The following is a 57,671-nucleotide window of genomic DNA, read 5'->3' as shown; positions in this document are numbered from 1 at the left end:
ATTGATTATCAGTAGTTTTTAGATTCGAAAAATTGATTTTTTTGTATTTCCAGATATAATGTAGAAAATCTTCATTCATAAATAAATCATTCATTTAAAAAATTATCACAGTTGATATAAACATTATCATTTGTTCATATACTGTAGATGTGTCTTAAAAAGATGAAATGTTACCCCGCTACGAATAACTTATAAAGAATATTACATAATTTTACTCTTTTATTGTAAGTGAATTAACGCTACTAAGACTACTCACAAAACAATCACATGAACAGTATATTAAAATCTATTTTCATTACGCTCCTACCCTTATCGGGTCTTTACTTTACCATACTCGGTGCAATACATATTATTAAACATGGGCTATCTGCTCCTCAATTCTTTGGACAAATAATAATAGCATCAACTATTACACTGTTTTTTGTTTTACTTTTTCTAAAACCAGTAGCCAGAACCGACAAGAATTTAAAAACCCATACTACGTTAATTATTTTTGGTCTTTTGATAAATCTTGGGTTTAGTATTCTTAGAGAAATAAATCTAGGTGAAATATTACCCAGTCTAGCTATGTTTTTAAGCTGGATTTTATATTTAAAATGGTATTCGATTTTTAATAACCGTTCCGAAAATGCCATATTAAAGAAAGGCGCACAATTTCCGAAACTTGATTTTTTAGATATTAATAAAAACAAAATCACTACAAGTACATTTTCGGGAAACCCTACAATATATCTGTTTTATCGTGGTAACTGGTGTCCTCTTTGCATGATGCAAATCAAGGAAATTGCATTACAATATAAAGAACTGGAAAAAAGGAATGTACATGTTGTTTTAATAAGTCCGCAACCCCATACACTTTCTAAATCTTTAGCAGAAAAGTATGAACTAAACTTTCATTTCTTACAAGATTATAAAAGTGAAGCATCCAAAAAACTAAATATTTTAGCAAAAAATGGATTACCAATGGGCCTTCAGGTATTGGGGTATGATAATGATACAGTTTTACCAACAGTTATTATTACAGACTCTAATCAAAAAATCATCTTCGCAGATTTAACCGATAATTATAGAGTAAGGCCAGAACCGGATACTTTTATAAATATTATTGACAATATTAACTAGATAGCACACTAAAAAATAACAAAGTGCATAACACTAATAGACGAAATTGTCTCTTGAAAATTTCTTGAAATCACCTAAACACTCTTAAGTACTGACTAAAAACCTATTACGGGATATTTCAAACTAAAAAGTTAAAGAAATCTCAAAAAAATCACACTATTCACCTACCAATAGTACGGTTTTACCTTTGTTTTTCTTAAAAAAATCACAAAAATTACAAAAATGTACTATTGGTAAGATTTTATGTATTAATGGAAATTATTACAACCTTATCATTTCTTTTCTTTGTTAACGAAATAGGGAAGATAATTTCAAAAAAAATATATAAAGATTTCAAAATCCTAAGCTTAGTTGAGTTTGTGTTAGGTTATAGATGGTTGTCATTTTTTGACGACCATCTTTATTTTATATACTTTTTTTTCAAAAAAACTTATCGAATTTGTATATCTGGATAAACATCAAATTTATTGAAAAACGCCTTTTTAAATTTTGATGAATTCGAATAATTAAGATTATCCATAACTTCTTTAATAGACAACCCTTCTGTAAATATCATATTATAAGAACTTTCTAATTTTTTATTATTAAAAAACTCCAAAGGTGTTTGATCATGAATCTCTTTAAACATATTAAAGAAATTTGTACGACTCATATGAGCCATCGAAGCCAAATAATCTACCCCTACAAAAGGTTCATGAAGACTATGTTCTAAATAATTACTTACCTTATAAATATTTCCAACCTGAGCACTATTTATATTAAAAGGATTACTTTCTGTCTCCCACATTAGGACATCTTTCCAGAATGTTTCTAGTAAGCGAATTCCTCTTGCAATAAAAAACAAGTAATTTTCAACTTTCTTTATATCCGGGGATACTATCTGGTCAAATAAAAGAGATTGTTTATACGAAAGGTAAAACTTATTAATATGCTGATGGGAGTATCTAATATATTGATCTACTTTATCAGCCATATTACTATTCTTGAGAAAATAAGGTTTTGTATACTTACTTTTCAATACTATCATAATTGATTTCACCTCTGCTCCCTTGGTTATGTAGACTCTCTCTCCCTGTTGCGCATCCATACATCTCATATTTCCGGGAGTATATCCATCAGAATATGAGCTTATTATTTCATTTTGTTCAATCTGATGATCTAATGAATATTTCCTAAAATGTAAGATAATATCTTTTTCTCCGATAGGTTCTCTTACATATTCTATATCTACGTGTGCTTTATAATTATTGATGAAAAGAAAAACCTCTGGAGATATTTTATAATAGCTAAGATATCCTTCTCCAATTTCTGAAGGAAAATAAATTCTATCGGTAGTACCATCAGGATCCAATTGGGATCTAAAATAGCTCCTTAATACATCTATATCAGAAAAGTCAAATGAATATTTTTGCATACACCCTCGATTTTATACGAATCTTTTCTTTATAGATTGTTTTTTTTGCATAAAGTTGCGCACAAAAATAAAGAAGTTCAGATTTTGGTATAAAAACAACCCCTAAATCAGTTTAAATACTAATAAAGGGGATACCTTATATGATATAAATATAAATAATTTATTTTATATGACTTATAACATCATATTTTGTAATGATATGATGCTTTCCATTCTCCAGTGCAACTAGAACAGCAGGATTACCATTTTTGATTAAACTTGATATCTCATCTAGTGATGTATTTGCTTCTACAATTGGGAAAGGGTCATTCATAATTTCTCTGATTGGAGTATCCGCAGTGTTTTTATCATCCAAAAACGCAGAAAATAAAGCACTTTCATCTACCGACCCTACAAAACCTTCGCTATCTAAAACTGGTATCTGCGAAATTTGAAATTTACGCATACGTTCTATTGCATGAGAAACCAACTCTTCAGTTTTTACTGTAACTAAAGGTTTCTCTTCATGATTTTTTACCAAATCCACTGCTGTCGACACTTCTTCTTCTAGAAAACCACGTTCTCTCATCCAATCATCATTAAACATCTTACCAACATATCTACTGCCGTGATCATGAAATAGTACAACTACTACATCATCCTTTTTAAAATGATCTTTTAATTGTAATAATCCTTTAATAGCTGCTCCAGCACTATTTCCAAGGAACATTCCCTCTTCTTTTGCAAGTCGTTGTGTATAAACTGCAGCATCTTTATCAGTTACTTTCGTAAAACCATCGATAATAGAAAAATTCACATTTTCTGGTAAAATGTCTTCTCCAATACCCTCTGTAATGTACGAGTACACCTCATTTTCATCAAATATTCCGGTTTCATGATATTTCTTAAATACCGAACCGTATGTATCAATACCCCAAATTTTGACATCTGGGTTTTTCTCTTTTAAATATTTACCAACACCAGAAATTGTTCCTCCTGTTCCAACTCCAACAATAAAATGTGTTACTTTACCTTCTGTCTGTTCCCATATTTCTGGACCCGTACTTTCGTAATGAGCCTTTGCGTTAGACGGATTATCATATTGATTAACATACCAAGAATTAGGTGTTTCTTCTGCCAACCTTTTAGAAACAGAATAGTAAGATCTAGGATCATCTGGTTCTACATTAGTTGGACACACCATTACTTTAGCTCCTACAGCTCTAAGGATATCCATTTTTTCTTTGGACTGTTTATCCGCCATAACGCAGATCAACTTATACCCTTTTACAATTGCAACAAGAGCAAGTCCCATCCCGGTATTCCCAGAGGTTCCCTCTATAATTGTTCCTCCAGGTTTTAATCTTCCATCAGCTTCAGCATCCTCGATCATTTTTAAAGCCATTCGGTCTTTTACAGAATTCCCAGGATTAAATGTCTCGTATTTAGCTAACACTAAAGCATCAACATCTTTTACCAGAGCATTCATTTTTACCATAGGTGTATCCCCAATGGTTTCCAAAATATTATTTGCGTACTTCACAAGCTTACTAATTTATTAGAGTCTCTTTAATTGTTTTTTATGCGGTGCAAAGATACAAATACAAAGCCATTAAGTTAGAGGAAGATGTACTAATTCATGCTACTGGAATCGAATAGCCTTAGAAGGCGATATTTTAGCAATCACATATGATGGAATAAGAAGCATGATAAGACATAAAACCATGGTCCCCAAATTAAGTAAAATTATATAACCAATATCTATATAAATAGGAGCTGTACTCACATAATATGTTGCAGGATTCAATCCAATTATACCATAATATTTCTGTAGAAACAACAATCCTACACCTATGAGATTACCCCAAAGCAATCCTATCAATATTAAATATCCCGCGTTATACAAAAATACTTTTCGAATACTCCAGTCATTTGTTCCTAACGATTTTAAGATACCAATCATAGGCGTTCTTTCTAAAATAAGAACCAGTAATGCCGTAATCATATTAATTCCAGCAACTAATATAATTATACTAATTATACCGATGATATTAAGATCAAAGAGTTTTAACCATTCGAAAATACTACCATATTTTAAAGTAATCGTTACGGCTTCTAGGTCCGAAGGAATATTTTCATAAATCTGTCTCCCTTTTTTGTCAATATCATCAAAGTCATCAATAAACACCTCAAAACCTCCGACTTGATTCTCTTTCCATTTATTCATTTTCTGAATATGCCGGATATCTGCAAAAATAAATTTCTCATCAAACTCTAGAAAACCAGAATCATAAATACCAACAATCTTAAAAGCTCTAATATTGGCCGGGATGTTAGAACTAGAGTTTTTCTTCAAAAAAACAGTATTTGCATTATCCCCAATCCCCAATCCTAACCTAGAGGCAGTATATGCGGATATTAATATTTGATTATTTCTAGGATCTGTAAAATCCGGTAAAGTACCCTCTATCAAATATTCTTCAAAATATGACCAATTATAATCTTCTCCAACTCCCTTAACTACAATTCCTTCAAAGTCATTCTCTGTTCTAATAAGTCCGCCCTTAGTAGCAAATCCTTGAACATGTTTAATTCCAGAAACGTCTGTAAAATTAGGATAGAAATGCTGATCTTTTTTAATAGGGATCATAGATTCTAAGCTGTTATTATTATCATAACTGGTAATAATAACATGACCATTAAATGCAGCAACTTTTTCTCTAATTTTACGTTGTAACCCTATACCAGTAGCTACAGTTATCAACATCATAACCATACCAATGGCTATAGCTAAAATGGCAATTTTTATGATTGCTGATGATATGCTACTTTTATGTTCCTTACCTTTGATAAGGCGTTTGGCAATAAAATATTCGAAATTCAAAGTTACTTATGGTTTTTATAAGAAATGCATTCAAAAATACGTTTTTATTCTTTTTTACACTGCTTATTTCTTGCGGAAGCGGAACAAAAACATCATCACAGACCACTTCTGATCAAGAAAAGTCTGAAATAAATAAGAAAAGTGTTATTTCAGAAAACCAACAACAAGACTCGCTAAATGTTTTAGAACCTGTTATAGTTGGAGCAAATCAAACTGAATTATACTTACCATTATTGCAAAATAAAAAAATTGCAATCGTAGGGAATCAAACTTCTGTAATTTTCAAATTTCCTAATATTAGTCCATTATTACAAACTGAAAAAGTTGCTGCAAACACTTTAGGTCAATATACACATCTTGTAGATTCTTTATTATCCAAAAACATTGACATAAAAAAGGTATTTGCTCCTGAACATGGTTTTAGAGGAAAAGCAGATGCCGGAGAGCTCGTTGCTGACGAAAAAGATATAAAAACGGGATTACCGATCGTATCATTACATGGTAAAAGCAAAAAACCTTCTGCTGCCTCGCTTTCTGATATTGATGTGGTTGTTTTTGACATTCAGGATGTAGGTGCTAGATTTTACACCTATATTTCTACACTTCATTATGTAATGCAAGCCTGTGCAGAAAATAATATTCCTTTATTAATTTTGGATAGACCGAATCCCAATGGGCATTATATAGATGGACCAACTTTAGAAATAGAACATAGCAGTTTTGTTGGGGTGCATCCAATTCCATTAGTTCATGGGATGACAATCGGAGAATACGCAAAAATGGTAAATGGAGAAGGTTGGTTAGGAAATGACCTAAAATGCGAAATCCAGATTATCCCTGTTAAAAATTACACACATCAAACTTATTATAGTTTAGCAATACGACCCTCACCTAATCTACCAAATGATAGATCGATAAACCTATATCCCAGTTTAGGTTTTTTCGAAGGTACTACTATTAATGCTGGTCGAGGTACGGAAATGCAATTTCAGATTTTTGGATCCCCAGATTTCCCAATTGATCAATACGATTTTGCTTACACTCCACAACCTAATTTCGGTGCTAAATACCCTAAACACAAAGGAGAAGTCTGTTATGGAAAAGATCTTAGAAAAATCAAAAGACTTGGCAGTATTAATATACAATGGCTCCTTAACGCATATAATAATTCTAAAAACAAAGAAGGTTTTTTCAACAATAAATCATTCACTATACATGCAGGAACAAAAAAGCTACAACAACAAATAGAACAAGGATATACTGCTCGGGAAATAAAAAAGACGTGGATAAAAGATCTAGAAAAATTTAAAAAAATAAGATCTCAATATCTTCTGTATAAATAACCCTAAAATAGAGATCTAAAGTTCCCTGTTTTCAGGGATATTGATGATTTTTGAAATTAATATCTTTGACTATAATAAATTATAAAACATTGTAAAATAGATATTTCAATATAATTTTAACTTTAAAAGTTATTTATCATAACGAAATAGAAAAATATTCTCCCCAGAATAATTAAAGCAAAAATGAAGTTCGTCAATTACAATATATTATCTTATCTAAAAAACAGTATTGCCATAGTCACGCTACTGTTTTCTTTAAATATTCAAGGGCAAATTGACGTTAAAAAAACATTTCCTTATCCTTATAAAGGTGAAAGGGAAATTATAAATGAACTAAAAACTATATCTAATATACCAGATAGAAGAAAAGAAAGTTATCTTATTGCTAAAGAACAACTACATAAAAAAGCTGTTAAGAGTGATCGATTTAAAGCTGACTTGAGCTTAATTATAAGTTCTTATTTTAGAAGTATATCCCAGATTGATTCGGTAAAATACTATGGACAAAAAATACTTGAACTAAATAATTTCAAAAATGACACTCTTAAAAATAATATTTATGGTCTTGCATATTTCACTCTAGGCCAAGCTAATAGTTTTATTGGCCTGAACGAAAAATCCAAAAAATGGTATTTTAAAGGAATTAATATTTCACAACAACATAATGATGAACGTATTTATTATGTAAATTCTTTTGGTTTAGCTAATGTCTATATCGCCACGAGTGAGTATGATCTCGCTCTAGAGATCTTAGAAAAATGCCAAGAGTATAAGAAAAATCCAGAAATGGTATTTGGTTCCATTGTAAATATTGCCAACATATATGGCTATAAAGAAGAATTTGACAACTCTATTGAATATTTCGAAAAAGCCAGAGAAATTTGTATAAAAGCTAATAGAACAAGCTGTATCGGGACAATTTCTATAAATATGGGTATTACCTATAAAAAAATTGGAGCTTTAGATAAATCATTGGTTTCTTTCGATAAGGCCTTAGAAATTGCTAAAGCCAATAATTTTGAACGAATGCAGATTATTGGTAGTGTAGAAAAAGGGCGACTTTTAAATGAATTAAAAAGATACCAAGAAGCAGAAGACATTACGCTTTCTGCGTTAGATATCGCAACAAAAATAGGTTTCTTAAATGAACAAGAAAAAATCTATTTCCGCTTAAAAGAAATTGCAGTTTCTAAAAATGATTATAAAAAAGCATTAAGCTATTACGAACATTATGATCAAATCTCTGATTCTGCCCGAACACTTGATAAAGATAAAGAGATTAACGAACTAGAAGTAAAATATAAAACATTACAAAAAGAAAAAGAAATAAGGTTTTTGCAAATTGAAAACACCAATAAACAACTGGAATTAGCGAATCAACAAGAAGCTATAAGTAACCTTAAACTTGTACAAGAGATAGAAAATAAAGAATATGAAATTCTTAGAAAAGAAAATGAAAACAAACTGTTAACTTTTCAAAACACTACCGAAAAAGCATTAAAGGATAATATTATTCTAAAGAAAAACCAAGAACTTAAGGATGCGCAATTAAAAATCCAACAAGACGAAACTGCAAAACAAAAAGTTTTTAAAAATATCATACTATATTCTTTTTTAATATTACTCGTACCAGTAATTGGGTTATTAGTGACTTACTATCAAAAAATTAAAGTACAAAGTGAGCTTAATCAAAAACAAAAAGAAATAAACGAAACAAAGATTTCATCCTTATTAAAGGATCAAGAATTAAAAGTAATCAAAGCTTCCGTAGAAGGGCAAGACAAAGAAAGAAAACGTATCGCTCAAGAATTACATGATAGTATCGGTGGAAATCTTGCTGCTATTAAACTTCAATTGAACAACTCTGATCAAAAAAACCAAAACACATTAAAAGCTGTCAATACTCAAATTGATGACACGTATGAATTAGTCCGTGATCTTTCTCATAACTTAATTCCTAAAAAGTTTAGTAAAAACAATTTTTCTGATGTACTAGAAGAATATTTTAGTAATATTGGAGGGGCAAGTAAGCTAAAAACTGGATTTAGTGTGTACCCAAGAAGAAGAGTTGATCTCCTAGAAGAAACGTTACAAGTCGAAACTTTTAAGATCATACAAGAATTAGTCACTAATAGTATTAAGCACGCAAAAGCATCCTCTATTGCGCTTCAAATTAATTTATTAGATAATGAATTGAATATTCTTTTTGAAGATGATGGAGTAGGATTTGATGTAAATAAAAATACCGAGGGTATTGGATTCAGAAATATAAGGAGTAGATTAGACAAAATTGATGGAACGATAGATATCGATTCTAGAATAAAAAGAGGGACAATTATTAATATAGCAATAACCAGCTTAACAACAACCACAGATGAAGTACAACCTAATTATAGCTGATGATCATAAAATGTTTTTAGATGGATTATTAAGCATCTTAAATTCTGAAAACGATTATAATATTCTTTTAACAGCTAAAAACGGCAAGCATATTGCTAAATACCTAGAAATCAACCCTGATGAAAAAATAGATTTAATCATCACTGATATTACTATGCCAGAAATGGACGGTATTGCTCTAAACAAGATCGTAAAAGAACGAAGTTCTACTATAAAAACACTTGTCGTAAGTATGCATAACAATCCAGATATGATTGATAACCTAATCGAACATGATGTGGATGGTTATGTTCCTAAAAACGCTGAAAAAGAAGAACTTCTAAAAGCAATACAAACTATATTGAGTGGAGAAAAATATTTTTCTCGTGAGATAAAGGATATTTATATGGAAAATAAGTTTTCCAAAAAGAAAGATGAAGAAATAAAACTTACTCAAAGAGAAATAGATGTTATTACATTAATTGCTCAAGAATTCACCACTCAGGAAATCGCGGATAAATTATTCTTAAGTAAACATACTATAGAAAGTTATCGAAAGAACTTAATTGCTAAACTTAATGTAAGAAACCTAGCAGGTCTTACAAAGTATGCTATAAAAATGAATTACGTAGAGCATTAAAATTCTTAAGACAAAAAGTTAAGTTACTCTCATACCAATCTCTATTTATTTAAATATTTCTTCCCCATTATTACGCCCATCCTATTGTTGGTGACACTAGGTGTGTACCCAAAACGGCACACACTTCTCTCCTATTTTCAGACTTAAAAAAGTAATACATCCCTGTTTTCAGGGTACTCATTTTCACCAGAAACTGTGTTTCTAACAGCTTATATAAATCACATCTTTGTACTGTAGTTATTGATAAACAAAATATCAAAACGTACAGCATTAAACTAATTACTAACCCTATAAAACCATAAAGACATGATCTGGGGAATCTCATTAATTTTATTAAGTATTTTAGCAGTACCATCACTATTGCTTTCAAAAAAACCAAACGCAAAAGAACTTTTAGAAAAAATAGAGCCTTATCAAGGATGGATTGGTCTAGTATTCTGTTTCTGGGGTGTTTGGGGAATTATTTCAGCAATCTTAAATCTAGGATGGCTTACTACCTATCCTATCTGGTGGGTGACTTTATTAGCCGGTAATATCATCTCTGCAGTACTTGGATTTATGTTAGGTTTCGGACTTATCAATAAATTTTTCTTATCCAAAAATGAAGCAGCAAAGGAAAAAGCAAACGAATTGAGAGCAAAACTAGCTCCTAAACAAGGTAAACTAGGAGTATTTGGATTGATCGTTGGTGGATGGATGATCGTAGCATCATTCCTTTTCTTTACATAAAATGTTAGTTAGTTGAAGAATGGGGAGAGAACATCGTGTTTAGAGATATCATTCTCTCCTCAATTCTGAACAACCAAAATTCATAAAAATAAATATCAAACTTATACTCGTACCATGATAATCTTCGGAACAAGTTCTTCTACAATTCATCCTGCAAAGCTTGATGGAGGTTGTTGTCCTTTTTGCAAAACAGAAAATCAGATGTGGATTCAAGGATATAGAAAATACTTTCACGTATTCTGGATTCCGTTCTTTCCACTGTGGAAAAAAGTATACTCTGTGTGTAGTCACTGCAAAGGTGCTTTTGAAAAACAAGAATTCGACAACGAAAAACTAATTAATAGCTTCGAACATTTTGAAAAAAATCGAATCAAAATTCCGTGGTATCATTTTACAGGTATAATCATCTTTTTATTACTAATTACACTAATAACAGTGTTACCATTATTTACTAATTAAACAAATTTAAATTACACAAATTACTACATTATGAAAACAAAAGTTTTATTTCTATTAAGCCTTATTGTTCTTGGAACTACAACCACTTTACAAGCTCAAAAGTTAAAAAAATTCGGAAGCTCTATTGAGAAAAAAATAGGTCCAAAAACAATTAAAGTACCTTATACAGATGTTGTATCATATCTTGGATATGCTGCTCCAGGAAATGAGGATGAAGTAAAAGATGGAAAAAAGTTCTATTATATTTATGTATGGGTTCCTGCAGTTGCTCCAGAACTTGGAGTAAGAATGATGTCTCCTGTAGGTAAAGCTAAAGTAAAAAAAGCAATCAAATCCGAAGCATATACTAAAAATGCAAAATCCGGAGATTATTTTGACACATACATTACATTAGAAAGATCCGATATCATTAGCACAGCCAATATCAGTCAAGATGCTGTAGATGGTGCCAACTGGACAATTTTAGAAAGAAATGATGATAGCGGTGAAATGCCAAAGCAACCAAGTGGTAGCTCTTACAACTCCCTATTGAGATATAAAAGCGATGTTAATGATCCTTTAAAAGCATTAACTGTTGGTTTATACCGTATCGGTTTCACTACTTACAAAACTGGAGAAGTAAAAGGTACTTTCTTGGCAGAAGTTGCTGCACCAGTAAAACTACCAGGTGTAGTAATGGCCAAAACTATTAAAGATTTAAAAGCCGGATTAAGCAAATAACATATTGTTATTAGATGATATAAGGAGCAGTTATTCCTACATGGATTTATAACAACCATGTAGGGATAACATCCTGAATTTAATCGCTTACCTATATGGAAGAAGACAACAATAAAGATGAAAAAAAGAAAAAAAATATTCTAGATGACATCTTAGGGAATGCTATTTCTTCTACAAAAAAATATGAAGAAACGAATGCTGGCTTAGAAACAAAAAAATGCATAAACTGTGGTGCTGCAAGACCAAGTGACACCGATCTCAAATATTGCGATTTCTGCGGAAATCAATTCTATTAAAACCTAACAAATTCAGATAATGTCTTTTATTTCTACGCAAAACAGATGGGATACTTTTCTTTTAAAAATAAAAGATAGATTTCACGAAGTACTTAGTAAAACAGAAGAAGCATTACCATTACTATTTGAAGCTACAGATTTTGAAACTATCACATTTCAAAATGCTTGGCAAGGAATATACTCGCAGGCATCTGATTTGATATCAAAAATAGATGATACCTGGTTTGATAAAGTAGAACAAACATTTTTAGATTCAGATTTAGAATATGGTTCAACTAAATTTATCAATGAACGAAATAAAGGATTTAAGTTACAGCACGATTTAAATCAAGAGCTAAAATCATATGAAGTACGAATTTTTGAAAAAGCTTCAAAAAAACTATTGTCATCTGTAAAAGAAACATTATCAGAAGATTTTTCGTGTACTCAATGTCAGGCAAAACTTCCTGTAAAAAGTAATTTTTTCAGATCTTATTATAGCACCTGTGATTATTGTCAAACTGTAAACACCTTCGAACCAGGAACCAAAGCAAGAAACATAGAACATTTTGCTGTTGATGCATTAGGACAAGCAGCAGCGCTTAAACATCACCTAACTTACGAAGATCTTAAGTTTCAAAACTACCTAAGTGATCGAGATATAATTAGTAAGGACGAATTAATCACTCAATATCGAAAATACATCGAAACCTTTCTAAAAAAAAGAATAGAAATCATTCCTGATTATCAAGATAGGTACGAAAAAGATCTCACGTCAAAAATGTCATTTCTAATCGATTATATATAATTCAAAAACAAAAAACATGTCAAACTCTTTTAGCAATCAACTGCGCTCAGTTATTGAATGGAATAATCCAAAATCTGATATACTTTTTGAAAAGTGGACACAAAGTGGAGATGAGATTAAAAATGCTTCAAAACTTATTGTCGGACCAGGACAGGGATGTCTTTTTGTATACGAAGGTAAAGTTGAAGGCTTTTTTGAAGAAGAGGGGCTTTATGATCTTAAAACAGGTAATATCCCATTTTGGACTACCATAAAAAATCTTATGTATAAGTTTGAATCTGCACATAAAGTAGGTATCTTTTTTTATCGAAAAGCAGAAATGCAAAACATACGTTGGGGTACACCTTCTCCTATAACCTATAAAGATCCTGTTTATAATTTTCCTGTAGGTTTAGGTGCATTTGGAAATTTTTCCTTTAGAATAACCAAAGCTGTTGATTTCTTTACCAATGTAATCGCAGGTGATGACTACTATCCGGTGAGATCCATACAAAAAGTAATTTTATCAAGGATTACACAACCAATTAGTGATTTTCTTGCCAAAGCATCTTTTAGCTATATTGATATTGATAAACATCGCAACGAGATTGCAGAATTTTCCAAAACAACCAGTAAAGAAATTTTTAATGCATTAGGATTCGAACTACTTGATTTTAGAATTGAGGGAACCAGTTTTGATCAAGAAACAAAAACTAGAATCGGTAGAATTTCGGACATGAGTGCCGAAGCACAAGCAATGAAAGAACTTGGTGTAAGTTATCAAGATTATCAACAGCTAGAGGCTCTTAAAAACATGGCAAAGAACGAAGGTGGTGGAAATTTAGGTATGCAAATGGGAGCTGGACTAGGAATGGGACAAATGATGGGAAATATGATGAACAGTCAGAATCATCATCAACAATCTTCACAACAGCAACAAAATACTACTCCTGCACAACCAAATCCAAACGATCCAATGGAAAAACTTGAAAAACTAAAAAAGATGTTTGACGCTGGATTTATTGACGAACAAGAATACAAGCAAAAAAAACAGGAAATCCTGTCTCAATTTTAATAAAAACCAATCACAAAAATTTAATAAAATGAGTAACATACACAAATTCACGGATCACGATAAAACAGAACAAGGTCAAAAAGCGATCGCCTTAGGAATAAAAAACAAACAATCTTCATCAGAGATTGATTATGATTATACTTCTCAGGAAGCTGCAGATTTTAACTGGCCAGATATCAATCCTGATCTTATTGGACATATAGAACCTTGGTTATGTTATGACAAGAAAAACGATGGAACTACTGGTGGATGGGTAGATCTCAATCAGTTTGCGAATGGACAAGAAAGAAAACTTAATGCATGTCTACAAACATTAGGTTTTCCAGAGGCTTTAAATACAGATTCTGATAGCGCAAGAAATATATTAGATGAAATTAATAATAGTGAGAACTTCGAAACTGTAGCGAAGCAATATGGATTCAAAAATAATCAGCACTTTTCGTTAGAAGATCACGTAGCATCTACTCTTATAAAAATAGAAAAAGCAGAAGGAAAAGCTTTTGACGCTGCAGACGATTTTTTAAAAGAACAAAAGGTAAAACTTGATGCGCAAATGGATGCTCATATAGAGGCTGCCACAGAAGGAGGCTTACTTGATCCAATTAAAGGGATCGATATGGAAACTTGGGCCGCTGCAAATGCAAAAATCGCGGGAGGTATGAATCTAGAAGAAATGCTAAAAGTAGTAGGAACCGAAAAACCTATTTGGGATGAAGTTTCTGCAGAATGGACTGCTAGAATGTCTCAAGATACTACATTTGCCATCTCAAAAGTATATGGAGATGCTTTTTTAAATTCTGATATCGGTAAGTTCGCATCGACAGCAACAAATGAAACTACAGAAGCAAATACTTCAAATGGTGGAAGCGCTCTTGATAAAGTTACCGAAGATTTTGAGCTTTATATAAAGATAATGTGCCATCAAAATATGGGAGCGTCACAAGGAAAAGATGCAGCTTCTATACTTGGTGAATATGGGCTTAGTGTAACCGATTGGAGTTCAGTTGGAGCACAATGGAGTACAAAAATGGCTACTGATACCCGTATGGCCTTAAAAATGGGAGAATTAATGGAAAAATACAACTCCGAGTTTGCTACTGCGGGTGCAGGAGATGATATAGATTTCTAGTAGTATTGATTTATAGAGAACAATGGCCTGATAATAATCAAGAGGGTTTCTTGACATTAGATATAGTTTATACTTGATAAAATCAGGTCATTTGTTTTATGAATTAGCAGTATATTTCTAATCCTTATAATTAACATTAGGAATTTTCTAAACGATCAATACAACAAACTCAAAAAATGAAATCAGTTCTTTTATTAATTCTACTATCTATTCAAGTGACATATTCTCAAAATGCCAAACCAAATAAAGAAGTCGAGCGATTAGTTAAATTAGGAAGAGAACATATTATTGAATCTGCACTAAAAGAAATAAATGAATCAGAGGTGCCGAAAATTAAAAAAGATGATTTTCATTTTATTACGGTAAAAGCAAGTGATCAGAGAATACTTGTAGAATTTGGGTATAACGTACTATATCTGCCCAAAAACACCAGCTATTACTCGAGTATTATTGTCGAATTGCCTTCAAAAAATGTATCTAAAAGCTCTGAAAGTAATGGAAGTCAAAATACTGCATTTTATAATCCAACGGCAGAACATCTTAGAGTAATTAATCTTATACTAAATCCAAACGGAAAGAATTCTGATATTTTTCATAAAGGAACGCCATATTCTCCAACGATTATTTATGAAGAAGAAAAACATTATAAAGTAGATTTTTCTTCTAGAGATCCTTATCTAGGTGGAAGTTTTTCTTCAGAAGAAATAGATAAGGAGACTGGAGAAATACTTTCTACTATCAGCGGACATTATGAACCTGCTCCAATATTTCCTGAAGATACAATCGATCAAGAAGAGTTTACAGAAATAAAAAATTAAAATATTACTAAGTAATGAAATTGAAACTTAAAACCTATAAATTTATTTTCTTCATACTTGCTAGTATAATTATTTATGGATTTAACACCTACCCATTAGATAATACTAATACTCCTATAAAATCAACTAGTATAACAGCTGAAAAATATCAAAATAAAATTCTCTACATAGAAGGTACTGGAGAAGGTACTGGTGCAGAAATACGTCTAAATGATATTCCTATTGGATATCTTTCTCCTAAAGGAGATTCTGAAATGAAACACATCCAGGTTGAATTGAATATAGTAACTGGAAAAAACAAACTATCTGTTTATCCTTCGTCAAATAAAGGGAATATTGCAGTACGACTAGTTAGGTATACTGAAGGAGATTGGATAGACGGTGTAGGAGGAGAAACTTTGCTATTGATCAAAACCAAAAATGATGATTCTCCAGTCCATAAAGAAATAACGTTATCAGGAAAGAAACCACATTGGTCCTGGTTAAATGCTGATGTCATATCTGATCCTAAAAGTCATAAGGAAGCCATTGCTTTTGCAAAATCATTCTATAATAATCTAAAAGATTTAGAAAATTTGGATGAAATTATTACTGCATTGAATCCAATATATTATGATATGTCAGCTATTGATCCAGAAATAACACTATCAATTAGAAATAAAGAGCTAAGAAAAAGTCTTTTAGAGAATTCTAAAAAGAACATCTGGCAATTTGATGATATTGACACCTTATCATTTATGGCAATTCCAGTTGGTAATGGTAGATTATATGATCTTCGAAGAACTGATGGATCTCCATTAATTCGTACAAGTCAAAATAGTAAATGGGATCGTATAACCTACAGAAATATAATAGGACGCAAAAATGGCATTTGGCAATTTTATAGATAATTATGCACGTCTATTACTTTTATGCTCTAAAGGCATAACTTCTTTCATCTTTTCTACAATATTATACGCTGCCGGGCAAACAGTAATATTTTGCATAGTTAAATCAGAAATTTGATGAAACTTTTTTCGATCTGTATGTGGAAACTCTTTACAAGCTTTCGGTCTTACATCATAAATCAAGCAATAATTATCAGAAGCCAAAAAAGCACAAGGCACTTCCTTAAGAACAAAATCACCGTCTTCATCCTTTTTTAGATACTGTTCTTCAAAATCATATGATTTCATTTTTAAATGCTTAGCGATTCGATCTACATCAATATCTGTAAATAAAGGTCCTGTAGTTTTACAACAATTAGCGCACTCTAGACAATCGGTTTTCTGAAACTCTTTAGTATGTAAATCTTGCATAAACCTATCCAAATTCTTTGGTGGTTTCTTTTTTAGCTTTGCAAAATACTTTTTATTCTCGTTCTGTGTATCTTTGGCCAGTTTCGGTAATTGATCTATGAATTCTTGCATAGCGCAAAATTACGAATTATGAATCACGAATTTCGAATTGAGAACTATAATGATGAACAAAGATATTTTTGGAGAAGCTATTAAAGATTTTTACAATAAAAAACATCAAGAAGATATTGTAGTCCAAGCTCCAGATTTTGATGATGATATCATACCTGTTTCTTATTTATTTAGAAATTATTCTGAAATGCCTAAAATCGAACAAAAAGCATTAGAACTTGCTTTTGGAGAAGTCCTCGATGTAGGTTGTGGTGCAGGAAGTCATAGCTTATTTTTATCAGAAGAGAAAAAACTAAAAGTACACGCAATTGATATTTCTGAAGGAGCCATAGAGATTTGTAAAAAAAGAGGAATCATAAATGCTAATGTTCAGGATATTTTTGATTTGAAAAAAACACAATATGATACCCTTTTGTTTTTAATGAATGGAAGTGGAATCATAGGGAAATTAGGAAGTATTGATCGTTTTTTTTTACACATTAAAAATTTATTAAAACCAAATGGTCAAATACTTATTGATTCTTCTGATATCTCTTATTTATTTGCAGAAGATGACGGAAGTTTTTGGGTAGATGCTTCTGCAGCATATTACGGAGAAATGCAGTACAAACTAAAATATAAAAATTTAGAATCTGATTGGTTCGATTGGTTATATGTCGATTACAATACCTTACAAAATGCTGCAAATGCTAATGGATTTATTTGCGAACTTTTACTAGAAGGAGAAAATAATGATTTTTTGGCTAAATTAACTATGGCATCTGATATCCTTTAGTCTTTAATTTCTTAATAGTCTCGGTATATAAATCTCTACTCCATAACTCACTAACCTCAGCAACCATTGTTCTTAATGAATCACCTTGATTCTGAACTTTTTGACCAACTTGGGAACTAAAAAAATCCGACAATGCTACTTTTTGACTATCGCTAAGCTGTGTTCTATCTTTTACCATCTGTTGTCCTGTTTCTGATTCGTAAAAAACGATAAGCTTTTTTATATCTTCATGAGAAAAATTACTGCGATATGCAGATACTAATAATGATTTAATATTTCTTAATGGCTCTGTTTTATCACCCATTAGTTCATTCCAAATATCGTCAGGAACATTCTGGGAGCTATATTGCTGTTTTAATAATGTAAACATTTGATCAATCGCTTGATCATATTGTTGTTCTGTTCCGTTTAAAGAAAAGTATCGCATCGCATCTTCATGGTACGATCTTTGTGCAAAATTTGCAGTAACTGTTAAAAATAACGTTAAAACAAAAACTAAGTTTCTCATAAATTCGTTTATTTACTAACCAACACCTCTGGAAAATCAAATTTTATGCAAATTACAAAATTCTTAAGTATTCTTTTATTCGCTTCTTTCATTCTTGTTGGATGTTCTGATGATGATGATAATACGCTTATTCCAGACGGCGAGTCACCTAACACACAGCCTTTAGGAACATCTGCCAATGATTTATTAAGTGATGCTAATTTTAGAGGATTAACAGTAGAGATTGTTTCTGTAGAAGGGTTTGCTCCAACAACTACTGCCGTAAATACTTTTAGAACTTTTTTAGAAGAACGTCTTTTTAAGCCAGATGGGATTACAATAAACCAACGTACTGTTTCTTCTTCTGGATTATCCCCATTTAATATTGATAAAATAAAAGAAATTGAAACTAATACAAGAACCGAATTTAATGAAGGTGATGAAATTACGGTTTATATCTATTTTGCAGATGGCACTAATGATAATGATGATGGATCTAGAGTTACCTTAGGTACCGCTTATTTAAACACTTCTATTGTTATTTATGAAAGCACACTTCGTAATCTAAGCAGTAATCCTAACGCTCCTATGTTATCTACCATAGAAGCCGCTACACTAAATCACGAATTTGCACATTTACTAGGACTTGTTAATATTGGAACCCCCTTACAATCGCAACACGAAAACACCGTGTCTAGAGGACATTGTAATGTACAAAACTGCCTTATGGAAGCAGCTATCGAGTTTGAAAGCGGTATGATGGATATGATGGGTAATGGAGTACCTGAACTTGATGCACAATGCATAGCAGACCTCCAAGGAAATGGAGGTCGTTAAAAGCTACACTAATTTTATCAATTATTAATATACTTTTTCTCCTCCTACATAGGTAGCATTCACCTTAATATTAGGGATTTTGTCTTCATTGATTTCCATAATATTTTCTTCTAAGATCACAAAATCGGCAAATTTACCAGTTGTAATGCTTCCTTTTTCAGATTCTTCAAAATTACTATAAGCAGCCCAGATAGTCATTCCTTTTAGGGTTTCTTCTCTGGTTAGGGCGTCTTCTTTTTGAAAACCATCTGCAGGGTATTGTTTTAGATCTTTACGAGCTACAGCTGCATAAAATGTATAAAATGGACTTACATTCTCTACAGGGTAATCAGTCCCTAATGCTAATTTACCTGTTTTATTAAGTAATTGTTTATACGCATATGCTCCTTTAATACGTTCCTTACCTAATCGTTCATCCGCCCAATACATATCGCTCGTAGCGTGTGTTGGCTGCACACTCATTACTAAATTATCGTTTAGTATTTTAAATTCTTCTGGAGCTACTACTTGTGCATGTTCCACGCGCCATCTTCTATCAGACTTATCTTTTAATACATCATAATAGGTGTTCATCACTACGGCATTAGCAGAATCTCCAATGGCGTGTGTATTCATCTGAAAAGGAGAAGCCGCTAATTTCACTGCTAATTCCTTAAATTCTTTTGTCCCAATAACCATTGCGCCATAATGATCATGTTTATCTGAGTATGGTTTCTTCAATACTGCTCCTCGAGATCCCAATGCTCCATCTGCATATACCTTAAAAGAAGACACATTAAGCTTATCTGTTTTATGCACCCCCTGCATTAAATAATAATCTACATATGCAGGTACATTACTAACCATAGCATACATCCTTATTTTTAGTTCTTCAGCTTTTTGTAAACTGTCAATAACCTTAATAACATCTGGACTTAAACCAGCATCATCTACAGTTGTTAATCCATAACTAAAATTAATTTTTTCGGCATCTTTTAGCGCTGCTACTTGTTCTGCAACTGTAGGTTGTGGAAAAATTGCTTCTACTAATTCCATTGGATTATCAATCAACACACCTGTTAATTTTCCTTCTTTTTGGATAATTTCGCCACCAGCAATTTTTGTGTCAATAGTGATTTTTGCTAAATCTAATGCAGCTTGATTAGCAAGCATTGCGTGACCATCTACTCTGGTCACTGCTACAGGGATTTCTGGAAATAGGCTATCTAGTTTCTCTTTGGTTGGAAATTCTTTAACTTCCCAATCATTTTGATCCCAACCTCGACCAGTTATAAATGATACTTTCTTTTTATCCTGAAAATCTATAATACGTGATAATACATCATCATAGCTAGTAGTACCTACTAAGTTTACTTTTTGCTGTTGCAGTCCTAATCCATAAAAATGACAGTGAGCATCTATTAAACCAGGAACTACCGTCTTACCTTTTGCATCTATAGAATCTGTAAAGGAATATGTTTTACTTACTTCTTCTAGATTCCCAACTGCTATAAATTTATCATCTTTAATTACAAAAGCTTCTGCTTTAGGTTTTGATTCATCCACCGTATATACATTGGCATTAAAAACGAGTAAATCTGCTATTTCTTTAGGTTGTTGACAAGAAATAAAAACAAGCGCACTAAACGTACCTAAAAGTACTTTTTTCATGATGTGTTGAGTTTGAAATGTGTTATCCGATAAAAATAAAGATAAAAAAGATGATATTCCTTTTTTTTCAAATTCTTAACTTTTGTAGAGCTATGGAAGTCATTGTTTAGTTAGTAGTACTATTTATAAATTAACCACTCTTTTATAAATAATTCCTTCTGATCTATACACTATCATCAGGACATTAGTTCCTTGTCTATTATATAGCTCGGGACTACTCGTTGTTTTCCATTTTATTTTTCTTTTCTCAATTATATCATTCATCCAATCTTTATCATCTTTACTAGATAGAATCTTCTCCATTCCATCTGTCCATGTATTAACATCAGATGGATTTATCTTAATTACAAACTTATAATCCCAAGAAGATGCCCCTGGTAGTACAGTTCTACTATCTGAAAATCCATTTACATTAAATAATTCGAACTCTGCGTCTTCAAAATCGCTAAAATATTTAATTTCTTTTTTTAGAATTTCTACGCGTTCAATCTTAGAGTCATATTCATCACTATCTAATATAGTAGTATTAGGTTTTGAATTCGATGAATCAAAACAACTATTAAATATGAAAATTATTAGTAAAAGTAAAACAGTTAATTTCTTCATTACAATCAGAAGGTAAATCGCTAGATGCTATGTGTTATGACAAATCATATATACTACAAAAATATTTAATAATTAATGGTTCAAAATATCATTGCGCAGTGAACGTATTTGAATGTTGTCATCAGCAAGATTTAGGAATTGAGTTTTATTCATGATGACTAAATTAATGTCGGTTAATCCATTTGGTCCATAATTATTTTCTGTAATAAACTTTCCATTATCCAATTCTAATATTGCGCTAGAATCGCTTATTTGCTCATCATCCAAGAATTTAAAATGTATATCTTTTATCTGTTTATTTCTAAACATTAGTCTAGATGTTAGACCGTATCTTTGAGCTTTTTCAAAACTGACACGTTTATTGTTTGAATAATCTTCTATTAAATCAAGATCATCGTCTGGATGCTTAGGCAATAAAACAACTTTACCACTGGATAATCTAATCTGAGACTGAAACTCTTGCATTCCCTGTTCGTTTTCGACTGTATAATTAAATCGAATTTTTGAGATTTTTTCATCAATTAAATCAGATAGTTTCATGGCTTAGTGTAGTATTAGTTAATGATTTGTGTTTTAACGTAGTAAGCTTAAATATAATAAATTTTCGAGTCAACGCATAACTCAATGCTGCGCACCTGTATTCTTATATAGTATTCTAAAACATCAAATTAGAAATACTTCTCTAAATAATAGCAACAGACCTAGTAAATACAATCTTATTTTTATAATGCCTATAAAAAACTCTATTAGCTCTTGTAGTATTTCACAATATAAACATCCTCTATTCCAATTACGAGCTCTTTCTTTTCATTTTGAGTAAATTGAGCGTAGCTTTTCACACAAAGAATTAATAAGTTTTTAAATCATATCACGGGCTTACTCCTAAAAAATTTCAACAGAAATTTTTTAGCTAGATCTCATTAAAAATTCTTTTGGACGCTATTAATTGGTTCAATTCTTTATAAAAATCAGATTTATTAATGAAATCCCCATGATTGCTATAAATTCCTGTCATTGAATTTAATTCTTCCATTTCTTCATTATACACATCTATATTATCCACAAAATTAAGATCTCCTTTTACAATTCTTTTAGAAGCAATAGCTATATGAATTCTTTTATTACACCTACATTTATTAGCAGTGTTATAAACACCACAATTAGAATTTAAAAAACTACCAATTAGTTTCCTAGATTTTTGGAGTCGTTTCCTAAAATTTTCGGGAGAAATTTCGATTATCTCACAGGCAACATTACTTTTTATTTTAAGAATACTGCCTAGTATAAAAACTATTCTCAATTCTCTGGATAAACATTGAAGCATCGCTAAAGTGCACCCTGTTTTCATCTCCTTTTCTAACAAACCACTATCAGGCAAGTCATAACTCACAGGGTCATTAATCGAGTTTAATTCTTCTGAGAACTGACTAAACGAGATAGTTTTTTTTTCGAACGAAGTTTTCTTTTGATTAATTAAATAGTTTGTTGCAATTCTATAAACCCAAGTATTAAACTTACTTTTCCCTTGATATTTACTCAAATTAGTAATTACTTTTAATAAAATTTCCTGAGTAGCATCTTCAGCATCAGCCTTATTCCATAAAAACCGTATTGATAGATTATACACTAATTGATCAATGGACTTAATAAGTTTTTCAAGACTCTTTTTATCACCTTCTAAGCAAGATTTTATAAGTTGTTCTTCCATAATATATAATAAAAAGGCTAAGGCTTACCTTAGCCTTTTTTTGTTTTTCTTTAATCCGCTAAAATAGTCTGTAACAATAGTAGTTCTTCTTTTAACTGACCAATTTGTGCACTTAATGTACCTTCCACTTCCTCTAATGGGACTGGAGGAGCAATTAATACGAAAGAGTAAATTGCATTATTGTCTGGTCCAGCTGTCACTCTGGAATACGCAACTCCTATACTATTATCAGGCATTGTCATATACCAATCAATAGTCCCCAACTCTTTATTTATCTTTGTTTCTAAACCAATTTTAAGTTCACCATTAGGGGTTACTAATAATGCTGATTCTTGATCAGCTTCTTTAAATGCGCCAGTCCATTTAGAAAGATTTAAAGGGTTTGCTATATAATCAAACGCCTTTTCTGTTGATGTTGTTAAATTAATGCTCTGAACATCATGATTCTTTATTACCATCATTCTTATATTTTTTAATAACCAATTTATTTTGGCTACATTATATTAGACAATCAAGAATGCGCACTGTGAAAATTTTTTACGTTTTTTTTCTACAGGTAACAAACTATAGTAAGAATGACTGTATTTTTAAACTAAATCAAGATAATTCATAATCTTCTTTAAGCTGAGGTATCTATTATTTTTCAGAAAAGTAGTTCTTCGAATTTTCTTCTATTAGTTTTTTTAGATTTTCTAAATTTTCGTCTTCTTGCGTTTTCATAGAACTTGGCATAAAAGAAAGTAATGATTTTGCCCACATACTATTTCCCTTAATGTTGGATTTAGAAGTAATTATTGTCTTTCCACCTGCTTCTTTAAAAAACATTTCGTAATCTATATCCATAAAATCCATCGTAAAAGTCATTGCCATATGTTCATGAAGTTTCATGGCAGTTATGGTCTCTTCCATAACCATTTCTTCTCCACTATTATCGACATATACATTAGAAACTGCTCCAACCGTATTAGGAGTACCACTAACTAATTCTGTTCTTTTAAATCCCTTAATCCACTTAGGTAAATTAGCGACATCAGACATCACTTCCCAGGATTCACTCGCCGGTTTATTAACTGTTATCTCGTTTTCATAAGATACAGATGGCGTAAAAAAACCAATTCCAAAAAACACTAACGTTAATACAATAATTAGACATAATAAATATTTTAAATACTTCATAATCAAAATGTTTTGTGTTCACTATAAATTTATCAAATTAAATCTAAATAGTTCACACACAACATCTATAAATCAGCACTATATCTCAATTAGAATAATCACAAGCTTCTGGCACTGAAATGTATTTATTTTTAATATCCAAAACATTAATTAATTTATAGATGTATTCCTTCCCATTCCTCTTTATCGCATATTGTTCTTTTATAACACCTAAATCAAAATTATCTCTATTGATCATTTGTCTCCAAGTTAGGTACACATAATTAGTTCCAAGAAATGGATATTCTTGACTCTCATTCTGATATGTAATAAAGTGAACATCATACTCTTTTCTTTGTTTAGGAGGTGTATGTTTCTTGCTTTTTCTTTTGAATAGTATATGATTAAATACCGTATCATTGATAATAGTATCTTTCAAATTTTCGAAAATAAATTTTCTAGAATACTTAAGATCTCTTTTTTTTATTTTAACCTTTTCAACCAAATCACAATCCAGATTTATCCTATTAGCTTCTAAAAAGGCTTTCTTGTCTAAATAAAAAGTAGATTGTAAATTATTACGTTCAAGAAAATATAGTTTCAAATTGTTTTTCCCATCGTCTCGAACCAAAAGAAAGTAGTCATTATTTTTAGAATTTGTTAAAACCAATTCCTTTACTTTTGGTAAATCGAGAGACTCTTGATAACTAAACTCAAACAATTTGTCAAAAGTATACGTACGCTGAGCAGAAATTAATTGTATTGAAAAAATTGCAATTATTAATAGTAATATCTTATTCATTTTAGCTTTTCCAGTTATAAAGTCAAAACTAAGATATTTTAACTTTCTACACAGGTATTAAAATGTATACTCTTCTTTATCTTTATTCCAAGTAAATCAATTTTAAAACTAATAAGATTTAATATACCTCTTCCTCTCTTCTAATTCTAAGAATTGCTTCCCATTACCAACAAGAAATTTTGTTGGAAGTGTTTCTCTATCATTAAATCGCTGTAGAAATACTATAAAGTGAAGATGTGGTCCTGTAGACCATCCTACATTACCGCTATATCCAATATGCTGTCCTTTCTTGATAACTTCACCTGGAGTCACTTTGGATCCATTTTTTTTGATATGCGTATATTCTGCAAAAGTCCCATCAGAATGATACACTAGTATATAATTATTAAACTTAGCACAATCGGCACCTGTACACGTTTTATTATTCTCTTGTTCTACTAAAACCACTTTCCCTTCTCTAGACGCATAAATGGGTGTCCCTACAGGCATTCTAAAATCTAATGCATATTCATTATGATGAGATATCTTGCCATTATAACCTTGAGTTACCATATGCTCCGTACCTTTTTTAAATGGTAAGTGATATGGATAATCAGTATCATAAGATTCTTGTAAATGATTTCCATGATTATAGCGAACACTAAACCCTAAACGAATGGCTTTTTTTCTATCTACCACTGTTAAATCAGCAATATAAAATTTGGTTGTTTGTTCAGGGACTTCTATGATCTTAATATCCCCAATATTTGAAGTAAGATTCTCTATCTTAAAATCTATCTCTACCGAAACTGGGCAAAACTCCCCATTATCTGCATAAATTGTATATCCATTATCTGTTTCTTCGTAATAGACTTTAAAATTATCTTGACTAAAAGTAGTTATCCATAATAAATTTACGATCCAAAATACAGCGCTCCTCATATTCAATTCATTTCCAATTACTAGCAGAAAATAAGCTTTTTATTTTGGAATTACTAATGGATTATATTTTTAATAAACCTAAACAAAAGTTAGATTAATAATTAAACTTATACGTTACTCCACCTAACACCTGTACTCCTTGTACAGGAAAGTTCACCCAACGTTCATAGTTTTGACCCGCAAGATTATTACCTTTTATAAAAACAGAGAGTTTGTCATTAAATCGATATCCAAGGTTCACATTAGCATCAAAATAGCTATCCAATGTTATGGTAGCTTCTGGTGTTGGCGGAGTAAAAGCAACGGCAGTATTGATATCCTTTCGCTCACCGACATAAAAAAGTTGTGCTCCAGCGAACCATTGATCAGTAATCTGATAATCTAATAGCACAGATGCTTTTAACTCTGGTAGATTCCAAGCTTCTTGTTCATCTTCGGTATTATAGCTGAAGTATTCTCCAGAAACTCCCAATTTAAATTTCTTATTGATATTAAAATTTAACTCTCCATATCCATTCAGTGTTAGAATATCATCATATCGATATGCAAATGAATTACCAAAATCATACCCTTCTAATTGTAATATTTCTGGTCTATTATTTACAAACAAAGCCTTATCGTTTTCTGATGTATATCCTCCTCTAAAATTATAACTTATTATATCAGAGATTTTTCCTTTTAACCCTACGTATGCATCAAATTGATTATGAGTAGGCGTTAACACCAATGTTGGAGAAACATATGGATTTGCCTGTACCGCATCTCTATATGTGTTTTGTTTTAATCCTCCTTCTAATCCTCCATAAGCAATTACTGCTTCATCTAATAATCGATAGGACGCTGTAACTTTAGGATAGATAAAAAAGTCATTATCATTATTCTGGCTATCAATACTATAAAAAACTGAAGCACCCAAATTTAAAGTTAAATTATCTCTTAGCACTACAAGACTTGGTTGTATTCCTAGATTAAGAATACTAAAATCATTTGGAGTTTGTAATACCTGATCTAATGGTCGATCAAAACTTCCACCCAAATAATCAACGATGAAATCCGTAGTAATTAATTCATCTACAATTTCGAACTCAAATGTAGGTGTAAAAACTGCATGATGTTCTGTAGAGCTTAATGCATCCCCAAAATATCTATAATTTAACGAAGCTCTTTTAAAATATAAGTCATCAAACTGCAATTTGCCCCCCAACTTGGCCCCAAAATAATTTTGTTGAGGGTCAATTGCATCAATTTGTGCCTCTGTTAATGCAGGAGTTTCGGGTAAACCATACCAATTATACAATTGATGCTCTGCTCCTACTTCTATTCCATATGTAAAGTCCTTGGTTCGTGAAGTATAATTAAGATCCAAAAACGTATTATAAAATTTATCGTCTAGCGCTACATCTTCTATTCCTCCCTGAGAAGAATTATGATGTAAGTACAATCCCATATTATCTGTACGATTTATCTGAAAATTGCTATAAAACTCCGCTAATACAGATGTAAAATTACCAAAACCTAAAGTAGCATAATTATCATACAATGGTATTTTCTTTGGTTTATCAATACTAGCCGCTCTTCCTTTTGCAGGAGTAAATGTTGACGCTACCGGAACTGAAAAAATACTATATCGCAGCTGTTTTTTCTTTTGGGTAACAGAATCATTAAGAATCGGTGTAGACTTTATTTTAAATGCATCACTAATCGTAGGTGTATATGTTTTAACAATAACTACACGTTCTGTTTCTATGGTTTCCTCTTCTTCTTTTTCTTGGGCCACTATTGCGGTAACACTAAACGCAAAAACACAAGTAAAGGAAATTAATTTCTTGATATATCTCGACATAAATTGCTAAGAGTTTATAACTGATTATTATTGTTCGGTTTGGATGGATGAATTTGTTTTTGCCTCTTCAGCTTTGATTTTTTTGAGTTCGGATCGTGCTTCGTCAATTACATCTTGATAATCAGTAAAGTTTTTGATAACACTTTCTAAAATATAAGTTGCTTGATATGCATCTTCTAGTCCATAAAAGTTTTTAGCCATAAGCACTAAACCTTTAGCTCCATATAATTTATATCCTGAAAAATCTTTTGCTAATTTTTGTACAGTTTCGTTTGACTCTTTATAGTTACCTTCTTTATTTTTAAAATACGCTTCATAATATAAAGCTTCTGCGGCTAACTCACCTGTGGCAATTTTTCTAACTTCGGCATATGCTCTTTTTGCTCGAGTATCATCTGCGGTTTGTAAAGCAGCACGAGCAATAAAAATCTGAGCATCACTTTTTACATCATTTTGGATTTTTGGATTACTCAATACTTTTTCTGCGTATGCAATTGTTTCTTGATAATGTACTAGTTGATAATGCGATTTCATCAAATTAGATTGCGCAAATATAATGTTCTGAGGAAAATCGGCTGATTTTTCTAATCGTTCCAATACAGGAATTGCTTCATTATAATTACGATTCTCTAAATAGATCTGAGAAAGTCTAGCCAATGCTTGCTCCGTAAACTCCGTTCTATCTTTTTCTAACACATATTTATAATGTGGTATGGTTGCTTGCTTATCCCCTTTTTTATAAAACAACTGTGCTATATAAAAGTGACTTTTTAATGCATGTAATCCATTAGGAAACTCGCTTAAATATTTTTGAAAACCGGTAATTGCAGCATTATCATTATTTTCCAAAAACTGTTTTTCTGCTGCCTCATATGAGGTGTTATCTAGATCTGCATCTGTAACATCCACAAAACTCAATCCTTTTACCCAACTCGAATACTCATCCGTTCTACCTAAATCTACATAAATCAATCTTGCAGTATTAACGGCTTGGATTGCTTCCTCTGTTCCAGGATAATCAGCAACTACACTCTTAAACTTTGTGAGAGCCCTATTTCCCTGATCTCCATTATAATAAATCAATCCTTGTTTTAACAAAGCCTTTGGCACGTAAGAACTTCTCGGAACTTCTCTGATTAATCGATCGTATGCTTCGATACCTCTCTGTGTATTATTCTCTGCCACATATGTATTTCCTAAAGCAAACATTGCATCATCGCGATATGTGGATCGTGTATATTTTTTAATAAAAAGCTCTAGATCACTAATCTTCTTATCATTCTTTTTTACAAAACCATAACTTATTGCTTTCTGATAATGTGCATAATCAGAATCAGCACCACCATTTTTAATTGCCTTATTATAAGCTTCCATTGCTGGCCAATATTTTCGGGAAATAAAATGACTATCTCCTAACCTTAAATAAGTATCAGTTAATTGTGTTTCATCTATACCCCTTTTTTTAGAATAGGTATCAAAAAACTCTGCAGCCTGTGGGTATTGTTTTAGTTTAAAATAAGTATAGCCAATATTATAATCTATTCCTTCATATTCAATTGTTCCAGCAGCTCCTTCTTTTCCTTTAAATTGTTTAAATCCTATAAGTGCTTCTTCAAAACTATTTTGCAAATAATCACATTCTGATTTCCAATAAATTGCTTTTGCTGTAAATTTCGGATCTGTTTGTTGTGCCAACGATTTATCAAAATACAATTTCGCCTCCGCATAGTTCGCTTCATTATACAACTCTATTCCACGAAAATATGCTACTTTTTGATATACTACTTTATCACCAAAATTGCGACTTCCTTCTAACAAATCCATTGCTTCCTTGTAATTCTTAGAAGTAATATAAGAGCTAATTAACAATTCCTGAATTTCTTCTTTAAACTCAGAATTAGGATATGCTTCTGCATAAGACAATAATACTTTTGGAGTACTCTCATATGAATTACCAATCTCATAACTTAGCTTAGCATAGTTATATAAAGCATCTTCTTTTATCTTAGCTTCAAAATCCATTTCTGAAGCATTCTTAAATGCGTTTAATGCTTGTTGTTTCTGATCTGTTTTTAAATAAGATTCTGCTAAATGATAATATGCATTCTGTGCAGTTTCATTACGCCCATCTACTATTTTATTAAACTCCGAAATAGCATTAGTATAATCTCCTCCTTTATAATACGCGTACCCTAATTGATAATAATCCGTATTATTCCATTTCCCTTTTCTACCTCTATATGCCTTTAGATGCGGAATTGCTTTATCATATTGTCCTAAATTAAAATAACTTTCTCCAATGATTTTATTCAATTCCGACTTTTCTGAAGGTTTAGATCTAGAAAGTTGACCTAACCCATCATTAATTGCATCCTGAAAATTTCCAGATTTAAAATTCATATCACTCTGGAAATAGGATAAATTCTTATTGTATTTATCAAGATCTTTAACCTCATCAAACAATTTATCTGCTTCTTGATAATTATCTCCTTCATATGCTATGAAACCAAGATAGTACTTGGCCTGAGCTCCATATTTATCAGTTTCTTCTACTTTAGTTAAGAATTTTTTAGCTTCATTAAATCGTTGAATCTTAAAATATGCATATCCATTATTGAAGTTGAACTTTTCTTTTTCGGAACGGCTCATATTCCCCTCATCTACTTTGTCATACCACTTACGAGCATATGCATACTTACCATTATCAAAATAATAATTTGCTACATCCAGATATGCAGCATTACGTTTTATACTTGTTGGATACTGCACCACAAACTCTTCCATCAAATCGTCCGCACCTTTTTGATTTAACCATACAGCACAATTTGCTATATAATAAGTACATTCTGCATCGATATTTTCATCGTCTACAGCATCTCTTACTTTATCAAAAAGATTTTGAGCAGCTAGAAATTGCTTATTGTTATAAAGTTCTAATGCCTGATTGTACAGTACTAGTTCATTTGTGTAAATTGCTGATTGTTGTGCAGAAATCTTCGAAGATAGGACCGCTACAAAAAGCATCAAAGTGATGTATTTGTTCATGTAAATATTTCTTTCAAAGTTTAGACTCTGGATAATACCAAAGTTCCAGTTTAATAGAAATCTCAAGGATTGACCTTGACCAATTTTTCTTAAAGTAAATATCGTTTCCCGCGAATAAATTTTGTGTTAAAGATACCCTAATCTTCATACTAATAACGAAATATTTTGGAGATAATTACATTAACCTTCATTTTTTGGATCAGATATAATTTGATTTATGATTTTAGTATATTTTTTTGCCCCTTTATGGTTAAGATGATCAGGGTCATAAAAATCTGTATCTTCTATCCTAATATCTTCTCTTAGGTTTATATAAGTTACATTCTTATAATGACTTGCTAGATCTTTACACGAATTGGTAATTTTCTCTAATTTACTTGGGTTAAGTAGTTTTAAATACTCATTATATACTGGCATATCAACTAAATAAACATTGCATTTTATTTTTTTGCAATAGGCTATAATCGATTGAAGTCTAACTAAATTTTCTTCGAAATCCATTAAAAAATCCTCATGTCTTTTTGCCGTAGCTCTACTTCCTTCTACTAAAGGTATATTGTTTGTGCTTTTATAGTATGTACCCCAACCCCAATTATCGCACCCGACAATTGTCCCTTTATACATATAATCGTGAAGTAGAGTAATCGATTTATCAAAACGACGAGTTAGTGCTAGACTATATTTTCTCACATCTAGTGGATTAATAATGGGAACATCTAATTCCATTTGATGATGGTAAAAATATTTACGCCATCGATCTTCTTTTGTATTTTCCAATTGACTTAAACTATAATAACCGATGGTAATAACTACATTTTTTAGATTAGGAAGACTATCTACATGTTTATCAAACAACAATTGATCAAAATACAAGCTCTGACTTATATTAGATACATTAAAAGTTTTGGTATCCATAAATTCTGGATTAATACCGAAAAAAGCATGGGAATCCCCTAAAACCAATGTCTCTATGTCATTATAAGAGTTACTAATCATTTTATGCTTATAAGAATAATTAGATTCTACAGTTCTATAAAAACACTCTAGTGCTACCCAAATAAAAAGCAGTGGTAGTAGAAATAAGAATATTTTTTTTATAAAAACCTTCATAGTTTAGAATTGAAAATAAATAAAGGTTTGTAAATCACCTGCATAGTAAAACACGACGAATACCGTAACATAATAAATTAGATATCGAATGCTTTTAGATGATATATAATGAATATCCAATAAGTGTTCTCTTTTTTTCTGAAACCATTCTATGCCTAGATATACAATCAATAAAATCAAAAACAACTTATTCCCTTGTGGAATAGAAAAAAGTGTTGATGAAAAAATACGATCTAGATACCCAAAGGCTTCCGTGATTGAATCTGCTCTAAAAAAAACCCAAGCAATAGTAACTATAAAAAATGTAATACTCATTCTTAAAAAATCAACTACTATTGAATTTTGATTTTGGAGAAAAACCCCAAATTTTGTTTCATTATTTATAAAAACTGTAAATATCAATATGATTCCATGAATCAATCCCCAAAAAATAAATGTAAGATTAGCTCCATGCCATAATCCACTTAGCAGAAAAACAACAAGAATATTAAATACCAATCTAAATTTTGAAACACGATTACCTCCCAACGCAATGTATACGTAATCTCTAAACCAAGTAGAAAGCGAAATATGCCATCGTCTCCAAAACTCAATTAAGTTCTTTGATAAATAAGGGAAATTAAAATTTTTCTTTAAATCAAACCCTAACAATCTTGCAGAACCAATAGCAATATCCGAATAACCTGAAAAATCTCCATAAATCTGAAAACCAAAAAATATGGCACCACATAATAAAGTGCTTCCTGAATACTCTGTATAATCTTCGAACAGTCTATTAACTATTACCGCACAATTATCCGCAATTACCATTTTCTTGAATAAGCCTCCCAAAATTAATCGCAAGCCATCAATACTTTTACTATAATTAAAAACTCTACTTTTTTGAAACTGAGGTAACAAATTAGAAGCTCTTTCTATAGGTCCCGCAACTAACTGTGGAAAAAATGAAACAAATGCAAAAAATGAAACAATATCATTAGTAGCGCGCATTCTTTCTCTGTATACATCTATTGTGTAACTCAATGTCTGAAACGTATAAAAACTTATCCCTACGGGTAAAACGAGTTGCAATGAACCATAAGATATTGGCTTACCAAATAACAAAAATGCTTCTGTGAACGTTTCTATAAAGAAATTAAAGTATTTAAAGACGAATAAAACACCTAGATTAAAGAATAAGCTAATTCCCAAAAGTATTTTTTTTCTAACTCTAGTTGTGGTCTGTAATTGACTTGAAACCAAAAAATCAATCATTGAACTTAAAAATATAAGCGATAAAAATCTCCAGTCCCAAAAAGAATAAAACAAGTAGCTTACCGCTAGAAGAAAGATATTTTGAATCTTTTTTGAGCTGTTAAAGACGAACCAATAGAAAACAAAAACGATTGGAAAGAACAACGCAAAATCAACGGTATTAAATTGCAAAATATGAGCATATGAATTCTTTGGAAAAATACTTAAAATCTACGTGGATAAAAAAACATTTTTAATAAATACATTATTGCATAAACTTTTTACTTTTACTAAAATTAATAAAATCAGAATTTCATACTATGTCCGATATGGTTTTAAGCCTTAAAAATGCTTCAATTTATCAACGAGAAAATTTAATTCTTTCAGATGTTAATGTCGAAGTTAATAAGGGAGATTTTGTATACCTGATCGGTAAGACCGGTACAGGAAAAAGTAGTTTCATGAAAACACTTTATGGAGATATCCCTCTAATAAAAGGAGAAGGAAGTATTGTTGATTTTGATTTAAGTACTTTAAAAGAAAATCAAATTCCATTTCTTAGAAGAAAATTAGGAATCGTTTTCCAAGATTTTAAACTTCTTAATGACAGAACTGTAAAGGATAATTTATTGTTTGTACTAAAAGCGACTGGATGGACAGATCAAAAAGCGATGGATAGTAAAATTGATGATGTCCTTGATAAAGTAGGCATGAAAACAAAGGATTTTAAATTCCCATACCAATTATCTGGTGGAGAACAACAGCGAATCGCTATTGCCAGAGCATTACTTAATGATCCAGAATTAATACTTGCCGATGAACCAACTGGAAATTTGGATCCTCAAACTTCTGTAGAAGTTATGGAAGTACTGCAGGACATCAATAAAAATGGTAATACAATTTTAATGGCCACTCATGATTATGCACTGCTATTAAAATATCCATCTAAGACTTTAAAATGTGAGGGTAACAAGGTTTTTGAAGTGGTTCAACGAAAAGGATAACTCTACAAATTAATACAATAATGCGACTAGTAACCCTCGATGATTTTATAGAGACTTACACTAAGTTTAGACAAAGAGGGTTGTCTTTTATTACCTCTAAACTAAACATTAATAGTATTAAAAGAACTAAAAGCGCTTTTAATGAATTAGATATACAATCCTCTAATTGGTGGATCATTCCTAAAATTCAAGAACGATGGAATCAACTTATTACTGGGGACTCCAAAGTTGAATATGAAGACTTTGTGATGAAAAAGTTCTTATCAAATTCTAAAGATCTAAAAATGCTTTCATTAGGAAGTGGAATTTGTAGTCATGAACTCACATTTGCAAGCTATAAGAATTTTAAAGAGATCGTATGTATTGATATTAACGAAGTACTTTTTGATGCCGCAAAAAAATCAGCATCAGAGCGAAAATTAGACAATATTAGTTTTAAGATTCAAGATTTGTATTCCTATGATTTTCGAGAGAATTATTTTGACATTGTTTTTTTTCATGCTTCATTACATCATTTTAAAAACATAGAAGAGCTCGTAGGACAAAAAATAAAAAAAACCTTGAAAACGGATGGAAAGCTCATAATTAATGAGTTCGTGGGACCAAATAGATTACAATTCCCAAAACATCAAATAATGGCAACAAATAATGCTATAAAACTCATTCCTAAACCCTATAGAAAAAGATTCAAATTAAATTTATTTAAAAATAGAATTTATGGCTCAGGCATTATTAGAATGATCTTGGCTGACCCATCAGAATGTATAGAATCAGAAAAAATACTACCTGCAATTCATAAAAATTACACGACTATTTATGAAGCTTCTTATGGTGGTAATCTTTTAGCAAATGCACTTAAAGACCTATCGCATCATTTCTTAGAACTGGATTCAGAAAAGGAAGCTGTACTAAATAAACTATTTGATTTTGAAGATAATTATTTAAGAAACCACTCTAGTGACTTTGTATTTGGAATTTATCAAAACACAACTAATTGATTGATTAGACTAATCAATCATCTTTCTTATATACGTGTGGGTTTTCTCGAATTCCCTTTTTAAATATTTTTCGAACCCCCATCCGTATTGATGAATCGATTTTCAATATTTTATCTCTAAAAAACTGACCTGGCCAACCTCTAAAAGTCGTTACATGAAAAGATCTTTTTGCATCTACTGGTTCTGTCGAAAAATAATAATTAGAAATACAACATCGTACCTTATCTACTTTTACCTTACCAACAGAATGCCAAGAATCCTTATGAGTAGACATAACCACTAATCTATTATAACGAGAATTTATAGATACCGGTTCACTTTTTAGTCCTTTAGGCCATAGTTCTAAGTTCCCTCCATTTTCTGGCATCCAATCTGGTGTTACGTAATATAATAAATTAAGTACACGCCATAGTTTGACATCCTTATCGTGAGAATTATCCAGATGTGGGTTCAAATAATTTCCTTTGCCCATCATCGAAATTCCTCCTGCATATAAATCTCCATCAGGTTTTACACTGCAATATCCGCATATTTTGGAGATTAAATCAACAATCCTCTTATCCTGAAAAGCATAAATAGTCTCCTCTAATAAAGGGTGATATCTATTCATTTGGGCAGCTACATATTTATACTCTCTCAGACTCCTTTTTACCTTTATATCCTTCGTACTAGGAAACTTATCAAAAATTTCATCAGTTAAATGTTTTGGTAGTAGATCATCTAAATAAAAATACCCAATACCCTCACTGGTATGAGCAAAGTGTTTTTTTAAAACTTCTTCATTATCTTTGAGCTTTAAAAAAATGAGATCAGCAATTTTATCTCTATTAGGGTGATTCATCTATCCAATTACAATTTTGTCTTAAAAATAATTATAAACTTCTAGTAAAACATCTATAAATGTTATCAATTTTGATCCCTGTCTATAATTATAACATTATTCCGTTGATTAAAGAGGTTCATCAGCAAATTTCATTACGTAACGTCTCTTTCGAAATATTAGTGTTTGATGATCATTCGGATCATTTTATAAAAGAAAATAATGATGTTCATGAATTATCAAATTGCTCTTTTAAGAAATTGCCAAAAAACATAGGCAGAAGTGCTATTCGGAATCTACTAGCTTCCGAAGCAACATATGATTCCCTTCTCTTTATCGACGCTGGGACATTTCCAGAACGCAAAAACTTTATTAAAACATATCTAGATAATATAAACCATAAGGTTGTAACAGGAGGAATGACTTATTTAAAAAAGCCTCCCAACAAACCTTATCGCCTTCGATGGATGTATACCAAAAAAAGGGAATCTTTATCCAACAGAAATAAACGATCTATTGTTTGTTCATCAAATTTCTTAATTCAAAAAGAAATCTTTGAAACCATAAAATTTGATGAATCTTTAGAAAAATATGGATGTGAAGATGTAGTGTTTTTTGATGCTATTGCTAAAAAAAACATTCCTATTACATATATTGACAACCCTGTTGTACATGATGCTAATGATAATGCAGAGGCTTTTATTATAAAAACAGAGCAAGCCATTGAAAACCTAATTGTTTTAATTAATACTAATAAACTTTCTTATGACAGATACAAGGTTTCTAGTATGTACTACAAAATGAATAAAATAAAAACCGATAAAATCATTTCTTTTATCTTCCGAATCTCAAGAAATCTTCTTAAAAGAAATTTCAATTCCTCTTATCCTTCTATAGTATGCTATGATTTTTATCGTTTAGGTTACTTTTGTTTAATCAAAAACAAGATATAGTGCCTTTTTTCTCCATTATTATCCCACTTTACAATAAAGAAAAAAATATCGAGAAAACGATACAATCCGTATTCGCTCAAAACTACACGAACTATGAGATTATAATCATAAATGATGGTTCTAATGACAACAGTGAAAAAATCGTAAATACTTTTAGCGATGAAAGACTGCGATATTTTTTAACAGAAAACAAGGGAGTTTCTAACGCTAGAAATTTTGGGATTGACAAGGCGAATGGTGAGATCATTGCCTTTCTGGATGCAGATGATTATTGGTATCCCAATCATCTCGAAATATTATTCCAATTATACACAAAATTTCCCGATGCTGGTATATTAGCGACATCTTATGAGAAAAAATTTAGCACAAATTCTATCTTTTTAGCTGACTTTAGGAACATAAAAACAGATAGTAATTCTTTTATAATTATAGATAATTATTTTGATTCTAGTTCCATTGATGCTATTGCATGGACTTCGGCCAGCGCAGCTCCTAAAACTGTTTTAAATGCAATTAAAGGTTTTGATTCTTCTATAACACACGGTGAGGATACAGATCTTTGGATTCGTATTGCATTAAGATATAAAGTAGCTTTGGCAACATATGTTACTGCCACATATAACCTAGATGCCAAAAATCGATCAAAAGAAATAAACATAAAGAACAAAAACTTTATGAAGTTTGAAAAATTTGTAGAGGAAGAAAAGCATAACCGTTCTTTAAAAATATATCTAGATGCTAACCGGTATTCTATAGCATTAGAATATAGAATTGCTGGAGATTATTTGACTTCGAAAAAATATTGTGAAAATATTAATTGGAAAAACCTACATTGGAAAAATAGGTTTTTAATAAAACAACCTAAAATAGTATTACTCTTGTTTAAAAAAGTCCAAAGTAGTTTAATTTCTATTTTTAGGCTAAAACTATCTAGTTTTAAATAGTTTAAATTCAGTGAATTTTCTGATATAATCTTCCTCTTTATATACATCAGAAGCTAATACTAAACAAACTGATCCAGAAGAAAAATTTTCTAATTCTCTCCATATTCCAGATTTAATCAATAACCCCTTATTAGGTTTATTAAGAGTTATTTTCTTTTGATTTTCTCCGTCATACAAAATCACATCAAAACTACCACTTAAAGCGATCAAAAACTGTTGTAAATTTTTATGCGCATGACCTCCTCGACTAGCATCACTAGGGACATCATACAAATAATATACTCTTTTTGTTTCAAAAGGTATAACATCCTTCTCTACCACCGCAATATTACCCCTAGGATCTTTTATTTTAGGAATTTCAATAATTTCACAATCCTCGGCGGTTGTCATATTTTCTATTTTTTGAAAGGGAGTATTGCTCGCCATTGTGGTATTATATTTTCTATTTCAAATTTTGAAACGCTAGAGATCGTACCATTTTTACATTTTTGATAAAAAGCTTGATCTTCTATCATTTTATTTAAAGCTTCTGTAAAAGCCATTTCTTTATTTAAAGGCACTAATATACCATTCTCACCGGTAACAATCACTTCTGATGGACCTGATTTACAATCTACCGAGACCACTGGTGTCCCCATAGCTAAAGACTCTATTAACACCATGGGAAAACCCTCATAGTTACTTGTTAAGGTTGTATACAGAGCTTTTTTTACATAAGGAAATGGATTTTCCGAAAATCCTTTAAAAATCACACAATCTTCAATCTTTAATTTTTTAACCAGATTTTGAATCTTTATTTTATCAGGGCCATCACCTAATATAAGAAGTCTTACACCTTGTTTCGGCAATCTTGATGCAGCATATGATTCTACTAGAAAACTATAATTTTTGGAATCTTCAGAAATTCTACCATAAGATAAAATGTAAGGATAACTAGGTGTCTCTACATTTACCTCAGACATCGTATCCCAACGTTTTCTATCAAATGCATTATAAATACAACTTCCTTTACTTAAACCATATTTTTCTTTAAAATGACATACTGCTTCTTTAGAAACTCCAATCAATTCATATGCATCCTTATATAACAATTTTCCTAAAAATCTATTATCAGGAAAATAAATACCGATATTATAACTGTGAACAATAAAGACTGTATCTGTCTTTTGATACACAAAAGTATTAATAAACCATTGTCTAAACCACCAAGGTCTTGGAGCCGCATCTATGATATAATCAAACTTATTTTCTCTAATGAGTTTTCTACTAATTACAAATTTTCTCCAACGTTTGTGCAACCCCTTATTAGAAGAAGTGAGTAATTCTAAATTTACTAGATTTCCTTTATAATCATAAACAATATCATCAAGAATACTAACAATTGTAACATCATACCCAGAATCTTCTAACATTCTCGACAAAATAGCACTTGATCGTTCGGCTCCTCCCGCGCCTAAGGAAGAAACCATCAAACAAACTTTTATTCTTTTGTTTTGAGTCACACTAGTTAAATTTTCCTATCAGGTCCAAAAAATGATTTTCTAAACACTAAAATCAACAATAAAAAATAAACGACATAATTAAAAAAATATGCCATAGAAGCACCAATAAATCCGAATTGGTTTATCAAATAAATACTTGCAAAATATAAAAATGTAAACGAAATAATTTCTGTAATTATATAATACCAAAACATTCTTTTAGCCAAAAATTGATATGCTATCACCAAAGATGCTATTTTGAAAAGATCTCCAAACAACTGCCAGATAAACAAAGGTTCCATTGCAGTAAAATCATTTGAAAAAAGAATTCCAATTATGATATTTCTCAAAAAATAAATAATCAAAAACCCAATAACAAATATTGGTAAAATCGTCTTGTAAAAATTAAATACTTCAAATCTAAAACTTTTACTACTATTTATTTCAGATAGTCTAGGTAATAAATATATAGTTAATAAAGTCGTTATAAATAACATATATTGACTACTAATACTCTGTATTGCTTCCCAATAACCGGCTTCTTCTAAACCTTCATTAGCAATAATAAAATTTCTTATTCTGATCAAAATAGCGGGTAAAATGGTTACAGAAACCAATGTCATAACAGCAAATGAGCTTAATCTTTTTAGATATTTTGGCGATATCTTAGTAGATGGCAAAAATTTAGTAACATCTTTTTTATTCAGCATGATTACAATGGTAAAACATAATGATACCGCTGGATTTATGATAATAGCCCAAAATGCACCTTCTAGTTTATATTCCCAAACTAAGAAAACCGTAATTAGTAATCCTAAAATACTACTAACAATATTAAGTAGTATATACATCTTATATTTAGAATATCCGTTAATTATTGCCAAACACAAGGTGTTTACTGAATAAAAAGGAAGTGCTATAGCTATGGCTTTAAAAACAAAATTATACTGATAACTATTTCCAAAAACCAAATTATTCCAAAACGTTGGAAACAAATAAAGCCATGTAGACAAGAAAATGATTACTACCAAACACAAAAGATAGGAAGTTGATAACACAGATCTAATTTCCTTTTTATCACTCTTAAATTCTGCAATATATTTTACAATTCCATTATATAAACCTAGGGTACCAATCGATTGAATAGAGGTCAAAACATTTCGAAGATTACCAATCAACGCTAACCCTTCTGGACCTAAAAATATTGCAACTACCTTAAGACTTATAAAGCCAGTTATCATTTTTACGAATACACCTATGGCATTAAAAGAGCTAACTTTAATTAAAACATTGTTTTTTAGTTTATCAAAGTATGAATCCACTCCTTTAGTATTCGTTTAAGGTTTTTATAATCTTACTAACCTCCTGATCGGTTAAGCCCGTATTAAGCGGAATACTAACAACTTCTTTGTGCATTCGTTCCGTTATCGGTAATGAAAGCTCAGAAAACTCCTTTAGAGCGTTCTGTTTATGCGGTGGAATTGGATAATGGATATGATATCCAATTCCTAAATCATCTAAATATTCACAAAACTCTAAACGATTTTTGACTCTAACCACAAAAAGATGAAATACATGATTCTCTGAACCGTCCCAACCAGGCAACACAATTTTATCATTTTCAATTTCTGACAGATACCTTTTAGCAATTTGTCTTCGCCTTTGATTATCTTCCTTTAGGTCTTTTAACTTCTCCAATAAAAATGCAGCCTGCAGTTCATCCAATCTAGAATTAACCCCTAAATAATCGTTTTGATACTTTTTAGAAGAACCATAATTCCCAATACTTCTAACAACATCTGCTAATTCTTTATTATTAGTAGTTATTGCGCCCGCATCCCCCAATGCTCCCACATTTTTTGCAGGATAAAAACTAAAAGAAGAAGCATTACATAAGTCACCTACCAACCTATCATTGTTATATATTGCTCCGTGCGCTTGAGCGGCATCATCAATTACAAATAAATTATATCTCTTAGCAATTTCATTGATTTCTTTCATTTTCGCTAGCTGACCATATAAATGAACAGGCACAATCGCTTTGGTTTTATTAGAAATATGTTCTTCAATTCTATTAATATCTATATTAAAAGTATCTCTATCAGGTTCCACCAACACAGGTTGTAACCCAGCATATTTAATAGACAAAATTGAAGCTATAAATGTATTTGAAGGAACAATTACTTCGTCTCCAGAATTAATTTTTCCAAGTTCAATATATCCTTTAAGAATTATTGTTAACGCATCTAGTCCATTACCAACACCAACACAATACTTAGCTCCACAAAACTTAGCATAAGAATCCTCAAACTCTTTAACAAAAGTTCCTTTAATGTATCTACCTTCATCCAAAAACTTGGAAAAACAATCTTTATATTTTTCATGATAACGACTATTAATTTTATGAAGATCTAGAAATGGAATCAACTGTTTAGGGTTTGTCATTATCAAAAATATCTATCTACATTTATGAATTATCTTGTACAAAAAGAATTCAGTAGGATTCAGTTTTTATTATTACAGTATTAAAAATACCTTTACAGCAAAGATATTTGTTTTTGTGAAAGCCCATAAAAACGTATGATAATTTTTTAAAGTCTTTAATATAGGGACTTAACGTTACTTGAATGAAAATATTATTAGTAGGAGAATACAGTCGATTACACAATTCGCTTAAAGAAGGTCTAATAAAAAATGGACATGAGGTAACTATTGTGGGTAATGGTGATGTGTTTAAGAAATATCCAATTGATATAGACGTTGATGGAAGTATTGTAAAAAACAATTTTGTGCTTAATAAGATTAGACACTTAATTTTTAAAATTACTTCGATTGATATTGCATCTGTGGAATCCTACATTAAATTCAAAAAAAACAAGGCCTCTCTATCCAATTATGATTTTGTTCAATTAATTAACGAAACTCCTTTTAATATTGGACAATATTTCGAGAAAAAACTCTTAAAATTTCTTTTTCAAAACAACAAGAATGTTTTTTTACTTGCTTGCGGCGATGATTTTAGATTTATTTCTTATTTACTTTCTGGAAAATTTCCATACAGCACGGTAAGTCCTTTTTTAAAAGACAAAACTCTAAAAAAAGAATATAAAAACACTTTGAAATTTGTTTCTAAAAAACAAAAAAAAATACACGATTTCGTCTTTAAAAATATAAAAGGGGTTATTCCAGCAAGTGTGGAGTATCATATTGCTTATAAAAACACTCCTAAAGTATTACCACTGATTCCAAATCCTGTAAATATAGACTCTATCAAGATAATTCCTTTCGTAAAGCATAAAAAGATAAAAATACTTCACGGAATCAATACTTCAAATTACATAAAAAAAGGAAATGAATATTTTGAAAACGCCTTAACTACCATTATAAACAAATATCCTGATAAAATCGAATTAATTACCACCAAAGATCTCCCGTATAACCAATATATCAAACACTTCTTATCTGCAGATATTATATTAGACCAAACTCAGGCACACGATCAAGGGTATAATGCCTTAGAAGCCATGGCAATGGGCAAAGTGGTTTTTACAGGTGCTGGAGAAGACTTTAGAAAATATTATAATCTTAAAGATGTCGTAGCAATCGACACATCTCCTGACAGTGCTAAAATAGCTCAAGACCTAGAAAAATTAATTCTTAATACTGATCTGGTTTTTGAAATAGGAAAAAATGCCAGAGCATTTATCGAAAAAGAGCATCATTACATTAATGTCGCAAAAAAATATATTGAAACGTGGAAGACATACAGTTGACATCTAAACGACCAACTCATAAAAATCCTGTGTATAGATTTCGCATCCTAACTCCTCCTTCTGTTTTAACAATCCAAAATTATTTTCAGTAACTGTACCCATATCGAAAAAACGAAACCCTTCTTTTCTATATTTATTAATTAAAGAGATAAAAAGAAAATCCAACGCTCTATATTGTTCACCTTTATTGGTCACAGCTCCATATTGGGACTTTACTACTCCTTCACTTTTAAAAATGGTAATTCCTGCAAGAACTTCTTTATCTAAACTTATGACAAATTGTTTTATAGATTCGGGAAACCTTTTCTTTAATAAATCAATCTCTTGCAACGTATGAACAGGTTTTACATTATGCTTTTCTTTCAGCCTTGGTATCAAGACACTATTCCAGAAACCTGAAAAGTCATTTACTTCTTGTATTTCAAAACCAATATCTTTTCTTTTTTCATAATGCTTAAGTTTACTCTTATGAATGCTAGATGGTAGACTATAATCTATAGCTAAATTTAGATCTCTACGATAAATTTTCCCTCCATGTTCTGACAAAAAAAATGTAAACTCATTGGTTGGTTTTTTATTGTAAAAAATTGGTATAGTCTTAACAAATAGATTACGAACTTTATAAGAATCAAGAAATTTAATTATTTCAGAAAGAATATTTCTTACTTTTTCTCCTCCAATACTCTTTTTAAGAATTATACCTCCATAGGTTAAGCCTTGATGTGAATAAACCGCTTCATTCTTGATGTTAGCAGGAAAAACAGCTATCAACGTTGAATTATTAAAAACTAATAAAGAGAAATCAAGGAATCTATCAGAATGATATTCCATAAAATCCCGGTTAAAAAGAAAAGTACCGTTCTTAGAGTTATCTATAAAATCATTCCATAACGAATAATCTTCTTTTTGATATTTTTTAATTGTATACGTTGACAAAATAAGTATTTATGAAAGTGAAAATAGCTAATTTGTTTGAGTATCTGGAATATAAAACTTACTTTTAGATGATTAAGTAAAAAGTCATGCTTCTTTTCTTAAGAAAAGGTAATAAAAGTTTATACCCGCAATTGCTGTATTAGTAATTATTATTGGCAATGACCAGTTGAGTAAGACCCCATAAATTACAAAAGCCACACACCCCACAGTATTTATTAGACGAAGTTTTTTGATATTACGCATCAGAAACGATATAAGCACCATAAATGATGCAAAATAACCAACCAGTTCTATTACTAAATTTTGATCTAAAGACATAAAAAAATGTATTTTATCGATAAAAAATGTATTTTACCGTTATTTTAAAGGATTTTACAAGTTTACAGTTATTTCAAAAAATTACATTTGCGCGGACAAAAAAATTATACTAATAAACAATTACTCCTACAAACGAATTAATCCCAAAACCACAATTACCCCAAGATTTCGACAAAAAATCCCGAGTTACCTCGGGATTTTTTAATTATATATTATAAATAAGAAGTTTTAGACTTATACAATTTTATTTCTCTTACGCTCAACTTCTGTTAAGAATACTTTTCTTAATCGTAAATGATTAGGAGTAACTTCTACATACTCATCTTTTTGAATATATTCCAAAGCTTCTTCTAAAGAGAATTTAATTGCAGGAACGATCTTAGCTTTATCATCAGCTCCAGAAGAACGCACATTACTTAACTTTTTAGTTTTAGTAATATTAACTGTCATATCATCTCCTCTAGAATTCTCTCCTATCACTTGACCTTCATAAATATCCTCACCTGGATCCACAAAAAACTTTCCTCTATCCTGTAATTTATCAATTGAATATGGTATTGCAGAACCTTTTTCCATAGATACTAAAGATCCATTAATACGACCTGGAATATCACCTTTAAGTGGCTGATATTCTTTAAATCGGTGCGCCATAATGGCCTCTCCAGCAGTAGCCGTTAATAACTGATTACGTAATCCAATAATACCTCTAGATGGGATCATAAACTCACAAACCATTCGCTCTCCTTTGGCTTCCATGCTTAACATTTCTCCTTTACGCATTGTTACCATTTCTACCGCTTTACCAGATACATTCTCAGGTAAATCAATAGTTAATTCTTCAATAGGTTCGCATTTTACACCATCAATCTCCTTAATAATTACTTGCGGCTGTCCGATTTGTAATTCATATCCTTCTCTACGCATTGTTTCAATAAGTACAGATAAGTGAAGTACACCTCTACCAAAAACCAAGAATTTATCCGCACTATTAGTTTCATTAACTCTAAGTGCTAAATTTTTCTCTAATTCTTTTTCTAATCTTTCTTTGATATGTCTCGAAGTAACAAATTTTCCATCTTTACCAAAAAACGGAGAATCGTTAATCGTAAATAACATACTCATCGTTGGTTCATCAATTGCGATTGTTTTTAAACCTTCTGGATTTTCAATATCAGCAACGGTATCACCGATTTCAAATCCTTCTAAACCAACTAAAGCACAAATATCTCCTGCCTCTACTTTATCGACTTTCATTCTTCCTAAACCTTCGAAAGTATGAAGTTCTTTTATTCTTGATTTCTTTATAGTTCCATCACGTTTTACCAAGGAAACCTGCATTCCTTCCGTTAATGTACCTCTTTGTAAACGACCAATCGCTATACGACCTGTAAATGAAGAAAAATCTAATGATGTAATTAACATCTGTACTGTTCCTTCTTCAATCTTTGGCGCAGGAATATGCTCCATTACCATATCCAATAATGGTTCTATACTATCAGTTTCGTTCTGCCAATCATCACTCATCCAATTGTTCTTTGCAGAACCATAAACTGTTGGAAAATCCAACTGCCACTCCTCTGCTCCTAATTCGAACATTAGATCAAAAACTTTCTCATGTACCTCATCTGGAGTACAGTTCTCCTTATCTACTTTATTAACAACTACACAAGGTTTTAATCCTAAATCAATTGCTTTTTGAAGTACAAAACGTGTTTGCGGCATTGGCCCTTCAAAAGCATCTACTAATAATAGCACACCATCAGCCATATTTAATACACGCTCTACTTCTCCACCGAAATCGGCGTGACCTGGTGTATCAATAATGTTGATTTTAGTTCCTTTATAAGTAACAGAAACATTCTTAGAAGTAATCGTGATTCCTCTTTCGCGCTCTAAATCATTATTATCTAAAATTAAATCTCCTGTATTCTCGTTTTCACGAAATAATTGACAGTGATACATAATTTTATCTACCAAGGTAGTTTTACCGTGATCTACGTGAGCAATAATAGCAATGTTTTTTATAGCAGTCATATACGCCTGAATTTAAGGGTGCAAATGTACGTTATATTTTAATAGGTTGTACATTAAAACAAGAATAATAAAACAGCTTCAAAATCAAACACTTAAACCTCTCTTTTAAAGCTCCTTAAATTTCAGTTAACAATTAAGTATTCGAACAATAATATCTTGATAACATAGGGTAAGACGGCTAATATTCAACACTGTAATAGACATCAAACTTCTTGATAGATAATCTTTTCATTCGACCATTAAAACGCATATCTTTGCATTCTTAAAATATTGATATGGAACTTTCAAAGATTAAAAATCTAAAAAACCTTGATGCTAATAATTTTTTCCTTCTTGCAGGGCCTTGTGCTATTGAGGGAGAAGAAATGGCTTTAAGAATTGCTGAAAAAGTAGTAGAAATTACTTCTAAACTTAAAATTCCATATGTTTTCAAAGGTTCTTTTAAAAAAGCAAATCGAAGCCGTATTGATAGTTTTACGGGTATTGGAAATGAAAAAGCATTAAAAATATTACGTAAAGTAGGAGAAACTTTTGAGGTTCCAACAGTTACCGATATTCATGAGAATGATGATGCAGCTATGGCTGCAGAATATGTTGATATTTTACAAATTCCTGCATTTTTGGTAAGACAGACTGATCTAGTAGTCGCAGCAGCCAAAACCGGAAAAACAGTAAACCTTAAAAAAGGGCAGTTTATGAGCCCAGAAGCGATGCAACACGCAGTAAAAAAGGTTAACGATAGTGGTAGTGACTTAGCTATGATTACAGATAGAGGAACTATGTTCGGATATCAAGATATGATTGTAGATTTTAGAGGAATACCAACTATGAAACAATATGCTACAACAGTTCTTGATGTTACACATTCTCTACAACAACCTAATCAGACTAGCGGAGTAACGGGCGGAAGACCAGATATGATAGAAACGATCGCACGCGCTGGAGTAGTAACTGGTGTTGATGGTTTATTTATGGAAACGCATTTTGATCCTTCAAATGCGAAAAGTGATGGTGCTAATATGCTAGATCTACAATATCTAGAAAAGTTACTTAGTAACTTGGTTGCTATTAGACAAACCGTTAATTCGTTATAATTTTTTTATTTCTATGTAAATATGCTTGCTCAAGGAGGTCAATAAGCGTGTCTTCTTCTATTTCCTTTGGCTCAAAATAGCGTAAAGATTTAACGTATTTTCTTTTATCTGACACTAGCTTATCCATGTCCTTGGTAAAATATTGTGCTCCCCAAAAGCCAATATCCACATATCCTTTAGTTACATTTAGATAGCAAATAGGACTTTTATCTATGTAATAAAAAGGAACTTTCCACTTAAATAGCAATTGTACCTCTGGCAAAGTAGTTTCAATAAGTACCTGTAAATGAAGTAACATAGATCGAAATGGTTCCGGTTGGTTAAGAATATAATTTTCTGCAGGATTCAATAAAAAATGGTATTTTTAAATAGTTAATTTTACAATTATTAACCCCAAGATATCTAATCACATTGAAACCTCAAAACTCAATTCAATTAATCTTCTTTTTCCTTTTTTTATTACCTGGACTAGCTGAAAGTCAGATAAAAAAAAAGAAACAAGAAACATATACCATAGAAGCAACTGTTCTGGATAAGAGTACCAAAACTCCTTTGCCTTTTACGAATGTTTTAATTGACGGAACATCAATAGGAACTATAACTAATGAAGAAGGAAAATTTGAGTTAACTATTAGTAAAAAATATGAATCCCGTAAAGTTGTATTTTCTTTTGTAGGTTATGAAAACAGTAGTATATCAATAAAAAAATTAAAAGATACTTCTAAAAAAGTATACCTAAATCCAGTTTCTACCTCATTAGATGAAATTGTTGTAACGGTAAAAAACAAATACAAAGAACTGATTGATCAAGCTATTTCATTAATTCCAGAAAATTACTCTCAGCAATCCACTGAACTAGAAGCATATTACAGAGAATTAACAAAAATAGATAACAATTACACAAAATTCTCCGATGCTGCGAGCCTTATACATTACTCCGCTTATGATTCTAATTTTGATTATTTATTATCTAGGACAAATTACATGCAGTTTAATCGTCTAGAATATAATATTAACCAAGTTCCTTTTCCTGAGCCCCAAAAATTTGTAGCTGACACCAGAGACAAGGCCAAAATAATAGCCTTAAGAAAAAGTAATAATCTACAAGATTATAAAATTTTAGAACAATCAAAGAAATTAAAATCTATCGACACTTTAAATCTAAAATGGTTGGAAAATAATGAAATAGGTGGAGGTCCTCTTCGATTAACTGGAGCAGATAAAGTAAAAAGGAAAGAAGATTTCTTTGATTCTCAAATAAATAACAAATATCTTTTCACCCTTTATGGAAAGAGCACTTATAATAATAAGTTAGTTTATATTATTTCTTTTAAGCCAAAAGATTTCTCTGATATTGAAACTCCCTATATTGGTGAAGTGACTATAGAAGAAGATAGCAAGGCAATTATTTCATATCAATATAAACTTACTAACGAAGCAAAGAGTACTTTAAACCAGCGATTCGCAGCCCAACTAAAAACTCCAGAAGTTATAGAAAAAAGTAGCAAAAAAGCATTTATTACGCGCATTACCAGTCTAAAGAACTATCAAGTTTATGTTACATTCTCTGACTATAAGAGCACATGGTATCTAAAGCGAATTAAAGCAATTAATTCGTATGAAAACACAGGTGATTTATTCGAAAACTATAAAATAACTACAGAGTCAGAATTAATAGTTGGCGCGGTTAATATTGAAAAAATTTCTTCTTTTACTAATGACGAAATATTTAAAAATAATTTTTCTAATGCCCTATTTAACTACCCGCTTTCCTATGATAGCAATTTCTGGAATAACTACAATACCCTTATAGCTACTGGTGTTGTAGGAGAGGCATTAGAAGATTTAGAAGTTAAAGGAAGTTTAGAATCACAATTTAAACGTAAAAACTAATTCCGGATTAAGTTCAAAAAAATTTGTGAGTTTCAATATTTTAATTTTACTTTGTATTTCAAAGTACTTTTAATATGAGCACAGAAGATTATTTAAAAGATATTACGGAGATCAAGGATATGATGAATAAATCATCACGATTTTTCTCCCTTAGTGGTTTATCAGGAATATTAGCAGGTGGATATGCAATCATAGGTGCAGCAATTGCTTATTATCTTGTTAGTATCAGCGGTATAGATTATGTTATCGCCGAAGGAAAGATATTTAACTATATTCTAATTGACCTTGTAGCAGTAGCGCTTTTAAGCATTATAACCGGTATCATATTAAGCAACAGAAAAGCTAAGCAAAATAACGAAACCCTTTGGAATGGAACTTCCAAAAGATTACTCACTGCTTTTTTAATTCCATTGGTTACTGGTGGTATTTTTATTATCATCAAAGTTTATAATCATCATTATGGCCTTACTGGATCATTAATGCTAATTTTTTATGGATTAGCCTTAGTAAATGCGTCAAAATATACTATTGGAAATGTAAAATATTTGGGGTATGCAGAAATTATATTAGGTTTGGTGTGTTCTGTATTTCCAAATTATGGTTTCTGGTTTTGGGTTCTAGGGTTTGGGATAATGCATATTGTCTATGGTAGTTTAATCTATTTAAAACACGATAGATAAAATTCTTCGAAACACTTAAAATTTAAGCTTAAAAGCTAAGAAATGAGCAGTATTATTGGCAACATAAATAAAGCATTTGATCACCGAATACGACTAGGTATTATGTCCGTATTGGTGGTTAATGAATATGCCGATTTTAAAATGCTAAAGGACTTGTTAGGTGCAACGGATGGAAATTTAGCTAGTCACACCAAAGCGCTAGAAAAATCGGAATATATATTGGTTGAGAAATCATTCATAGGAAAAAAACCAAACACGCGATATAGTGCCACTAAAAAAGGGCGTGATGCCTTTAAAAAACATGTAGAAGCTATTGAAAAATTACTAAAGCAATAGCTATATTTTTTTATTTATTTACTTTGAATTTCAAAGTACTTTTAAAAATTAAAAATGAGATCAATATTATTAGAAATACTATATGAATGGAGTAAAATTCCATATCAAAAATGGTTCAAAAAAGAAGATCCTTGGGACATTTCAATATCACAACTGTTAAGATATCCTAAAACAAGTCTTGGATTTCACTTAGGGAGCTTTTTGCTACAACATGATTTCACACCTCAGCCTAAATTAGAAAATCATGATGTATTTCACGTACTAACAAAAACTGGAATTACAGTTCCTGAGGAAATATCAATGCAGTATTACCTTCTTGGTAACGGTAAAAAGAGTACATACTTATATACTGTTATTTTCATAGGAACCTTACTCTATCCTGATAAGTTTAAAGTATTTAGAAATGCATTTAAACAAGGGCGTAATGCCTATTCATTTCATCAATTGGATTTCAAAAAATTACTAGATCAATCACTGGACACCATAAGAACAACTTTTTTAATATCTACACCATGCAAATAACACAATCAGCAAATCGAAACGCCCTTATGATAGCAACCTTTAGCTTTCTTTTAGGCACGATACTCTTATTACTACATCTAATTGTTCCATGGGAACAAATAACCACAATAGGTCTATTTTATGTTATAATTGCCGTTGTTCTTAACGGAATAACTTTTATAGGATTATTAGCAAATACAGTTATCAATTATCACTGTTACAAGGAAAACTTAACCACTGTATTAGTTTTCTTATTAAATATTCCTATTGCTATTGGATACTTCTTAATCGTTATCAATAACCCTTTTCATACTATTATTTTATAATGAATTCTTTACAAAAACAACTCCCGTTTATTAAAGGTTTTAGTATAGCCGTAGCATTTAGCATAACACTTTTAATTATTAGAGTTACAAAATTAGATTCTGTTTTCTTTCTATTTTTAATCTGGAACTTATTTCTAGCCTGCATCCCATACGGAATAACAACCGTGCTTAGTTTTGACAGAATACACAAAAATAGATTTCTATTCGGATTAGGTTTTATAGCCTGGTTAGCTTTTTTACCTAACGCGCCTTACATACTAACCGATTTACAGCATATTAGACTTAGTTCTCTACATTCTGTATGGTTCGATGTGCTTCTCATCTTATCTTTTGCCATTAACGGATTAATAATTGGATTTGCTTCTTTGCGAACAATGCAGCGACTACTTCGGGAACACTTTTCTAATAAGGCCACCAATTTCATCATACATCTAACCCTATTATTATGTGGGTTTGGTATATACATGGGACGTATACTTCGATGGAATAGTTGGGATCTCATTCAAAATCCATTACATATTCTAGGTGACATATTTAGGCGAATAATATCACCTATCGAACATATACATACTTGGGTATTTACCATTGGTTTTGGTAGTTTTTTAATCATCACCTATCACTTAATACAACATTATCACAAAGAAAATAACTAAAAAGACAATCATTATAAATTTAAACAGTCATGGAAAATCAAAAACCAAAAAAATCCTTTGGACAATGGATAAAAACCTCAATTACCATTCGTATGCTTATGGTAGGCATATTAATTTTAGTTCTATTGATTCCACTTTCTTATATCAAAAGCCTAATACAGGAACGTTCTATAAGACAAGAACAAACGGTAGTAAGTGACATCAACCAAAAATGGGGGAATCAAGTAATGCTCTATGGACCTATTCTAAAACTTCCATATCAAACTCATAATATCAAAAAAATATGGGATGAAAAAACTAAATCATATACTGAAGAAGACATTATTACGGTTCGACATGCTTTCTTCTTTCCTAATTTATTAGATATCAAAGCAAACGTTACATCTGACACACTAAAAAGAGGTATTTACAAATCTCCAGTATACACTTCTGACATGAAGATTAAAGGATCATTTACAATACCATCTTTTGATACTCAAGATATTCCAGAAGAAGATATTTTATGGGATAAGTCTACTATTATTCTTAACTCTACAAATCTAAAAGGAATAAAAAGTAATCTCCAATTAAAACTCGGTACAGAAAATTACTTACTCCAATCAAAATACTCAAAAGATTCATACACCAATACGTTAGAAACTAAATTTCTAAACGAAAACTCATGGCCAAAAGAAAAAGCAATTAACTTTAACCTAGATCTTATCATCAACGGAAGTAATCAACTAAAATTCATCCCGGTAGGTAAAGAAACTAATGTAAGTATAACTTCTGATTGGGCTTCTCCAAAATTTGATGGAAACTATTTACCAGATCCAAAAACTAAATCAATTACCGAGAAAGGTTTTAAAGCTAACTGGAAAGTATTACAGGTGAACAGAGAATTCGAACAAGAGTTTTTTGGAGAGTTACCACATATTAATTCATCTGCCTTTGGAGTAAAATTTATTGTCCCTGTAGATGATTATCAAAAGAGTGAAAGGACTGCCAAATATGGATATTTAGTTATAGCACTTACCTTCTTAGTCTTCTTTTTAATCCAAACTATTAGCAAGATAAATATTCATCCATTCCAATACTTAATGATAGGGTTAGCACTGACCATGTTTTATACTTTACTGATATCAATCTCCGAACACTCAAGCTTTTTATATGCTTATCTAATTGCTGGTATCTCCGTAATAGTATTAATTTCTGTATATACTAAAGCAATTCTTAGAAGTTTTAAGTTTATGGCCATGATATCAGCATCTTTGACTGCTCTGTACGCCTTTATATTTGTAATTATTCAGTTAGAAGATTACGCATTATTAGTAGGTAGTATTGGATTGTTTTTAATACTGGGAACCATTATGATGGTATCTAGAAAAATTGATTGGGGGAATGATGGAGTTTAATTTTTTTTATATAAACCACATAACTATTTTTTAAAATAACAAACAAAAATGCTGGTTAGTTAGTTGAGAAAAGTCGTGCTTCGAATTTGTGAAGTGCGGCTTTTTTTTAACAAAGATTTGTTTCTTTTAGAAATTGTGTTTCACAAAGAAAACCGTTACTTTTCGTTCTTAAACAGATCTTAACTCATATTGGACCAACAAAAAGAAAATACTAATGAAAAAAAACATATTTGTGTCAGTAATACTGGTTTTCAGTTTATTTATTTTCTCTTGCAAAAAAGAAACCGATAAAAAAATAGTCACAGAAGAGATAAAATTCACAAAAGAAGGAGAACTATCTATTTATAACTTACAAGATTCAATCCCAAGTCAAATTGTTTCGTTAGGCATAGAAATCGCGGATAACGATTATGAAAGAGAAACGGGACTGATGTATCGTAAAACTATGGAAGAAAAAAGAGGTATGTTATTTATTCAGGAGAAGTTTAAACTACAAAGTTTTTATATGAAAAATACATTGATCCCTTTAGATATTATCTACATTGATGATCAATATAAAATCGTGAGTTTTCAAAAAGATGCAAAGCCATTAGACGAAACATCTCTTCCTTCTGGAAAACCTGCTAAATATATTTTAGAAATAAACAGTGGGTTATCTGATCAATGGAATTTAAAAATTGGTGATTCTATATCCTTTAAAAGAAACTAAACTTATCTGAGTCAAATAAAAACCCTTGAAAGATTATTCTTTTCAAGGGTTTTACCCAGGGATAAATCGGAAAAATTATTTAATAATCTTCACAACCTTATTAATAGTTTTACCACTGAATTTCACAAAATATATTCCTTTTGTCACATTAAGAGGTATTGATATCACTCCATTTTTACTTGATATCACATCAGAATAATACAATCCTCCTTTTACATCTCTAATCGTAACACTAAGAGACCTATCCTCTCCCGATATATTAAAGTTAATCTCATCTTTAAAAGGATTAGGATAAGGTGAAGAAATCCTTACCGCATTTTTTTCTGGTTCTTTATTTAAAGGCTCATTTACCCAACCATTATCATACCATCCTTCACCGCATATTTCTAAATCTCCTGTTTGTTGTTCTCCATTTATACTAAAAATAACTTTTGCACATGTTACCCCAGATAATGTATACTCATACCATCCATCTCCATCTATATCCGTCATTTGGACACCAGGCCAAGAAGTAGTCAAAGATGTGGGAGTTGTTTCCCAGTAATATAATGTTACAGAATTCCAATTGGTATTGTTATTATTAAAATGAATTGTCAATTCATCATCAGAAACATCTCCAGGACAAGCTGTTGGACACTGATCATACCATTGATTAGTAGATGAATCATACCATCCATCTACTTCTCTCATCAAATCATATGATTGCCCTCCATTGTTGTTGTTATTAAACACAATACCTATGTCAGCATTTTCTTCGATCAAAAATGAGTACCACTGTGAGGATTGTTCTCTATCCATTGATCTACCTGGCCAATTCCAACCAGGTAATGGTTGATTTGTATTTTTATCAAATAAATACACATATACATCATTCCAGTTAGACATATTTCGATAATAAACAGTAAATGATTGAGCCTCGGTGATATTATAATCTTCAGAAATAATCGATGACTGACCGCTACTATTGTAAGCAATAGCCCTTAATGTAGTATCTTCTGTAAAAATCAATTCATTTTGATATAAAGAACTAGAATCCGAAGGTTCTGATCCATCTATGGTATAATAAATTACTCCTTGATTGGTAGTCGATAAATTTACCGAAACGCTTCCTTCATAAGATCCTCCTAATGGAGTAACTGACAATTCAGGCAATCCTAAAACTCCCGGACAATCCGAAGGGCATTGATCATACCAAATATTTTCTGAATACACATACCAACCATCTACATTTCTAAATTGATCATCTGACTGTTCTCCATTTCCATTTGTAAAAACAAGACCAACCTCTACTGACTCCGCTATGGTTGTAATGTACCAAGGCGAATCTTGTTCTTTAGTCATTAATTTACCTGGCCAATTCCAACCGGGTAATGCTGCATTATTATTTTTATCAAAAGCGTATACATAAACCTGACTCCAATTAGAAGTGTTCTTAAAGTGAATACTATAAGAAGGCAGGTCACCAAATGTATAATTCCTAGTGATTACTTCGGAAGAATTTCCATCTTCATCAAATGCTATTGCTTTTAAGATGATTGGTTCACTATCAGCATTACCAATATCGAATGAATTCGAATATTCAGTACTTGATTGATCAGGATCTGATCCATCTATAGTATAATAAACAACAACCCCATCATTAACAGATGTTGTTGAAGCTTCTAACACTACTTCAATCGTATCATCATAATTTCCAGAATCAGGGGTTACAGTTAGAGTTACCTGATCACTACTATTAAATTCTCCAACATATACATGTTGAATAGGGGTCTTAAACACATTCCCCTTGGTATCCACAGCTTCTACATAATAATCTACCAATACATTAAAGAGGCCTTTAATCTCTGCATAACATAAATCTGCAATAGCTGTTGGTTCTATAAATAAATCAATTTCTGGATCTTGTGTTACATTACCTTTTGGAAATTCTTTCTGTATCATAGAGATACTATTCCAAGAACTCACACCTTCACTAGTTGAATATACGTCATTCACATTATCAGAAATAGGATTTACGCCATCATTATCTGTTCTATATTTTAACTCTACTGAAGCCAGACCATTTACATCATGTGCAAATGTCCAAACATGAAAATCAGAAGTATTCTGAACTTCTTGATATGCATAAATAGGCCCAAACCCTTTACCTCCAGGATTATACGGAAAACGTTGTGGAATAAACACAGATGGCGGAGTATTGTCTTGTTCTGGGGCGTCTCCAATTTCTGCTTTCGCATGTTCTATTGCAATATTACCCGCTAGCGTCTGCTTAACCTCCATATCAATTGCTTTTCCATAATACATATAACCACTAGTTAAAGATGGTAAGAAAAAATGCCAAGCTTTTTCCGCATTGGAAGCCCCGAAAGAAGGGTCAATAACTTTTGCAAGATCAACACCTCCACTATTGTCCTCTGCAGTTAAAACATAGTTTTCTGCAGCAGTTATTACCGCCCAATTTCTAGCATCCTCAGTCCATCCATCCGGATTAAACGTATAATCTGTGGTATCATACAAAGGCCATAACCAATTAATAAATTGAGGGTGTCCCCAATCATTAGCAGCATTTACCCAAGATCCATCTTCTACTCTCACAATATCACTTTCTGGAACTGGGTAAGAGTTTAAGAATTGTTGTATTGTAGTGGGATCATATCCTTTAGAAGCAGCTTCATTAGCAAATCCAGGAACAGACTCTTGGTAATAACTATCTCCACCACCCCAAGCATTATCTCCATCATGAGCAAGCAATACAATCGATGGCTGACTTGCGTTACTAAAAGGAGCAATATTAGCATCTATTTCCCCTGTTCCCATAGAACTAAATCCGTTCTGATAACTCAATAAATCTGCCATCGGTACAACATCCATTTTATATGCTTGACCAGTTTCTGGATCAATATATTGCGCTTTGTGTGCTTGATAACAATATGGAGCGGCAAAAGTTCCTCCTCTCCCGTCTATTTGACCTTTCCACCAATTCTGTCCATTGGTAGCTACTTTATCCGCAGCATTAGGTGGGTCAATATTAACCCCAGAAGTTCCATAATCCAATGGGTAATCGTTTAAAGTACGTGATAAATGGCTATTAGCTACAACAGACCATTGAAAACCCTCTTCTACCAAAACCTTTATGATCCTTTCGGAAAAAGAACATTCTGCTGGCCAAAAACCTTTAGAATACTCTCCTCCAAAAGTTTCAGTCATTATTAATTTATGCGTTTTCAATTCCATTCTTAAAGCACGTTCACTTATTAATGTTGCTAATGCATGATGAAACGTAAATCCCGTTAGATCCATCCTAGGCTGTCCACCAGATGTTTTCCAGTTTTTAGCTTCTATAAAATTATTTTCCCAGCCCTGGCTATAACCCCAAACTCCAGCATTTCCTAGGCTATTTACATTTTCTATCAAGCAACCAGAATAATTAACCTGCGCACCACCATTTGGTAATCCCAACAATGTTTGAACAGAGTTCTTTGGTCCATAC

The 57,671-nt window shown here is 31.2% G+C and carries 56 protein-coding genes (2 of these 56 cut by a window edge); 29 read left to right on the top strand and 27 right to left on the bottom strand.

From position 1 onward, the window contains the following. Positions 1 to 94, bottom strand: partial view of a DUF2851 family protein gene (locus J8L88_RS19760; protein WP_247666517.1) — the 5' portion only. Its footprint begins 1,214 nt before the window's first position; the window shows 94 of its 1,308 coding nt (coding positions 1-94); its start codon is at positions 92 to 94; its stop codon lies off the left edge, out of view. 173 nt (positions 95 to 267) lie between these two features. Here J8L88_RS19760 and J8L88_RS19755 point away from each other — a divergent pair, with 173 nt between their 5' ends. Continuing rightward, positions 268 to 1,122, top strand: a complete 855-nt coding sequence (locus J8L88_RS19755; RefSeq protein ID WP_211061636.1) for a peroxiredoxin family protein — start codon at positions 268 to 270, stop codon at positions 1,120 to 1,122. A 430-nt stretch (positions 1,123 to 1,552) separates the two neighbouring features. Here J8L88_RS19755 and J8L88_RS19750 read toward each other — a convergent pair whose 3' ends face one another. The 3 genes from J8L88_RS19750 to J8L88_RS19740 all read right to left on the bottom strand — a co-directional run bounded on the left by J8L88_RS19750 (position 1,553) and on the right by J8L88_RS19740 (position 5,399). Next, positions 1,553 to 2,536, bottom strand: a complete 984-nt coding sequence (locus tag J8L88_RS19750; protein WP_211061635.1) for an AraC family transcriptional regulator — start codon at positions 2,534 to 2,536, stop codon at positions 1,553 to 1,555. A 160-nt stretch (positions 2,537 to 2,696) separates the two neighbouring features. Continuing rightward, positions 2,697 to 4,058: a pyridoxal-phosphate dependent enzyme gene (locus J8L88_RS19745; protein WP_027393781.1), complete on the bottom strand. Its 1,362-nt coding sequence runs from the start codon at positions 4,056 to 4,058 to the stop codon at positions 2,697 to 2,699. Positions 4,059 to 4,157: 99 nt separating this feature from the next. Beyond that, a complete protein-coding gene (locus J8L88_RS19740) occupies positions 4,158 to 5,399 on the bottom strand; it encodes an ABC transporter permease (protein ID WP_118389595.1) in 1,242 nt (413 codons plus the stop codon). Between the two features lie 8 nt (positions 5,400 to 5,407). On the opposite strand from J8L88_RS19740, the gene J8L88_RS19735 reads away from it, so the two are divergent. The 12 genes from J8L88_RS19735 (at position 5,408) to J8L88_RS19680 (ending at position 16,643) form a co-directional block, all read left to right on the top strand. Further along, positions 5,408 to 6,742, top strand: coding sequence for an exo-beta-N-acetylmuramidase NamZ domain-containing protein (locus J8L88_RS19735; RefSeq protein WP_211061634.1), 1,335 nt, complete (start codon positions 5,408 to 5,410; stop codon positions 6,740 to 6,742). Positions 6,743 to 6,925: 183 nt separating this feature from the next. Further along, positions 6,926 to 9,142 (top strand): tetratricopeptide repeat protein, encoded by a 2,217-nt coding sequence (locus J8L88_RS19730; RefSeq protein ID WP_211061633.1) that lies wholly within the window; start codon positions 6,926 to 6,928, stop codon positions 9,140 to 9,142. Continuing rightward, the gene (locus tag J8L88_RS19725) at positions 9,117 to 9,761 is read left to right on the top strand and encodes a response regulator transcription factor (RefSeq protein WP_027393778.1); all 645 of its coding nucleotides are present in this window, start codon (positions 9,117 to 9,119) and stop codon (positions 9,759 to 9,761) included. The genes J8L88_RS19730 and J8L88_RS19725 overlap by 26 nt, the downstream gene beginning before the upstream one ends. A 306-nt stretch (positions 9,762 to 10,067) precedes the next feature. Continuing rightward, positions 10,068 to 10,490, top strand: a complete 423-nt coding sequence (locus tag J8L88_RS19720; RefSeq protein ID WP_027393777.1) for a hypothetical protein — start codon at positions 10,068 to 10,070, stop codon at positions 10,488 to 10,490. A 114-nt stretch (positions 10,491 to 10,604) separates the two neighbouring features. Further along, complete coding sequence (locus J8L88_RS19715) at positions 10,605 to 10,949, top strand: zinc-ribbon domain-containing protein (RefSeq protein WP_035085696.1); 345 nt, start codon at positions 10,605 to 10,607, stop codon at positions 10,947 to 10,949. A gap of 30 nt (positions 10,950 to 10,979) precedes the next feature. Then, positions 10,980 to 11,669, top strand: coding sequence for a Lipl32 family lipoprotein (locus J8L88_RS19710; RefSeq protein WP_027393776.1), 690 nt, complete (start codon positions 10,980 to 10,982; stop codon positions 11,667 to 11,669). 95 nt (positions 11,670 to 11,764) lie between these two features. After that, positions 11,765 to 11,965 (top strand): hypothetical protein, encoded by a 201-nt coding sequence (locus tag J8L88_RS19705; protein ID WP_118389588.1) that lies wholly within the window; start codon positions 11,765 to 11,767, stop codon positions 11,963 to 11,965. 19 nt (positions 11,966 to 11,984) lie between these two features. Beyond that, positions 11,985 to 12,752 carry a hypothetical protein gene (locus J8L88_RS19700; protein ID WP_027393774.1) on the top strand — a complete coding sequence of 256 codons (768 nt, stop codon included), beginning with the start codon at positions 11,985 to 11,987 and terminating at the stop codon, positions 12,750 to 12,752. Positions 12,753 to 12,768: 16 nt separating this feature from the next. After that, entirely contained in the window at positions 12,769 to 13,806 is a 1,038-nt protein-coding gene (locus J8L88_RS19695) for an SPFH domain-containing protein (protein ID WP_027393773.1), read from the top strand. A 28-nt stretch (positions 13,807 to 13,834) separates the two neighbouring features. Then, positions 13,835 to 14,935, top strand: coding sequence for a DUF6620 family protein (locus J8L88_RS19690; protein ID WP_118389586.1), 1,101 nt, complete (start codon positions 13,835 to 13,837; stop codon positions 14,933 to 14,935). A gap of 176 nt (positions 14,936 to 15,111) precedes the next feature. Beyond that, positions 15,112 to 15,753 carry a hypothetical protein gene (locus J8L88_RS19685; RefSeq protein ID WP_027393771.1) on the top strand — a complete coding sequence of 214 codons (642 nt, stop codon included), beginning with the start codon at positions 15,112 to 15,114 and terminating at the stop codon, positions 15,751 to 15,753. A gap of 14 nt (positions 15,754 to 15,767) precedes the next feature. Next, entirely contained in the window at positions 15,768 to 16,643 is an 876-nt protein-coding gene (locus tag J8L88_RS19680; RefSeq protein ID WP_118389583.1) for a hypothetical protein, read from the top strand. On the opposite strand, the gene J8L88_RS19675 is transcribed toward J8L88_RS19680, so the two are convergent. Further along, a complete protein-coding gene (locus J8L88_RS19675; RefSeq protein WP_027393769.1) occupies positions 16,644 to 17,162 on the bottom strand; it encodes a YkgJ family cysteine cluster protein in 519 nt (172 codons plus the stop codon). A 49-nt stretch (positions 17,163 to 17,211) separates the two neighbouring features. Between J8L88_RS19675 and J8L88_RS19670 the strand changes: the two genes are divergently transcribed. After that, positions 17,212 to 17,937 carry a class I SAM-dependent methyltransferase gene (locus J8L88_RS19670; RefSeq protein WP_371813704.1) on the top strand — a complete coding sequence of 242 codons (726 nt, stop codon included), beginning with the start codon at positions 17,212 to 17,214 and terminating at the stop codon, positions 17,935 to 17,937. On the opposite strand, the gene J8L88_RS19665 is transcribed toward J8L88_RS19670, so the two are convergent. Further along, the gene (locus J8L88_RS19665) at positions 17,915 to 18,445 is read right to left on the bottom strand and encodes a DUF2059 domain-containing protein (RefSeq protein WP_211061632.1); all 531 of its coding nucleotides are present in this window, start codon (positions 18,443 to 18,445) and stop codon (positions 17,915 to 17,917) included. The two genes, J8L88_RS19670 and J8L88_RS19665, sit on opposite strands and share 23 nt — an antisense overlap. Positions 18,446 to 18,490: 45 nt before the next feature. Between J8L88_RS19665 and J8L88_RS19660 the strand changes: the two genes are divergently transcribed. Further along, positions 18,491 to 19,261 (top strand): hypothetical protein, encoded by a 771-nt coding sequence (locus tag J8L88_RS19660; protein ID WP_118389579.1) that lies wholly within the window; start codon positions 18,491 to 18,493, stop codon positions 19,259 to 19,261. A gap of 24 nt (positions 19,262 to 19,285) precedes the next feature. Here the strand turns inward: J8L88_RS19660 and J8L88_RS19655 are convergent, their stop codons facing one another. From J8L88_RS19655 to J8L88_RS19600, 12 genes are all read right to left on the bottom strand, one after another. Continuing rightward, positions 19,286 to 20,911 carry an amidohydrolase gene (locus J8L88_RS19655; protein ID WP_211061631.1) on the bottom strand — a complete coding sequence of 542 codons (1,626 nt, stop codon included), beginning with the start codon at positions 20,909 to 20,911 and terminating at the stop codon, positions 19,286 to 19,288. A gap of 123 nt (positions 20,912 to 21,034) precedes the next feature. After that, on the bottom strand, positions 21,035 to 21,517 hold the full coding sequence (locus tag J8L88_RS19650) for a hypothetical protein (protein ID WP_211061630.1): 483 nt from the start codon (positions 21,515 to 21,517) through the stop codon (positions 21,035 to 21,037). Positions 21,518 to 21,589: 72 nt separating this feature from the next. Further along, positions 21,590 to 22,057, bottom strand: a complete 468-nt coding sequence (locus J8L88_RS19645) for a hypothetical protein (protein ID WP_027393764.1) — start codon at positions 22,055 to 22,057, stop codon at positions 21,590 to 21,592. A gap of 370 nt (positions 22,058 to 22,427) precedes the next feature. Then, positions 22,428 to 23,225 carry an RNA polymerase sigma factor gene (locus J8L88_RS19640; RefSeq protein WP_211061629.1) on the bottom strand — a complete coding sequence of 266 codons (798 nt, stop codon included), beginning with the start codon at positions 23,223 to 23,225 and terminating at the stop codon, positions 22,428 to 22,430. A gap of 50 nt (positions 23,226 to 23,275) precedes the next feature. After that, positions 23,276 to 23,686, bottom strand: a complete 411-nt coding sequence (locus J8L88_RS19635; RefSeq protein ID WP_199915030.1) for a hypothetical protein — start codon at positions 23,684 to 23,686, stop codon at positions 23,276 to 23,278. Positions 23,687 to 23,861: 175 nt separating this feature from the next. Beyond that, entirely contained in the window at positions 23,862 to 24,401 is a 540-nt protein-coding gene (locus J8L88_RS19630; RefSeq protein WP_211061628.1) for an SRPBCC family protein, read from the bottom strand. 85 nt (positions 24,402 to 24,486) lie between these two features. Beyond that, positions 24,487 to 25,182, bottom strand: a complete 696-nt coding sequence (locus J8L88_RS19625; protein ID WP_211061627.1) for a hypothetical protein — start codon at positions 25,180 to 25,182, stop codon at positions 24,487 to 24,489. 108 nt (positions 25,183 to 25,290) lie between these two features. After that, a complete protein-coding gene (locus J8L88_RS19620; protein ID WP_118389566.1) occupies positions 25,291 to 26,103 on the bottom strand; it encodes a M23 family metallopeptidase in 813 nt (270 codons plus the stop codon). 94 nt (positions 26,104 to 26,197) lie between these two features. Then, positions 26,198 to 27,946 carry a TonB-dependent receptor gene (locus J8L88_RS19615; protein WP_027393759.1) on the bottom strand — a complete coding sequence of 583 codons (1,749 nt, stop codon included), beginning with the start codon at positions 27,944 to 27,946 and terminating at the stop codon, positions 26,198 to 26,200. Between the two features lie 27 nt (positions 27,947 to 27,973). After that, positions 27,974 to 30,991: a tetratricopeptide repeat protein gene (locus J8L88_RS19610; protein ID WP_211061626.1), complete on the bottom strand. Its 3,018-nt coding sequence runs from the start codon at positions 30,989 to 30,991 to the stop codon at positions 27,974 to 27,976. Between the two features lie 180 nt (positions 30,992 to 31,171). Further along, the gene (locus tag J8L88_RS19605) at positions 31,172 to 32,101 is read right to left on the bottom strand and encodes a hypothetical protein (protein ID WP_211061625.1); all 930 of its coding nucleotides are present in this window, start codon (positions 32,099 to 32,101) and stop codon (positions 31,172 to 31,174) included. 3 nt (positions 32,102 to 32,104) lie between these two features. Further along, positions 32,105 to 33,355, bottom strand: coding sequence for an MBOAT family protein (locus J8L88_RS19600; RefSeq protein WP_371813703.1), 1,251 nt, complete (start codon positions 33,353 to 33,355; stop codon positions 32,105 to 32,107). 299 nt (positions 33,356 to 33,654) lie between these two features. Between J8L88_RS19600 and J8L88_RS19595 the strand changes: the two genes are divergently transcribed. Next, entirely contained in the window at positions 33,655 to 34,338 is a 684-nt protein-coding gene (locus J8L88_RS19595) for a cell division ATP-binding protein FtsE (protein ID WP_118389556.1), read from the top strand. A 20-nt stretch (positions 34,339 to 34,358) separates the two neighbouring features. Then, on the top strand, positions 34,359 to 35,336 hold the full coding sequence (locus tag J8L88_RS19590; protein WP_027393754.1) for a class I SAM-dependent methyltransferase: 978 nt from the start codon (positions 34,359 to 34,361) through the stop codon (positions 35,334 to 35,336). A gap of 13 nt (positions 35,337 to 35,349) precedes the next feature. Here J8L88_RS19590 and J8L88_RS19585 read toward each other — a convergent pair whose 3' ends face one another. Then, the gene (locus tag J8L88_RS19585; protein WP_027393753.1) at positions 35,350 to 36,177 is read right to left on the bottom strand and encodes a 2OG-Fe(II) oxygenase; all 828 of its coding nucleotides are present in this window, start codon (positions 36,175 to 36,177) and stop codon (positions 35,350 to 35,352) included. Between the two features lie 59 nt (positions 36,178 to 36,236). On the opposite strand from J8L88_RS19585, the gene J8L88_RS19580 reads away from it, so the two are divergent. After that, the gene (locus tag J8L88_RS19580) at positions 36,237 to 37,109 is read left to right on the top strand and encodes a glycosyltransferase (RefSeq protein WP_027393752.1); all 873 of its coding nucleotides are present in this window, start codon (positions 36,237 to 36,239) and stop codon (positions 37,107 to 37,109) included. Continuing rightward, complete coding sequence (locus tag J8L88_RS19575) at positions 37,109 to 38,053, top strand: glycosyltransferase family 2 protein (RefSeq protein ID WP_211061623.1); 945 nt, start codon at positions 37,109 to 37,111, stop codon at positions 38,051 to 38,053. The genes J8L88_RS19580 and J8L88_RS19575 overlap by 1 nt, the downstream gene beginning before the upstream one ends. Here J8L88_RS19575 and J8L88_RS19570 read toward each other — a convergent pair. Genes J8L88_RS19570 through J8L88_RS19555 form a run of 4 tightly spaced genes read right to left on the bottom strand, consistent with a single transcriptional unit; the run spans position 38,036 to position 41,979 of the window. Beyond that, positions 38,036 to 38,443 (bottom strand): FdtA/QdtA family cupin domain-containing protein, encoded by a 408-nt coding sequence (locus J8L88_RS19570; protein WP_211061622.1) that lies wholly within the window; start codon positions 38,441 to 38,443, stop codon positions 38,036 to 38,038. The two genes, J8L88_RS19575 and J8L88_RS19570, sit on opposite strands and share 18 nt — an antisense overlap. A 5-nt stretch (positions 38,444 to 38,448) precedes the next feature. After that, on the bottom strand, positions 38,449 to 39,522 hold the full coding sequence (locus J8L88_RS19565; RefSeq protein WP_211061621.1) for a glycosyltransferase: 1,074 nt from the start codon (positions 39,520 to 39,522) through the stop codon (positions 38,449 to 38,451). A 38-nt stretch (positions 39,523 to 39,560) separates the two neighbouring features. Next, positions 39,561 to 40,856 (bottom strand): O-antigen translocase, encoded by a 1,296-nt coding sequence (locus J8L88_RS19560; protein WP_371813702.1) that lies wholly within the window; start codon positions 40,854 to 40,856, stop codon positions 39,561 to 39,563. Positions 40,857 to 40,860: 4 nt separating this feature from the next. Then, positions 40,861 to 41,979: a DegT/DnrJ/EryC1/StrS aminotransferase family protein gene (locus J8L88_RS19555; protein ID WP_247666515.1), complete on the bottom strand. Its 1,119-nt coding sequence runs from the start codon at positions 41,977 to 41,979 to the stop codon at positions 40,861 to 40,863. Positions 41,980 to 42,161: 182 nt separating this feature from the next. On the opposite strand from J8L88_RS19555, the gene J8L88_RS19550 reads away from it, so the two are divergent. Next, a complete protein-coding gene (locus J8L88_RS19550) occupies positions 42,162 to 43,307 on the top strand; it encodes a glycosyltransferase (RefSeq protein WP_118389546.1) in 1,146 nt (381 codons plus the stop codon). A gap of 3 nt (positions 43,308 to 43,310) precedes the next feature. On the opposite strand, the gene J8L88_RS19545 is transcribed toward J8L88_RS19550, so the two are convergent. Continuing rightward, positions 43,311 to 44,243 carry a GNAT family N-acetyltransferase gene (locus J8L88_RS19545; RefSeq protein WP_233557590.1) on the bottom strand — a complete coding sequence of 311 codons (933 nt, stop codon included), beginning with the start codon at positions 44,241 to 44,243 and terminating at the stop codon, positions 43,311 to 43,313. Between the two features lie 552 nt (positions 44,244 to 44,795). Further along, positions 44,796 to 46,595 (bottom strand): translational GTPase TypA, encoded by a 1,800-nt coding sequence (gene typA, locus J8L88_RS19540; RefSeq protein WP_108802389.1) that lies wholly within the window; start codon positions 46,593 to 46,595, stop codon positions 44,796 to 44,798. 275 nt (positions 46,596 to 46,870) lie between these two features. Between typA and kdsA the strand changes: the two genes are divergently transcribed. Continuing rightward, complete coding sequence (gene kdsA / locus J8L88_RS19535) at positions 46,871 to 47,689, top strand: 3-deoxy-8-phosphooctulonate synthase (RefSeq protein WP_108802388.1); 819 nt, start codon at positions 46,871 to 46,873, stop codon at positions 47,687 to 47,689. Here the strand turns inward: kdsA and J8L88_RS19530 are convergent. Continuing rightward, on the bottom strand, positions 47,676 to 48,038 hold the full coding sequence (locus J8L88_RS19530) for a DUF1801 domain-containing protein (RefSeq protein WP_211061620.1): 363 nt from the start codon (positions 48,036 to 48,038) through the stop codon (positions 47,676 to 47,678). The genes kdsA and J8L88_RS19530 overlap by 14 nt on opposite strands. Positions 48,039 to 48,100: 62 nt before the next feature. Between J8L88_RS19530 and J8L88_RS19525 the strand changes: the two genes are divergently transcribed. From J8L88_RS19525 to J8L88_RS19490, 8 genes are all read left to right on the top strand, one after another. Then, positions 48,101 to 49,582, top strand: coding sequence for a carboxypeptidase-like regulatory domain-containing protein (locus J8L88_RS19525; RefSeq protein ID WP_027393740.1), 1,482 nt, complete (start codon positions 48,101 to 48,103; stop codon positions 49,580 to 49,582). 74 nt (positions 49,583 to 49,656) lie between these two features. After that, positions 49,657 to 50,262 (top strand): hypothetical protein, encoded by a 606-nt coding sequence (locus J8L88_RS19520; RefSeq protein ID WP_211061619.1) that lies wholly within the window; start codon positions 49,657 to 49,659, stop codon positions 50,260 to 50,262. A gap of 42 nt (positions 50,263 to 50,304) precedes the next feature. Then, entirely contained in the window at positions 50,305 to 50,598 is a 294-nt protein-coding gene (locus J8L88_RS19515; RefSeq protein ID WP_118389537.1) for a transcriptional regulator, read from the top strand. Positions 50,599 to 50,652: 54 nt separating this feature from the next. Then, entirely contained in the window at positions 50,653 to 51,120 is a 468-nt protein-coding gene (locus J8L88_RS19510) for a Coq4 family protein (protein WP_118389535.1), read from the top strand. Then, entirely contained in the window at positions 51,111 to 51,425 is a 315-nt protein-coding gene (locus J8L88_RS19505) for a hypothetical protein (RefSeq protein WP_027393736.1), read from the top strand. The genes J8L88_RS19510 and J8L88_RS19505 overlap by 10 nt, the downstream gene beginning before the upstream one ends. Next, positions 51,425 to 52,078, top strand: a complete 654-nt coding sequence (locus J8L88_RS19500; protein WP_051336175.1) for a DUF1361 domain-containing protein — start codon at positions 51,425 to 51,427, stop codon at positions 52,076 to 52,078. The genes J8L88_RS19505 and J8L88_RS19500 overlap by 1 nt, the downstream gene beginning before the upstream one ends. A gap of 29 nt (positions 52,079 to 52,107) precedes the next feature. Beyond that, entirely contained in the window at positions 52,108 to 53,472 is a 1,365-nt protein-coding gene (gene creD / locus J8L88_RS19495; protein WP_211061618.1) for a cell envelope integrity protein CreD, read from the top strand. A gap of 214 nt (positions 53,473 to 53,686) precedes the next feature. Then, on the top strand, positions 53,687 to 54,181 hold the full coding sequence (locus J8L88_RS19490; protein ID WP_118389531.1) for a DUF192 domain-containing protein: 495 nt from the start codon (positions 53,687 to 53,689) through the stop codon (positions 54,179 to 54,181). 75 nt (positions 54,182 to 54,256) lie between these two features. On the opposite strand, the gene J8L88_RS19485 is transcribed toward J8L88_RS19490, so the two are convergent. Continuing rightward, a protein-coding gene (locus J8L88_RS19485; RefSeq protein ID WP_211061617.1) for a starch-binding protein crosses the window boundary here: on the bottom strand, positions 54,257 to 57,671 show its 3' portion. Its footprint extends 272 nt past the window's final position; 3,415 of the gene's 3,687 nt are visible here — the last part of the coding sequence; the start codon falls outside the window, past its right edge — the gene reads right to left on this strand; it ends in the stop codon at positions 54,257 to 54,259.

It is taken from the genome of Aquimarina sp. MMG015 (genome assembly GCF_018100855.1).
GTDB lineage: Bacteria > Bacteroidota > Bacteroidia > Flavobacteriales > Flavobacteriaceae > Aquimarina > Aquimarina latercula.
Note: the sequence above shows the minus strand (reverse complement) of the source record. Positions and strands in the feature narration are given on the sequence as shown.

What these genes read in the sequence shown, in the direction of transcription:
- J8L88_RS19750 (WP_211061635.1), bottom strand. Translation starts at nt 2,536, where the DNA reads ATGCAAAAATATTCATTTGACTTTTCTGATATAGATGTATTAAGGAGC.
- J8L88_RS19550 (WP_118389546.1), top strand. Translation starts at nt 42,162, where the DNA reads ATGAAAATATTATTAGTAGGAGAATACAGTCGATTACACAATTCGCTT.
- J8L88_RS19635 (WP_199915030.1), bottom strand. Translation starts at nt 23,686, where the DNA reads ATGATGGTAATAAAGAATCATGATGTTCAGAGCATTAATTTAACAACA.
- J8L88_RS19520 (WP_211061619.1), top strand. Translation starts at nt 49,657, where the DNA reads ATGAGCACAGAAGATTATTTAAAAGATATTACGGAGATCAAGGATATG.
- J8L88_RS19665 (WP_211061632.1), bottom strand. Translation starts at nt 18,445, where the DNA reads ATGAGAAACTTAGTTTTTGTTTTAACGTTATTTTTAACAGTTACTGCA.
- J8L88_RS19505 (WP_027393736.1), top strand. Translation starts at nt 51,111, where the DNA reads ATGCAAATAACACAATCAGCAAATCGAAACGCCCTTATGATAGCAACC.
- J8L88_RS19625 (WP_211061627.1), bottom strand. Translation starts at nt 25,182, where the DNA reads ATGAATAAGATATTACTATTAATAATTGCAATTTTTTCAATACAATTA.
- J8L88_RS19705 (WP_118389588.1), top strand. Translation starts at nt 11,765, where the DNA reads ATGGAAGAAGACAACAATAAAGATGAAAAAAAGAAAAAAAATATTCTA.
- J8L88_RS19670 (WP_371813704.1), top strand. Translation starts at nt 17,212, where the DNA reads ATGATGAACAAAGATATTTTTGGAGAAGCTATTAAAGATTTTTACAAT.
- J8L88_RS19620 (WP_118389566.1), bottom strand. Translation starts at nt 26,103, where the DNA reads ATGAGGAGCGCTGTATTTTGGATCGTAAATTTATTATGGATAACTACT.
- J8L88_RS19640 (WP_211061629.1), bottom strand. Translation starts at nt 23,225, where the DNA reads ATGGAAGAACAACTTATAAAATCTTGCTTAGAAGGTGATAAAAAGAGT.
- J8L88_RS19660 (WP_118389579.1), top strand. Translation starts at nt 18,491, where the DNA reads ATGCAAATTACAAAATTCTTAAGTATTCTTTTATTCGCTTCTTTCATT.
- creD (WP_211061618.1), top strand. Translation starts at nt 52,108, where the DNA reads ATGGAAAATCAAAAACCAAAAAAATCCTTTGGACAATGGATAAAAACC.
- J8L88_RS19685 (WP_027393771.1), top strand. Translation starts at nt 15,112, where the DNA reads ATGAAATCAGTTCTTTTATTAATTCTACTATCTATTCAAGTGACATAT.
- J8L88_RS19645 (WP_027393764.1), bottom strand. Translation starts at nt 22,057, where the DNA reads ATGAAACTATCTGATTTAATTGATGAAAAAATCTCAAAAATTCGATTT.
- J8L88_RS19675 (WP_027393769.1), bottom strand. Translation starts at nt 17,162, where the DNA reads ATGCAAGAATTCATAGATCAATTACCGAAACTGGCCAAAGATACACAG.
- J8L88_RS19570 (WP_211061622.1), bottom strand. Translation starts at nt 38,443, where the DNA reads ATGACAACCGCCGAGGATTGTGAAATTATTGAAATTCCTAAAATAAAA.
- J8L88_RS19700 (WP_027393774.1), top strand. Translation starts at nt 11,985, where the DNA reads ATGTCTTTTATTTCTACGCAAAACAGATGGGATACTTTTCTTTTAAAA.
- J8L88_RS19720 (WP_027393777.1), top strand. Translation starts at nt 10,068, where the DNA reads ATGATCTGGGGAATCTCATTAATTTTATTAAGTATTTTAGCAGTACCA.
- kdsA (WP_108802388.1), top strand. Translation starts at nt 46,871, where the DNA reads ATGGAACTTTCAAAGATTAAAAATCTAAAAAACCTTGATGCTAATAAT.
- J8L88_RS19555 (WP_247666515.1), bottom strand. Translation starts at nt 41,979, where the DNA reads ATGACAAACCCTAAACAGTTGATTCCATTTCTAGATCTTCATAAAATT.
- J8L88_RS19755 (WP_211061636.1), top strand. Translation starts at nt 268, where the DNA reads ATGAACAGTATATTAAAATCTATTTTCATTACGCTCCTACCCTTATCG.
- J8L88_RS19735 (WP_211061634.1), top strand. Translation starts at nt 5,408, where the DNA reads ATGGTTTTTATAAGAAATGCATTCAAAAATACGTTTTTATTCTTTTTT.
- J8L88_RS19510 (WP_118389535.1), top strand. Translation starts at nt 50,653, where the DNA reads ATGAGATCAATATTATTAGAAATACTATATGAATGGAGTAAAATTCCA.
- J8L88_RS19695 (WP_027393773.1), top strand. Translation starts at nt 12,769, where the DNA reads ATGTCAAACTCTTTTAGCAATCAACTGCGCTCAGTTATTGAATGGAAT.
- J8L88_RS19595 (WP_118389556.1), top strand. Translation starts at nt 33,655, where the DNA reads ATGTCCGATATGGTTTTAAGCCTTAAAAATGCTTCAATTTATCAACGA.
- J8L88_RS19605 (WP_211061625.1), bottom strand. Translation starts at nt 32,101, where the DNA reads ATGAAGGTTTTTATAAAAAAAATATTCTTATTTCTACTACCACTGCTT.
- J8L88_RS19600 (WP_371813703.1), bottom strand. Translation starts at nt 33,355, where the DNA reads ATGATTGATTTTTTGGTTTCAAGTCAATTACAGACCACAACTAGAGTT.
- J8L88_RS19725 (WP_027393778.1), top strand. Translation starts at nt 9,117, where the DNA reads ATGAAGTACAACCTAATTATAGCTGATGATCATAAAATGTTTTTAGAT.
- J8L88_RS19585 (WP_027393753.1), bottom strand. Translation starts at nt 36,177, where the DNA reads ATGAATCACCCTAATAGAGATAAAATTGCTGATCTCATTTTTTTAAAG.
- J8L88_RS19690 (WP_118389586.1), top strand. Translation starts at nt 13,835, where the DNA reads ATGAGTAACATACACAAATTCACGGATCACGATAAAACAGAACAAGGT.
- J8L88_RS19500 (WP_051336175.1), top strand. Translation starts at nt 51,425, where the DNA reads ATGAATTCTTTACAAAAACAACTCCCGTTTATTAAAGGTTTTAGTATA.
- J8L88_RS19710 (WP_027393776.1), top strand. Translation starts at nt 10,980, where the DNA reads ATGAAAACAAAAGTTTTATTTCTATTAAGCCTTATTGTTCTTGGAACT.
- typA (WP_108802389.1), bottom strand. Translation starts at nt 46,595, where the DNA reads ATGACTGCTATAAAAAACATTGCTATTATTGCTCACGTAGATCACGGT.
- J8L88_RS19680 (WP_118389583.1), top strand. Translation starts at nt 15,768, where the DNA reads ATGAAATTGAAACTTAAAACCTATAAATTTATTTTCTTCATACTTGCT.
- J8L88_RS19730 (WP_211061633.1), top strand. Translation starts at nt 6,926, where the DNA reads ATGAAGTTCGTCAATTACAATATATTATCTTATCTAAAAAACAGTATT.
- J8L88_RS19515 (WP_118389537.1), top strand. Translation starts at nt 50,305, where the DNA reads ATGAGCAGTATTATTGGCAACATAAATAAAGCATTTGATCACCGAATA.
- J8L88_RS19580 (WP_027393752.1), top strand. Translation starts at nt 36,237, where the DNA reads ATGTTATCAATTTTGATCCCTGTCTATAATTATAACATTATTCCGTTG.
- J8L88_RS19565 (WP_211061621.1), bottom strand. Translation starts at nt 39,522, where the DNA reads ATGGTTTCTTCCTTAGGCGCGGGAGGAGCCGAACGATCAAGTGCTATT.
- J8L88_RS19650 (WP_211061630.1), bottom strand. Translation starts at nt 21,517, where the DNA reads ATGAAGAAATTAACTGTTTTACTTTTACTAATAATTTTCATATTTAAT.
- J8L88_RS19615 (WP_027393759.1), bottom strand. Translation starts at nt 27,946, where the DNA reads ATGTCGAGATATATCAAGAAATTAATTTCCTTTACTTGTGTTTTTGCG.
- J8L88_RS19655 (WP_211061631.1), bottom strand. Translation starts at nt 20,911, where the DNA reads ATGAAAAAAGTACTTTTAGGTACGTTTAGTGCGCTTGTTTTTATTTCT.
- J8L88_RS19590 (WP_027393754.1), top strand. Translation starts at nt 34,359, where the DNA reads ATGCGACTAGTAACCCTCGATGATTTTATAGAGACTTACACTAAGTTT.
- J8L88_RS19630 (WP_211061628.1), bottom strand. Translation starts at nt 24,401, where the DNA reads ATGAAGTATTTAAAATATTTATTATGTCTAATTATTGTATTAACGTTA.
- J8L88_RS19610 (WP_211061626.1), bottom strand. Translation starts at nt 30,991, where the DNA reads ATGAACAAATACATCACTTTGATGCTTTTTGTAGCGGTCCTATCTTCG.
- J8L88_RS19490 (WP_118389531.1), top strand. Translation starts at nt 53,687, where the DNA reads ATGAAAAAAAACATATTTGTGTCAGTAATACTGGTTTTCAGTTTATTT.
- J8L88_RS19715 (WP_035085696.1), top strand. Translation starts at nt 10,605, where the DNA reads ATGATAATCTTCGGAACAAGTTCTTCTACAATTCATCCTGCAAAGCTT.